This window comes from Actinacidiphila acididurans (genome assembly GCF_016918855.1).
GTDB lineage: Bacteria > Actinomycetota > Actinomycetes > Streptomycetales > Streptomycetaceae > Actinacidiphila > Actinacidiphila acididurans.
Window position 1 is genome coordinate 115129 of sequence record NZ_JADKYB010000021.1, and the last position, 57196, is coordinate 172324.

At 72.3% G+C, this 57196-nt stretch carries 39 protein-coding genes, 1 tRNA gene and 1 pseudogene (1 of these 41 cut by a window edge); 15 read left to right on the forward strand and 26 right to left on the reverse strand.

Features of this window, described 5'->3' with window-relative positions; genetic code table 11:
• From ITX44_RS31305 to purD, 6 genes are all read right to left on the reverse strand, one after another.
• On the reverse strand, positions 1–624 hold the 5' portion of the coding sequence (locus ITX44_RS31305; protein ID WP_205361487.1) for a phosphoribosylaminoimidazolesuccinocarboxamide synthase. 297 nt of this gene lie to the left of the window's left edge; only the first 624 of its 921 coding nucleotides appear in the window; it begins with the start codon at positions 622–624; its stop codon lies off the left edge, out of view.
• 136 nt (positions 625–760) lie between these two features.
• A complete protein-coding gene (locus ITX44_RS31310; RefSeq protein ID WP_205361488.1) occupies positions 761–2245 on the reverse strand; it encodes a N,N-dimethylformamidase beta subunit family domain-containing protein in 1485 nt (494 codons plus the stop codon).
• A 271-nt stretch (positions 2246–2516) separates the two neighbouring features.
• Positions 2517–5876, reverse strand: a complete 3360-nt coding sequence (locus tag ITX44_RS31315) for an NACHT domain-containing protein (protein ID WP_205361490.1) — start codon at positions 5874–5876, stop codon at positions 2517–2519.
• Positions 5877–5997: 121 nt separating this feature from the next.
• Complete coding sequence (locus ITX44_RS31320) at positions 5998–7374, reverse strand: SMI1/KNR4 family protein (protein WP_205361493.1); 1377 nt, start codon at positions 7372–7374, stop codon at positions 5998–6000.
• Positions 7375–7440: 66 nt separating this feature from the next.
• A complete protein-coding gene (locus tag ITX44_RS31325) occupies positions 7441–9066 on the reverse strand; it encodes a hypothetical protein (RefSeq protein WP_205361495.1) in 1626 nt (541 codons plus the stop codon).
• A gap of 571 nt (positions 9067–9637) precedes the next feature.
• Positions 9638–10888, reverse strand: a complete 1251-nt coding sequence (purD, locus tag ITX44_RS31330; protein WP_205361497.1) for a phosphoribosylamine--glycine ligase — start codon at positions 10886–10888, stop codon at positions 9638–9640.
• A gap of 205 nt (positions 10889–11093) precedes the next feature.
• Between purD and ITX44_RS31335 the strand changes: the two genes are divergently transcribed.
• Positions 11094–11828, forward strand: coding sequence for an SLATT domain-containing protein (locus ITX44_RS31335; protein WP_205361499.1), 735 nt, complete (start codon positions 11094–11096; stop codon positions 11826–11828).
• A gap of 98 nt (positions 11829–11926) precedes the next feature.
• On the opposite strand, the gene ITX44_RS31340 is transcribed toward ITX44_RS31335, so the two are convergent.
• Both ITX44_RS31340 and ITX44_RS31345 read right to left on the reverse strand, forming a co-directional pair.
• Positions 11927–12583 (reverse strand): putative DNA-mimic protein, encoded by a 657-nt coding sequence (locus tag ITX44_RS31340; protein ID WP_205361500.1) that lies wholly within the window; start codon positions 12581–12583, stop codon positions 11927–11929.
• Between the two features lie 79 nt (positions 12584–12662).
• Positions 12663–13349, reverse strand: coding sequence for a GntR family transcriptional regulator (locus tag ITX44_RS31345; protein WP_205361502.1), 687 nt, complete (start codon positions 13347–13349; stop codon positions 12663–12665).
• Between the two features lie 262 nt (positions 13350–13611).
• Between ITX44_RS31345 and ITX44_RS31350 the strand changes: the two genes are divergently transcribed.
• Positions 13612–15342: a serine/threonine-protein kinase gene (locus ITX44_RS31350; RefSeq protein WP_205361504.1), complete on the forward strand. Its 1731-nt coding sequence runs from the start codon at positions 13612–13614 to the stop codon at positions 15340–15342.
• A 73-nt stretch (positions 15343–15415) separates the two neighbouring features.
• Here the strand turns inward: ITX44_RS31350 and ITX44_RS31355 are convergent, their stop codons facing one another.
• Entirely contained in the window at positions 15416–16699 is a 1284-nt protein-coding gene (locus ITX44_RS31355) for an adenylosuccinate synthase (RefSeq protein ID WP_205361506.1), read from the reverse strand.
• 134 nt (positions 16700–16833) lie between these two features.
• On the opposite strand from ITX44_RS31355, the gene ITX44_RS31360 reads away from it, so the two are divergent.
• Positions 16834–17673, forward strand: coding sequence for a diacylglycerol kinase family protein (locus ITX44_RS31360; RefSeq protein WP_307795580.1), 840 nt, complete (start codon positions 16834–16836; stop codon positions 17671–17673).
• A 117-nt stretch (positions 17674–17790) separates the two neighbouring features.
• On the opposite strand, the gene ITX44_RS31365 is transcribed toward ITX44_RS31360, so the two are convergent.
• The 5 genes and pseudogenes from ITX44_RS31365 to sp36 all read right to left on the reverse strand — a co-directional run bounded on the left by ITX44_RS31365 (position 17791) and on the right by sp36 (position 21873).
• Positions 17791–19110: a cytochrome P450 gene (locus tag ITX44_RS31365; protein ID WP_205361508.1), complete on the reverse strand. Its 1320-nt coding sequence runs from the start codon at positions 19108–19110 to the stop codon at positions 17791–17793.
• Positions 19107–19940 carry an MBL fold metallo-hydrolase gene (locus ITX44_RS31370; RefSeq protein ID WP_205361510.1) on the reverse strand — a complete coding sequence of 278 codons (834 nt, stop codon included), beginning with the start codon at positions 19938–19940 and terminating at the stop codon, positions 19107–19109. The genes ITX44_RS31365 and ITX44_RS31370 overlap by 4 nt, the downstream gene beginning before the upstream one ends.
• A gap of 173 nt (positions 19941–20113) precedes the next feature.
• Positions 20114–21001: pseudogene (locus tag ITX44_RS31375) on the reverse strand (NUDIX hydrolase); the annotation flags it as partial.
• 249 nt (positions 21002–21250) lie between these two features.
• Positions 21251–21712 (reverse strand): RidA family protein, encoded by a 462-nt coding sequence (locus tag ITX44_RS31380; protein ID WP_205361511.1) that lies wholly within the window; start codon positions 21710–21712, stop codon positions 21251–21253.
• Entirely contained in the window at positions 21709–21873 is a 165-nt protein-coding gene (gene sp36 / locus ITX44_RS31385; protein ID WP_073494871.1) for a Sp36 family protein, read from the reverse strand. The genes ITX44_RS31380 and sp36 overlap by 4 nt, the downstream gene beginning before the upstream one ends.
• A 216-nt stretch (positions 21874–22089) precedes the next feature.
• On the opposite strand from sp36, the gene bagA reads away from it, so the two are divergent.
• Both bagA and bagB read left to right on the forward strand, forming a co-directional pair.
• A complete protein-coding gene (gene bagA, locus ITX44_RS31390) occupies positions 22090–23334 on the forward strand; it encodes an ATPase BagA (protein ID WP_205361513.1) in 1245 nt (414 codons plus the stop codon).
• On the forward strand, positions 23331–24632 hold the full coding sequence (bagB, locus tag ITX44_RS31395; RefSeq protein WP_205361515.1) for an ATPase BagB: 1302 nt from the start codon (positions 23331–23333) through the stop codon (positions 24630–24632). The genes bagA and bagB overlap by 4 nt, the downstream gene beginning before the upstream one ends.
• A 94-nt stretch (positions 24633–24726) precedes the next feature.
• Here the strand turns inward: bagB and ITX44_RS31400 are convergent, their stop codons facing one another.
• The gene (locus ITX44_RS31400; protein ID WP_205361517.1) at positions 24727–25059 is read right to left on the reverse strand and encodes a WhiB family transcriptional regulator; all 333 of its coding nucleotides are present in this window, start codon (positions 25057–25059) and stop codon (positions 24727–24729) included.
• A 597-nt stretch (positions 25060–25656) separates the two neighbouring features.
• Here ITX44_RS31400 and ITX44_RS31405 point away from each other — a divergent pair.
• Positions 25657–27873 (forward strand): transglycosylase domain-containing protein, encoded by a 2217-nt coding sequence (locus tag ITX44_RS31405; RefSeq protein ID WP_205361519.1) that lies wholly within the window; start codon positions 25657–25659, stop codon positions 27871–27873.
• A 179-nt stretch (positions 27874–28052) separates the two neighbouring features.
• Entirely contained in the window at positions 28053–28229 is a 177-nt protein-coding gene (locus ITX44_RS31410; protein WP_205361521.1) for a hypothetical protein, read from the forward strand.
• 202 nt (positions 28230–28431) lie between these two features.
• On the opposite strand, the gene ITX44_RS31415 is transcribed toward ITX44_RS31410, so the two are convergent.
• Positions 28432–28890, reverse strand: a complete 459-nt coding sequence (locus ITX44_RS31415; RefSeq protein WP_205361522.1) for a GatB/YqeY domain-containing protein — start codon at positions 28888–28890, stop codon at positions 28432–28434.
• A 150-nt stretch (positions 28891–29040) separates the two neighbouring features.
• On the opposite strand from ITX44_RS31415, the gene ITX44_RS31420 reads away from it, so the two are divergent.
• Together ITX44_RS31420 and ITX44_RS31425 are read left to right on the forward strand one after the other, a co-directional pair.
• A complete protein-coding gene (locus ITX44_RS31420) occupies positions 29041–29964 on the forward strand; it encodes a metallophosphoesterase (protein WP_205361525.1) in 924 nt (307 codons plus the stop codon).
• 93 nt (positions 29965–30057) lie between these two features.
• Positions 30058–30131, forward strand: a tRNA-Pro gene (locus ITX44_RS31425).
• 1919 nt (positions 30132–32050) lie between these two features.
• On the opposite strand, the gene ITX44_RS31430 is transcribed toward ITX44_RS31425, so the two are convergent.
• From ITX44_RS31430 to ITX44_RS31455, 6 genes are all read right to left on the reverse strand, one after another.
• Positions 32051–33310 carry a TIGR02679 family protein gene (locus ITX44_RS31430; RefSeq protein WP_205361527.1) on the reverse strand — a complete coding sequence of 420 codons (1260 nt, stop codon included), beginning with the start codon at positions 33308–33310 and terminating at the stop codon, positions 32051–32053.
• A complete protein-coding gene (locus ITX44_RS31435; RefSeq protein WP_205361528.1) occupies positions 33307–37476 on the reverse strand; it encodes a TIGR02680 family protein in 4170 nt (1389 codons plus the stop codon). The genes ITX44_RS31430 and ITX44_RS31435 overlap by 4 nt, the downstream gene beginning before the upstream one ends.
• Positions 37473–38786, reverse strand: a complete 1314-nt coding sequence (locus tag ITX44_RS31440) for a TIGR02678 family protein (RefSeq protein ID WP_205361530.1) — start codon at positions 38784–38786, stop codon at positions 37473–37475. The genes ITX44_RS31435 and ITX44_RS31440 overlap by 4 nt, the downstream gene beginning before the upstream one ends.
• Positions 38783–40312 (reverse strand): TIGR02677 family protein, encoded by a 1530-nt coding sequence (locus ITX44_RS31445; protein WP_205361568.1) that lies wholly within the window; start codon positions 40310–40312, stop codon positions 38783–38785. The genes ITX44_RS31440 and ITX44_RS31445 overlap by 4 nt, the downstream gene beginning before the upstream one ends.
• A 223-nt stretch (positions 40313–40535) precedes the next feature.
• Entirely contained in the window at positions 40536–41852 is a 1317-nt protein-coding gene (locus tag ITX44_RS31450) for an SWIM zinc finger family protein (RefSeq protein WP_205361531.1), read from the reverse strand.
• Positions 41849–44794 (reverse strand): SCO1167/SCO6262 family helicase, encoded by a 2946-nt coding sequence (locus ITX44_RS31455; protein ID WP_372441048.1) that lies wholly within the window; start codon positions 44792–44794, stop codon positions 41849–41851. Before ITX44_RS31455 ends, ITX44_RS31450 begins: the two co-directional genes overlap by 4 nt.
• 501 nt (positions 44795–45295) lie before the next feature.
• Between ITX44_RS31455 and ITX44_RS31460 the strand changes: the two genes are divergently transcribed.
• The 5 genes from ITX44_RS31460 (at position 45296) to ITX44_RS31480 (ending at position 51249) form a co-directional block, all read left to right on the forward strand.
• Positions 45296–45583 (forward strand): hypothetical protein, encoded by a 288-nt coding sequence (locus tag ITX44_RS31460; RefSeq protein ID WP_205361532.1) that lies wholly within the window; start codon positions 45296–45298, stop codon positions 45581–45583.
• Entirely contained in the window at positions 45580–45978 is a 399-nt protein-coding gene (locus ITX44_RS31465; RefSeq protein WP_205361533.1) for a PIN domain-containing protein, read from the forward strand. Before ITX44_RS31460 ends, ITX44_RS31465 begins: the two co-directional genes overlap by 4 nt.
• 533 nt (positions 45979–46511) lie before the next feature.
• Complete coding sequence (locus ITX44_RS31470; RefSeq protein WP_205361534.1) at positions 46512–48446, forward strand: glycoside hydrolase family 5 protein; 1935 nt, start codon at positions 46512–46514, stop codon at positions 48444–48446.
• 222 nt (positions 48447–48668) lie between these two features.
• Positions 48669–50096 carry a hypothetical protein gene (locus ITX44_RS31475; protein WP_205361535.1) on the forward strand — a complete coding sequence of 476 codons (1428 nt, stop codon included), beginning with the start codon at positions 48669–48671 and terminating at the stop codon, positions 50094–50096.
• 136 nt (positions 50097–50232) lie between these two features.
• Complete coding sequence (locus ITX44_RS31480) at positions 50233–51249, forward strand: ADP-ribosylglycohydrolase family protein (protein WP_205361536.1); 1017 nt, start codon at positions 50233–50235, stop codon at positions 51247–51249.
• 95 nt (positions 51250–51344) lie between these two features.
• Here the strand turns inward: ITX44_RS31480 and ITX44_RS31485 are convergent, their stop codons facing one another.
• From ITX44_RS31485 to ITX44_RS31495, 3 genes are all read right to left on the reverse strand, one after another.
• Positions 51345–52436 (reverse strand): response regulator, encoded by a 1092-nt coding sequence (locus tag ITX44_RS31485; RefSeq protein WP_205361537.1) that lies wholly within the window; start codon positions 52434–52436, stop codon positions 51345–51347.
• Between the two features lie 214 nt (positions 52437–52650).
• Positions 52651–53118, reverse strand: coding sequence for a cupin domain-containing protein (locus ITX44_RS31490; protein ID WP_205361538.1), 468 nt, complete (start codon positions 53116–53118; stop codon positions 52651–52653).
• An 81-nt stretch (positions 53119–53199) separates the two neighbouring features.
• The gene (locus tag ITX44_RS31495) at positions 53200–54135 is read right to left on the reverse strand and encodes an NADP-dependent oxidoreductase (protein ID WP_205361539.1); all 936 of its coding nucleotides are present in this window, start codon (positions 54133–54135) and stop codon (positions 53200–53202) included.
• A 167-nt stretch (positions 54136–54302) separates the two neighbouring features.
• Between ITX44_RS31495 and ITX44_RS31500 the strand changes: the two genes are divergently transcribed.
• A complete protein-coding gene (locus ITX44_RS31500) occupies positions 54303–54935 on the forward strand; it encodes a MarR family winged helix-turn-helix transcriptional regulator (protein WP_205361544.1) in 633 nt (210 codons plus the stop codon).
• 75 nt (positions 54936–55010) lie between these two features.
• Here the strand turns inward: ITX44_RS31500 and ITX44_RS31505 are convergent.
• Positions 55011–57196 (reverse strand): FG-GAP-like repeat-containing protein (locus ITX44_RS31505; RefSeq protein ID WP_205361546.1); only part of this gene is annotated, 2186 nt, incomplete at its 5' end.

The window sequence follows — 57196 nt, forward strand, 5'->3', positions numbered from 1 at the left end:
CTTCGTGTCGGCCAGGATCAGTCCGCGGTCGCGCGCCACCTCCCGGGCCCGGGAGTAGACCGCGATCGTGGTCTGCCGCAGCTCCGCGGCCGTCTCGGTGCCCACCAGCCGGGCCACTTCCTCGTACGACACGTTCTCGTCGTGCTCGCCGACCTCCGCCTTGGTGGCCGGGGTGAAGATCGGCGCGGGCAGCTCCGAGCCGTCCACCAGGCCGTCGGGCAGGGCCAGTCCGCACACCGTGCGGTCCCGTTCGTACTCCTTCAGCCCGGAACCGGTCAGATAGCCGCGGGCCACGCACTCCACCGGGATCATCCGCAGCGGCCGGCACACCATGGTGCGGCCCGCCCAGTCGGCCGGGGCGCCCTCGGGCACCTCGGTGGAGATCACATGGTTCGGCACCAGGTCGGCGAGCTGGTCGAACCACCACACCGAGAGCTGGGTCAGCACCCGGCCCTTGTCGGGGATCACCGTGGGCAGCACCCAGTCGTACGCCGAGATGCGGTCGCTGGCCACCATCACCAGCTCCCCCGCACCGTTGCGGTACAGGTCGCGCACCTTCCCGGTGTGCAGGTGCTCCAGGCCTGGCACCTGCACTGGCTCGGGCTTGTCGACGAATCCGGACACGGTCGGCCTCCCACTTGTGGTTCGGCTCCCGATTCTCGCGCACCTCGGCGTCCCGAGCGCGTCCGGGTACGGCGGGCCTGTGGAAAACCCCGCGGGAGGGTGAGGGCCGGTCACCGGCTGCGGACCGCCGGTGCGCTCAGTCCCGTTTGCAGATCCGGTCCAGCAGGTTCGCGGTGGCCCGCTGGATGCGGGAGTCCACGTGGCCGGGCCGGTCCAGCGCCGGCGACCAGGCGAAGGTGCCGGACGCGAACACGTACGCGCCGCTGGGCGCCCGGTAGAGCGAGGTCTCCTGGTGGGCGCGGCGGCCGTCACCGGTGTCGTACGGCGAGTGGGCGAGCAGCACGCGTTCGGTGAAGTCCGGCAGCGGGGTGCGCGGGAAGTAGCGGTCGGCCTCCCCCGCGACCAGCCCGGGGATCGCCTCGCCCTCGGCCGCCCCGGAGTCCTCCCACAGCCAGTGGTCCGCGTTGCGCACCACCAGGGGCGAGGGCCGCGGCACCCGCCCGGCGTACTGCACCCCCAGCAGCAGTTGCTCCGGCTCGCCGCGGTCCCGCCACAGGGCCGTGGTCCGGCCGTCCCCGCGCCGCTTGCGGCAGCTCAGCAGCCGGTCCTGCTCCCCGGCGGGCGACGGCCCCAACTCCACCTGCCAGTACATGGTGTTGGCGGACAGGAACACCAGCGACGTGCCGGCCGCGCGCGCCGCCTCGGCGGCCCGGCGCATCGGCACCGACCAGTACTCGTCGTGCCCGGGGAAGACCAGGCCCCGGTGCCGCGTCGGATCGATCCGCCCGGCGTGCAGGTCGCGCGCGTCGGCGTACGCGAGGTCGTACCCGTAGCGCTCGGCGAACCGGATGAAGTCGTACGCGTGCCCGATGTGCAGCGGCAGCCCGGCGCCGGCGTACGGCCGGTCGAACGACACCGTGGTGGCCGCCTCCTCCTCGCCGAGCAGCCGCCCCTCGGTGTCCCAGGCGTGATAGAGGCTGGCGCCGGTGCGGCCGTCCTCCGGATAGAGGTTGTACGCCTGCCAGGTGACGTCCGGCAGCAGGAGCAGCAGGTCGGCGGTCGGCCCGGTGAAGTCCCGTACGGTGAACGGCACATGGCTGCGGTAGCCGTCGGCGCTGGTCAGCACCGCCACATAGGCGCCCGGTCGCCACGAGGGCGGCACCTGGAGCCGCCAGGACTGCCACCAGTGGTGACAGGACACCGTCCGCCCGGCCGTGAGCGGCGGCTGCTGCGCGATCCCCGCCAGCCGCGGGCTCGCCGTCACCTGGGCGGCGCCGTCCCCGTCGTAGTGCCCGATGCGGTAGACGTCGACGGTGAACTCCTGCGGCGGGGTCACGGTGATCCGGAAGTCCACCGCCTCCCCCGGCGCCACCGCGCCCTTCGACGCGAAGCCCTTGATCTGCCCGCGCACGTCGTCCGCCGTGCACGGCCCCGGGCTGCGCTTGCGCGGCGCCTTGCCGCTGCTCGCCTCCAGGTCCACGTACCACGGCACGCCCTGACCGGAGGTGTCCGCGTACTGCGGGTCCGTGCGCAACCACGGCAACGGCCCCTGCCCGAACGGATCCGCCGCCCCGTGCGCCAGCGCTCCCGACTCCCAGCGCCGTACCTGCCCCGCGCTCATCGCGGCTCCCCTCCCGGCCCCGCCCGCCGTCCGTCCGGTTCGCGCCCGTACGACTCCGGCGACACCCGTCCGTGCCCGTCCAGGTCACGTCGATCGGCGGGTTCCCATGCAATTATGCGTCCGCAAGGGTCAGCACATCACACTCAGCGCTTCCCCGGTCACTGTTCGTGCGGATTGCTGGATATTTTCCGGCCACGCGCGGTCGGATTCAGCAGACACGGTGAGAGGGGGTGGGTTGTGCTCAGGGCGTCCGGTTGCACAAAGGGCGCGCTCAGGGGGTGGGGGTGTGCTCCGGGTCGGGGAGTGAGATGTCGGGGTAGTGCAGGGCGGCGACCCGGTGGATGTGGTAGCGGAGGGCCGGGGGGAGGGCGTCGAAGTCGCAGTCGAGGAGGACGTGGCCGGGGTCCTCGCCGTAGACCTGGCGGGCCAGGCCGTGGTCGTGGACCTTGGTCCAAGCGGACCAGGCGCGGTCGTCGGCCTGGCGCCAGCCCTGGCCGGCTGTTGGCGCAAGGAGCCGGGCGGCCCGGACTGCCAGGGACAGCAACAGGTCGTACGCGCCTTCGGACGGCCGCATCAGAAGCGATGTCAGTGCGACGGGCAGGATGCGCTCGGCGACGGTTGCGTCGTCGGAGTCGAGCCGGGGCTCCAGTCCGACGAGTGCGGAGGCCACCGCTTCCGGAGTAAGGAAGCGCACGTCACGTTCCAGCAGGCTCAGCAGCAACAGGCCGGAATTGCGGGAGCTGTAGCGCTGGACGACGAACAACGAGGCGTAGTCGTACCGCTCCTCCAGCACCGTCGCCGGCGCCCCGACGCCGCCCAACAGCCAGATGCGCAACAGGTCGTGCGCCAACGAGGTTGCCGGCCAGTCGGGCTGGCCCATGAACGTCATCAGTTCCGCTCCCAGGAGCTCGAAGAGCGGCTCAAGGACGTGCAGCATCATCGCGTCATTGGTCCCACCGGAGACGTCCATCTTGCGCCGCACGTCGGGCGCATACGGCCTGGACCAGATCATCCCGGTGCCGGGCTCCGGCCGGCTCCCGGTCACCCAGTACACGTCGACGGGTTCCGGCGGCTCGCCCGGGTCCGCGGCGTGCTCGATCCTCAGTTCGCGGCCGTCTGCCGTCCGGGTGCGCCGCAGCCGCAGGGTCAGCGCGAAGGCCGTCCACTCCGCCTCGTCGAAGGACGACCGCCACAACAGCACGTGACGGTGCCAGTTCTCGGCCGGGTCGTCGGACTCCGGGAAAAGCTCGCCCGCGGTGAAGCCGCCCGTGAGTGCGAGCAGCAAGAGGACCAGGTTCGCCTCGTAGACGCCGTGGCGGGCGGCAGTGGCGCGTAGGGATGGCCGGTAATCGGCGTGGGCGTGCTGGGTGCGTTCGGAGGCTGCAGCGCGGACCTGGACGACGAGATCGGCGAGACGGGCGCGGTCTTCCGGCGGAATGCGGCCGATGCGGGCGCGCACGAAGCGGAACATCTGACGCGACGACAGGGGGACGTACGAAAGCAGCGCGTACAGCAGGTCGTCGTCGGTGCGTGCGGGACCCGAGAAGAGGGCCGAGCGCTGGTCGAGGAGGCGGTGCAGCACGTGGACGGCGAGCCGGACGGCCAGGTACTCGCCGAAGGTGGCGTGCAGGAACTCGTACGTGGCCAGCCGCCGTTCGTCGCGTAATGCCTGGGCGCGCTGGACGAAGAAGAACCGGCCCAGGGCGATGTCGGCCTGGGCGAGGGAACTACGGAAGCCGGACTCGGCGACGGGAGCGGGCCCGAGGAGGGCCGTGAGGTCGGCGTCGAGTTCGTCGGCGGTGACCCACTGACGGCGGCGGTTGAGCATGGCGAAGGCGACCAGGGAGAGGCGTTCGAGTTCCCGCTGCACGCGGGCGTCCAGGTCGCCGGGCCGCAGGGCGGGCTCCGACTTGCCGACCTCGCGGGCGGCGAACGAGGTGAGCAGGTCCTCGTAGAGATCGGCCTCGTCCAACGCGCCTGTGGTGTCGCGCTGGAGGGCGTTCTCGGTGGCGTCGTACAGGGCGAGCATCAGCAGCAGAAGCGGCTGGCCGGCCAGGTCGGGTTGCCTGGCGGCAATGGCGACGGGAAATGGGCGGCGGCCGCTCGTCGCGAAATAGCGCTCATTGGTGCGGTTCCAGATCGTCACCCAGGTGGCGATCTGCTCCTCGCCGAAGGGTTCGAGGCGCAGGGCCACCGAGCCCTCGGGGTAGCGGGCCCGGTCGGCGACCGCGGTCCTGCTCGTCACTATGGCGACGACCGGGCGTCCCTGGTCGGCCTCGCGCTGCTGGAAGTCGGCGATGTCCATCAGGTAGCGGGACTGGCTGACGCCGGTGGCCTGGAGGAGTTCGTCGAAGCCGTCGAAGATGACGACGGGCACCCGGCCGGGAGCCGCCCGGACCAGGTCGGGCCAGGTCGCACGTTCGCCGGTGGCGGCCCTGATCGCGTACTCGATCTGGTCCTGCACTCCCGCCTCGGCCGGCACCTCGCGCAGCACCACGCGGACCGGCAGGAAGCCCGTGGCGGGCAGCCGGGCGGCCAGCACCCTGCTCAGCATGGACTTGCCCGCTCCCGGCTGGCCCAGCACCACCAGGGGCGCGGTCGCCGCCATGGGCGCCGTGAGCGCTCCGGCCAGGTACTCGCCGATGTCCTCGCGCACGTCGGCCTGCGACCACCACCCTTCGTCGGAGGGGCTGCCGCCGTCCGCCCCGCCGACGGTGCGGATCCGGAAGCGCGGGTCGAGATAGGCGTCCGCCACGACCGGCAGGTCCACGCCGGTGGGGACCTCGCCCTCGGCCAGGATCGGCCGGCCCAGCGCGGCCCGGTACGTGGTCTCCAGAGCGGCCGCCACGTCCACGGCGGGCGGCGCCTGCGACAGCCCGGCCAGCAGCGTCTCCACGCCGCTCAGCGCCTCACGTACGGTCGCCCGGGTCGCCTGGTGCTCCACCTGGCCGCTCCAGAAGCCGAATTCGGGGATCTCGGCGGCGAGGCGGGCGTAGGACTCCTGGTAGCGCTCTTTGGCGGCGGCCACGACGTTCTCGCTGAAGGTGTCCGTCATGGCCTGTCGTTGCGTCTCGTCCAGGCGGTCCCACACCGCCAGGCCGTTCAGGAAGCTCAGCAGCCGCGCGGTCAGCGTCCAGTACCAGGTCTGCAGTTCGTCCAGTGCTTCCTCGAACGGCACGTGCGGCGACGGCATCGGCGGCGGGTCGGCGCTCAGCGCGCGCCCCGGATCCCGCCCGGCGTCCTGCGCCGCGTTGCCCGTGCCGGTGGCGAGGGCGACCTGGTCCTGCCGGGTCAGCTCGACCTCGGCCCAGTCGAAGGGCACGTCCGTCTCCTGGACGGCCTCGAAATAGGCGGTGACGACCAGGACGGCGTGGGCCGCCGCGATGCGCTCGGTGCGGGTGGCGCGGTTGTCGTGGCCGAGGGTGCGGCGCAACCGCCCCAGCAGATCGCGGCCGATGCGCAGGACGCGGCCCTGGGCGCCCGCGAGACCGAGGACCGTATCGCTCACGCCCCCGGTGAGCAGGCCCAGCGTCCCGCCCAGCGCCTGGTCGAGGGCGGCGAGCCCGGCGGGGTCACCGCCCAGCAGCACCACCGCGTCGCCGTAACCGATCAGCCGTCGCGCCCTTGCCACGCCCGCTCCCCTCGCCCCCTGTGCGCCATGCCCCCTACAGTTCGTCGCACGGCCGTCTCAGCCTGCCACGGGGGGCCGCGCCTACGACCGGACTCCGCCCGATACGTCACCAGGGCGCCGGCTACTCCCCGAGGCGCCCTTCGAGGGTGGTCCAGGTGATCGGGGGGCGGTCCCAGAGGGCGAGCAGTTCGTTGGCGAGGTCGATCACCGGTAGCGGGTGACGGTCGTTCCGCACCTCGATGGCGGCGGCCGACAGACCGCGCGGCACGGCTCCGGCGTCGAGGAGGACCCGCCAGTCGTCGGGGGCGAGGTTCAGGAACTCCAGCCCGGTCAGCCCGGCGATCTCCAGCGGGTCCGCGAGCGTGCCCGGGTAGGCGCTGAGGGTGCGCAGGCGGGGCAGCCCGAGGACTGCCGCGAGGCTGAACGGCTCGCCGTCCCACACACCGATGCTCAGGACTTCCAGGCCGGGATGGGCGGCGGCTTCGATGCTCTGCAGGCTGACGCGGTTGACGTGTGCGACCGGCGACGGCTCCGTGGAGCGGTCGCCGTACGGTGCGGTCGAGTCCACGTGCATCACCAGGTCGGCGAGGGAGTCGGCGACCAGGCCGGCGCCGACCTTGTCCTCGTGACTCACGTGGATGATCTGCCCGACGTGTCCGCGCGGGCCGGGCGTCAGGTCGACCGCGATACGGCTGCCGTCGGCGTCGCCGAAGACGATCCAGCCGGGCGATCCGACCAGTTGCTGCACCGCGCCGCCGGGCCGGGGCTCAATCGCCTCCATGGCGGCGAACCGCCACGGAGTGAGGCGCGAGCGTGCGTCGGCGACGTACACCTCGTCGAGGGGCAACAGTTCGCAGCCGACCGCCTCGACAACGCGCCACCATGCCTCGTCGCCCTCGCCCCAGTCCTCCCACCGCGCCCGCGTCACCCGGTACAGGGCCTTCAGTTCGTCGGGCAACGCGACACCAAGGCGCGCCTCGGCCGCGGCGATCTCCGCCTCACTCGCGCCTATGGCGTCGGGAAACCGCTCGCGCAGCGCCCGCTCCACCAGCGCCGGATCGGCCGACGGGGCCGGCGCCGCCCCGGGCACCGGATCCGGAAGACGGCGCCAGGGCTCGGGGAGCGCGCCCTCGACGAATATCAGCGCCCCGGGGTGCGGGTCGGCGACGCCGGGCTCCGCCGCGGGACTGCCGTTGATCACATGGAGTACGGCACTGCCGGAGGCCGTGATCTCCGCCGCGTACGCGATGTCGTCGGTGCCCGAGTCGGCGAGCGCGTCCCGTACCCGCTGCACCGCGTCCTTCTCGTCCGGAATGTCGCCGACCCGGGCGGCGGCATGTCCGGGCTGCAGGACCCGCTGAGGCCCGGACGTACTCGAGTAGCCCCGGCCGATCCGGCCCGCCGCATGGCCGCCGGGAACCGCCAGGGTCCCCGCGTTCGAGGCCCACGCCAGCCTCAGCAGCGGCTCCCAGGTGGCGAAGTCATGGATCGAGGACAACGGTGGCCTCCGGTCGGTTCGGTGATCGTGACGACAGCGATTGTCACGGAACCGACCGACAGTGGCTCAGACGCGGCCCAGCCGCAGCGGCTTCTCCGGGTGGACGCCGAGGGCGGTGAGCCAGGCGCGCAAGGGGGCGGGGTCGCCGTTCTCGACCAGGCGCAGGACCGGGAAGGACAGGTCGTTGCGACGGGTGTTGGCGACCATCAGGGTGGGCCCGTCGAGCCAGTCGAGGCCGGCGGCGGCGCCCGCGGTGTCGATGGCGGCGCAGCAGACGGCGGCGGCCACGTGGTCGGCGAGCAGCTCGTGATGGGTACGGCGCGGCAGGAGCTGGTAGACCGGCGCGGGCGCGGCGGGGCGAAGGGGTTCGTCCTGGGCGGCCAGGGCGCTGATCCGGAACGCCAGTTCCTCGCTGCCGCCCGCCGCCAGGCGGTCGATGATGCGGGCGAGCGTGGCGACGCCCTCGGGCTCCTCGCCGAGCAGGACGCTGCCCTTGAGGCGGGCCGGTTCGCGGCCGCGGGCCGGGCCCGGGACGGCGGAAGGTCTTACCTCGTCCAGGACCCGTATGAGACGGGCCGCCTCGCTGCGCCAGATCCGGTCCACCACCTCCTCGGGGTAGCGCGCCCAGGTGACCGGCGCCCATTCCGGGGCGGCCTCGGCGGGCACCCCGTGGAAGATCCCGGCGGCCAGCAGGGACACCGCCTCGTCCACGATGCCGGGCTCCTCCAGCAGGTCGCAGGCGGGGCGCTCGCCGAGCCGGGTCTCGAAGCCGTCGGCGAGCCGGTCGCGCCGGGACAGCTCGGTGAGCGCGGCGACCACGCCCGCGTCCAGCCGGGACGGCCAGCGGCCGGTGCGCCAGGCGGGCAGCGCGACCCGGGTGAGCAGCCGGTCCCAGCCGGCGTAGGCCAGGCCGACCTGTTCCTGGGCGACGATCCGCAGCCCGTAGTCGACGGCCTGGGCACGCTCTGAGGCGGCTGCGGCCACTCCCCGTTCCATTTCCGCCGCATGGGTGCTGCACGCGCGTAGCAGCAGGCGGGCGGACCAGCCGAGGAAGGCGTAGCCGGGGCGCAGCAGCCGGTGTCCCGGGTGGCCGGCCGCCGTCCCGGCCGCCGCGACGCCCGCCGCCGCGTCCAGGCCGCGTACGAAGCGGCGCGCTGCCGCTATCTCCGGATCGGCGGCGGGTCCGGTGCCGGCCACGACCGGGGCGAGCAGCGCGCGCAGTTCGGCCACCCGCATCCACCACAGGAAGGGCGAGCCGATGACCAGCACGGGCGCGGGCGGGGCGGGCTCGCCGGGCCGGGCACGGCGCTCCTCCAGCCAGCTGTCGCAGTCGGGGGTCAGCTCTATGGCGGGCGGCGCGGGCACCTGGAGGCGGTCGGCGAGATCCCGCACCATGCGGTACAGCTCGGGGGCGGCGGATTCGGTGACCGGCACGGTGGGGCTGACCGCCGGTCTGGCCCGTACGATCACCGCGGCGACCCCGGCCGCCACCGCCAGCACGACGAGCGCGACCCCGGTGACCCCCCAGCGCACCGCGTCCCAGCCGGGACCGAGCCGCCCGGACAGGGCGGCACCGTGCAGCACGACGGCGCCGGCCGCGGGCAGCAGCGCCGTGCCCAGCGCGGCGCCGCGGATCCGCAGTACCGCCAGGGCACGGGCCCGCGCGACGCCCTCGCCTGCCTCACCGGCCATCAGCGGTCACCCCCTGCGGTCGCGGCGACCGCCCCTGCGGCGGCCTCCCCCCACTGTCGCACCGCCCACCGACATCGCAATGCCGTACGGCTGATTGCCGCAACGGCCTGCGGCGCGTCCCCGGTGAGCCTGCGGGCACCCTAATTCCGCCGCCCGGCGAGAGTCATCCGTATGGCCTAGCCATCACTCCATGGAGTGGCTCTGACAAAAACTTCGCGAGGGTGACCATGCGGAGTGCGGCTCGCCGGGAGTGCCCCAGCGGGGGCGCGGGGGATCCATGCGAGGTGCGGCTCGCCGCGAGTAGCCAGAGGCGCAGGGCACCGCCTGCGGGCGGCGGCACGCCGGGACTGCCAAGGGGCGCGGGGCTGTAGTCGATATGCGGCTGGCGCCGCGTGGGCGCGACCAGCCCTCCCCCAGAGCCTTCGGCCTGGGAGGCACCCCCACCGTGGCGCGGGTCGCCACCGCCCCAAAGGGGCAGTTGCTGTCGCATCCGGACCACCGGCCGTCAGTGGCTGAGCGCGCAGTTCCCCGCGCCCCTTCGGGGCACTCCGGGCGAACCGCCCACCAATGGCTACCGCCCGGCCGCCTCGAGCGCGATGTCCGTCCGGTGATGGGACCCGTCGAGCCCGATCCGGTCGACGGCCCGATACGCCCGCTCCCGCGCCTTCCCCAGGTCAGGCCCAGTGGCCGTAACAGAGAGCACGCGCCCGCCCGCCGACACCACCCGCCCCTGATCGTCGGCCCGCGTCCCCGCGTGCAGCACGTACGCGTGCTCGTCCTTTTCCGCGACGTCGGCGAGGCCGGTGATGGGGTCACCGGTGCGCGGGGTGTCGGGGTAGTTGTGCGAGGCGATGACGACGGTCACGGCGGCGCCGTCGGTCCAGCGCAGCGCCGGGTGGCCGGCGAGCTGCCCGGTGGCGGCGGCGCGCAGCAGGCCGGCCAGCGGGGTGCGCAGCCGGGCGAGCACCACCTGGGTCTCCGGGTCGCCGAAGCGCGCGTTGAATTCGATGACCCGCACGCCGCGGGAGGTGATGGCCAGCCCGGCGTAGAGGAGGCCGGAGAAGGGGGTACCGCGGCGGCGCATCTCGGCCACGGTGGGCTCCAGCACGGTGCGCTGCACCTCGGCGACGAGGTCGGGGGCGGCCCAGGGCAGCGGCGAGTACGCGCCCATGCCGCCGGTGTTGGGGCCCTGGTCGGCGTCGAGCGCCCGCTTGAAGTCCTGCGCGGGCTGGAGCGGCACCACGGTCTCGCCGTCGGTGACCGCGAACAGCGACACCTCCGGTCCGTCGAGGTATTCCTCGATCACCACCCGGCCGCAGGCCAGCGCATGGGCGCGGGCGGCGTCCAGGTCGGCGGTGACGACCACGCCCTTGCCCGCCGCCAGACCGTCGTCCTTGACGACATAGGGCGGCCCGAAGGCGTCCAGCGCCTCGTCGATCTCCTCAGGGGTGGTGCACACGTACGCGCGGGCGGTCGGCACCCCTGCGGCGGCCATCACGTCCTTGGCGAACGCCTTGGAGCCCTCCAGCGCGGCGGCCTCCCGGGACGGCCCGAAGCAGTCGATGCCGCGGGCGCGTACCGCGTCGGCGACCCCGGCCACCAGGGGCGCCTCGGGGCCGACGATCACCAGGTCGGCGCCCAGGGATTCGGCGAGGTCCGCGACCGCGGCGCCGTCCAGGAGGTCCACCGGGTGCAGCGCGGCCACCTCGGCGATGCCGGCGTTGCCGGGGGCGCAGTGCAGCGCGGTGACGTCGGGGTCGAGGGACAGGGCACGGCACAGGGCGTGTTCGCGGGCGCCGCCACCGATGACGAGGAGCTTCACGCGCACCAGGGTAGTGGCCGCCCGCCGGCCGCCCTTCCTCACTCTTTCGAGCGATCGCGGAAAACAAGGTGCCTCGCCCTATACCTGATCACATGGCCCTTACCGGCCGATACGCCGGGATCGGCGCTCCGTGCTCAGCCGTTCGGCGGTAAGAAGAGAGCTTCACGACACGGGCAGGTGCACGGGGAGCGAGGGAGTGGGCAGTGTGAGCCAGCCGGACGAGTTCGCCGGGGAGGGTCCCGGCCAGGAGCCATTGCGGCGGGCGCTGCACCACCGGCACGAGGACCTGTGGCCGCTGCCCTTCCCGCTGGGCGACTGGGGGGAACCGGCCCGGCGGCTGGCCGAGCTGTACCGGTGGACGGAGGAGGGGGCGCTGCGCACCTGCGAGTGGTATCTGCGCGACCGGGTCTGGAAGCGGCGCGGCGCCCGTGCGCTGCGGGTCGCCGCCGCCGGGTGCGTCACCGTCGGTGTCGGGGTGCCGTTGGTGGGGCTCGCGGCCGGGCAGGCGGGCACGGCGTGGGGGTACGTGGTGCTGTTCGGCGCGGTGGTGTGCCTGGGCCTGGACCGGGTGCTGGGGCTGACCTCGGGCTGGATGCGGGACGTGGCCACGGCGCAGGCGGTGCAGCGGCGTCTGGAGGCGCTGCGCTTCGACTGGGCGGCGGAGAGCGTCCGCGAAGTGCTCGGGCCCACCGAGGGGACGGCCGCGGAGGCCGCCGAGCGCTGCCTGGTCATGCTGCGGCGCTTCACCGAGGAGGTCTCCGACCTGGTCCGGATGGAAACGGTGGACTGGATGGCGGAGTTCGGGGCCGGCGCGGCCGTGCTGCGGGTCCAGTCCGCGGCCCTGGGCGGCCCGCCGGTCGTCGCTGCGGTGCCGCGTCCGGGTCCCCTGGCGCCCCGGCCGAGTATGCCCCGCCAGCGCCCGCCGGAGGGCCCGCGCTGATGCGCCGCGCCGGGCGTACGCACCCGTCGGCTCGGAGCACCATTGCGGCGGCCCGCGCGGGCCGCCGCAATGGTGTCGCGTCGCCGGCTGTCGCGCGGCTAGCTGAAGACGATCATGGAGCCCTGGCCCAGCGACCGGGTGGCGGCGGCGTGCAGGCCGAGCCATACGTGGTGCTCGCGGGCGAAGGGGCCGGTGCCGAAGGAGGCGGAGGGGACGACGGCCGGTTCGTCGAGGTCGGTGTGGCGGTCCGGCGGGGCGGGCGCGGCCGGCGGGTGGACGGGGTCGATGCCGATCGCGGGGGCGACCAGCTCCAGTTCGCGCAGCAGGCCGTGGCTGGAGCCCAACGGGCCGCCGCCGGCGAGCAGTTCGTCGTTGGCGACCGGGTGCGGGAAGTCGAGCGGCACATAGGCGCCGGCGTGGTCGTAGTGCCACACCAGGTGCGAGCGTTGCGCGGCGGACTCGAACATCTCGAGCAACTGCTCGTAGTCGCCGCCCAGGGCGTCGACCGGGGTGACTTCGAGGCCCTGGAGGGTCAGCAGATAGGCGCGGCGCAGGAAGTGCAGCGCGTCGTAGTCGAAGCAGGCGATGGGCGCGACGTCCCCGGACAGGCCCGGCATGTAGCTGTAGACGGGGACGGGCGGCTGCCCGGCGTCGCTCAACGCCTGGTCGTACCGGGCGAGTTCCTCGGAGAACGGATTCTCCGGACTGTGGCAGAGCACGTCCACGAGCGGCACCAGCCACAGGTCACAGGCCACGTACGTCTCTCCGTCCGTCCGGGGAACCGGCCCTCCGATGGGCCGGGGCGTCAAGCGTAAGGCGACCGTGCCTGCCGCGTCAGGAGCGCGCCGGGGCGAGCTTGTCCATGAGGGCCCGGATGTGGCGGTGGTACTCCTTGGTGAGCCGCCGCGCGGTCTCGGTGTCGCGCGCCTCCACCGCGCCGACCAGCGCGACGTGGTCGGACCAGCACACCCCGGCGAGGTCGGGCAGCGCCCGCAGGTGGGGCACGGCGTAGATCCAGGTCTGCGCCCGCATCCGGTCCAGGAACTCGCTGATGTGCGGATTGCCGCCCATGGCCACCAGTTCCCGCCAGAACCGCAGGTCGCAGCCGATCAGTACGTCGAGGACGCCGGCCTGCGCGGCGCGGGCGGCGTCCACGGCGCGGCGCCGTACCGAGGCGAGGTCCGCCGCGGCCAGTTCGCCCATGCCGTGCTCGGACAGGTGCCGGAAGGCGGCTTCGGCGACGAACACCTGGGCGTCGGTCAGTGAGCGGAAGTCCTCTGCGGTCAGCCGGCGCACCTGGAAGCCGCGGTGCTGCTCGACCTCCAGCAGTCCCTGTGCGGCGAGGTCGACCAGCGCCTCGCGCACCGGGGTGGCCGAGACACCATAGGTGTCGGCTATCTCCTTGACGGTGAAGTGGCGGCCGCCCTGGAGGCGTCCGGTGAGCACCTCGTCGCGCAGGGCGTCGGCGATCTGCTGGCGCAGACTGCTGCGCCGCACCGGCGATGTACCGCCCTCCGCCATTGCCGCTCCCGTCCCGTTCTCCGCACCCGCATCCGCCACACCTGCTGTACCTGCCGTACCCGCGGTACGGCGCACGCATCGCACACCCGTGTGGCCTCCGCACACGATATGCGAGGGGCATACGTATATGAGTGGCGAATGATCGTACGAGCCCACAGGGACGGTGGCCGCGACACGGGCCGGGCACCGGCGTCGCTCCGCTGCGACCGGAATTCGTACGCTTATCCTTCGCCTCACACGTACGGGGGAGGAGCGGGCGGCCATGGACGAGCTGAGGACCGACGATCCGCGCCGCATAGGCGCCTACCGGCTGCTGGGCCGGCTCGGCACCGGCGGCATGGGCATCGTCTACCTGGCCCGCTCCGCCCGCGGCCGCACGGTCGCGGTCAAGCTGGTGCGGGCCGAACTCGCCGCCCAGGAGGAGTTCCGGGACCGTTTCCGGCGCGAGGTGCAGGCGGCCCGCCGGGTCGGCGGCACCTGGACCGCGCCCGTCCTGGACGCCGACACCGAGGCGGAGATCCCGTGGGTGGCCACCGGTTACGTCGCCGGTCCCTCGCTCTCCCAGGTGGTCAGGGAGCACGGGCCGCTGCCCGAGCGGTCGGTACGGGTGCTGGCCACCGGCCTCGCCCGGGCGCTGGCCGACATCCACGCGGCGGGGCTGATCCACCGCGACCTCAAGCCGTCCAACGTCATGATCACCATCGACGGACCCCGGGTGATCGACTTCGGCATCGCCCGCGCCCTGGAGACGGTCACCGATGCCTCGCTCACCGGCACCGGCGGCATGGTCGGCTCGCCCGCCTTCATGTCGCCCGAGCAGGTGCGCGGCGACCGGCTCACCTCCGCCTGCGACGTCTTCTGCATGGGCTCGGTCCTCGCCTACGCGGCCACCGGCCTCCAGCCGTTCGGCGCCGCGAGCAGCGGGGTGCACGCCCAGATGTTCCGCATCGCCCAGGAGCCGCCGGACCTGACCGCCGTCCCCGCCGGCCTGCGCGACCTGGTGGCCGCCTGCCTGGTCAAGGACCCGCAGGAGCGGCCCTCCCTCGACCGGGTACGGGACATGGCCGCCGCCCTTGCGCCCGCCGGAGCCGACGCCCCGCCCGCCGACGAACCCTGGTTGCCCGGCGCAATAGTGGCGCGGCTGGGCCGGCACGCGGTCCGGCTGCTCGAACTGGAGGCGGACGGGACCGGCTCGCTGCCCGTGGTCCCGGCCCCGGCACCCGCCGAACCCGCGGCGGCCGTCGTCACGGCGACGGCGGCCCGTGCGAACGCCGCCACCATTGCGCCCGAACCCGCAGCCATGGCGGCGCCCGTGGAGCCGCTGCGGCCCGTCGAGCCGGTCGAACCCATGACGTCTGCCGCGCCCGTACGGTCCGAGCCGCCGTACGCCCCGGCGCCGACCGTCACCACCGCGCCGACCGCACCAACTCTGCCCGCCGAAGCATCCGGCCACTTCGGGTCCGTCGCGGACGAGCCCGACCCGGTGCCGCCGCCGGGGCGGCGCCGGCGCGGGCGGCTGATCGGGACCGTGGCCGCGGTCGCCGTGGTGGCCGGTGGGGCCACCGCTCTGGTGGCCGTTCTGGAGCACCACGGCGGGGGCCCGGCGGCCCCGGGTCCGTCCCCGTCCGGCGGGCGCTCCACCGCCGCGCGGAACCCGGCCACGGGCCCGGTCCTGCCCGCCGGCTACGTCGGCACCTGGCTGACGTCGTTCACCACGGAGCTGGGCGTCAACACCCGCACCCTGATGATCCGCCCGGACGGGACCGCCGAACTGCGCGGCGACAGCCCCTCGTACCACTGCGTGTGGTCGATGCGGGTGACGTCGACGGCGCCGAGGGTGGAGCTCAGCCCGTCGAAGGTGTTCAGCGGGTCGCCGGCCGGCTCGTGCAACCCGGGTGAGGCGACCGTGCTGACCCTGCTCGACGCGAACCGTCTGCGCCGCGACAACGCGGACGGCGACCGCGCGCCGCTGACCTACCGCAGGGCCGGCTGATCCGCCGGCCCTCCCCCGGCGGCCGGCCGTTCGGCTGCGGTCGGCCGGACCGCATGGGGGCCGGCCGACCGGATCACACGAACGAGTTGATCTCGATGGTCTCGGTGCGGCCCGGGCCGACCCCGATCGCGGAGATGGGCGCGCCCGACATCTCCTCCAGCGCCTTGACGTAGTCCTGCGCCTGCTGGGGCAGGTCGGCGAAGGTCTTGGCCTTGCTGATGTCCTCCGACCAGCCGGGCAGGTACTCGTACACCGGCTTGGCGTGGTGGAAGTCGGTCTGGCTGTACGGCAGTTCGTCGACCCGGCGGCCGTCGATCTCGTACGCCACGCACACCGGGATGCGCTCCCAGCCGGTGAGCACGTCGAGCTTGGTGAGGAAGAAGTCGGTCAGGCCGTTGACGCGGGTGGCGTAGCGGGCGATGACCGCGTCGAACCAGCCGCAGCGGCGGTCGCGGCCGGTGGTGACGCCGTACTCGCGGCCCACGGTCCGCAGCCGGGCGCCGTCGTCGTCGAACAGTTCGGTGGGGAACGGTCCGGAGCCCACACGCGTTGTGTAGGCCTTGAGGATGCCGATCACCCGGGTGATCTTCGTGGGGCCGACGCCGCTGCCGGTGCAGGCGCCACCTGACGTCGGGTTGGACGAGGTGACGAAGGGGTAGGTGCCGTGGTCCACGTCGAGCAGCGTGCCCTGGCCCCCTTCCATGAGCACGACCTTGCCCTCGTCCAGGGCGTTGTTGAGGACCAGCGCGGTGTCGGCGACGTAGTCCTTGATCTGCTCGGCGTACCCGAGGTATTCCTCCACCACCTGCGCGGTGCTGATCGCCCGCCGGTTGAAGATCTTGACCAGGATCTGGTTCTTGTCGTGGAGGGCCGCGTCGACCTTCTGCTGGAGGATCGATTCGTCGAACAGGTCCTGGACCCTGATGCCCACCCGGTTGATCTTGTCCGCGTAGGCCGGCCCGATGCCCCGCCCGGTGGTGCCGATCCGGCGCTTGCCGAGGAAACGCTCCGTCACCTTGTCGATGGTCTGGTGATACGGCGTGATCAGGTGCGCGTTACCACTGATCAGCAGCTTGGAGGTGTCGATGCCGCGGTCGTTCAGCCCGCTCAGCTCGGAGAGCAGGACGGCCGGGTCGACGACGACACCATTGCCGATGACGGGGACGCAGTCCGGCGTGAGGATCCCGGAGGGGAGCAGGTGCAGCGCGTACTTCTGGTCGCCGACGACCACCGTATGACCGGCGTTGTTCCCGCCCTGGTACCGCACGACGTAGTCCACGGAACCGCCGAGCAGGTCGGTGGCCTTTCCCTTGCCCTCGTCACCCCACTGAGCACCGAGCAGCACAAGTGCGGGCACAGGCGTACACCCCTTCCGGGCGGGGCATGTCCAACGTGCAGAGAGCCGTCGAACCTGCCCCGGAATAGACGAAGCCCCTGACGCAAAGGCGCAAGGGGCTCTTGCACCGAGATTTTACCTGAGGAAGGACCAAGGTGTCGGCTCACGTCCCGGCCGGGCATCCCCTGCTCGTGGTCATCGACCCCACGGCGCGCGCCACCGACGGCGAATCCGTTCGGATCGCCAAGGATGTGCTGGTCGCCGGCGCGGCTTCCGTCAAGTTCGTACTGCCCGAGTCGGCCGCCGAGGTCGAACGGGCGCTGGTCCACCGCGGCAGACGGCACCCCGTAGTGCTCGGCGACGACGCCGCGCTGCTGCGGGCCGTGCGAACCCTGCACCGCGAACGCACCCTGGGCGACGCGCCGGTGTCCATGGTGCCGATCGGCCCGCGCTCGGCGCTGGCGCTGGCCCTGGGAGTGCCGGGGCAGGTCCCGGCCGCGGCCCGGGCGGTGCTGGAGGGCGAGCCGCGGGAGATGGACCTGCTCCTCGACGAGTCCGGCGGCATCGTGCTCGGCGCGCTGAGCATCCCGTGCGGCAACCCGGTCTCGCAGACCGCCGCGCACTGGTGGACGCCGGTGGAGAAGACCGCCCGCTCCCTGGTGCGCACCCTGACCGCGCCGATCCCGGTCAACGGCCACCAGCCGCCGCGCCGCCAGCGGCTGCGGGTCGAGGCGGACGGGGTGGTGCTGGCCGACCTGGACCAGCCGGTGCACGAGGTCTCGGTCCGCACCTCCCCCTCGGCCGGGCCGGCCCTGGCCGAGGTGCTGGTCCGCCGCTCCGAGAGCGACGGACCGCAGGTCAGCGCCCGGGCCCGGACGATCACGGTCTCCGGCCGGGACTTCCGTTACCGGGCCGACTCGGCGATCACCGGGCCGGTACGGACCCGCACCTGGACGGTGCAGCCGTCGGCGTGGCGGCTGACGGTGCCCAGGTGAGGGCTCTGCCCGTCTTTCCCGGCTCGCGCTGCTGATCCGTCTCCCACCCATCCGATCCGTCCCGCCCGTCGCCTTGTGACGGGTCGTGCCCGGCGCAAGGCGGCGTTTTCCCGGCCGTCACCAGGTGACGAGCATTTCCCGGGGGCCGCGGATCACGTAGCCGGGGCGCCACTCGGGTTCGGCGACCAGGCGCATCCCGGGCGCGTCCCGCAGCAGGGTGCCGAAGGAGGCGGTCAGCTCCACCCGCGCCAGGGGCGCGCCCAGGCAGTAGTGGATCCCGGCGCCGAAGGTGAGGTGCTTGTTGTCCGCGGCGGGCCGGGAGACGTCGAAGCGGTGCGGCTCGGCGAACCTGGCGGGGTCGTGGTTGGCCGAGCCGAACAGCAGCGCCACCTCCGCGCCGCGCGGGATCACCGTGCCGCCGACCTCGATGTCGTCCAGCACCCAGCGCTCGAAGAGCTGGAGCGGCGTGTCGTAGCGCAGCATCTCCTCCACCGCGTCGCGCAGCAGTTCCGGCCGCTCGCGCACCGCCCGGAGCTGGTCGGGGTGGTGGAAGAGCGCCAGCCAGCCGAGCACAGTGGTGTTGACGGTCGCCTCGTGCCCGGCATTGAGCAGCAGCACCACGGTGGAGACCATCTCCTGCTCGCTGAGCACGTCGCCGTCGTCGTGGGCCGCGATCAGCGCGCTGATCAGGTCGGTGCCGGGGTCGCGGCGACGGGCGGCGATGAGCTCGCGCAGGTACGCGGAGAACTCCTCGCCGGCCCGCACCGCCCGCCGGGCCGTCTCCGGCGACGGGTTGAGCTCGAACATGCCGGTGATCGCGGCCGACCAGGGCCGCAGCAGGCCGCGGTCGGCGGGCGGGATGCCCAGCATTTCGGCGATCACGGCGACCGGCAGTGGCTCGGCGACCCGGGCCAGCAGGTCGCCGCCGCCGTCCGCGTACAGCCCGCCGATCAGCTCCGCGGCCAGGCGCCGCACAGTGGGCACCAGTTCCTCGACCATGCGCGGGGTGAACGCCTTGGCGACCAGGCGGCGGATCCGGGCGTGCCGGGGGTCCTCCAGGTCGAGCATCCCCTCGCCGTTGAGCGTGGTGAACGGCTCGTGCTCGGGCGGCGGCGCCTGGCGGCCGAACTCCTCGTGGGTGAAGCGGTGCAGATAGGTGCGGCCAAGGCGGCGGTCCCGCAGCAGCGCGCTGACGTCGTCGTAGTGCGGGATCAGCCACTGGTTGCTGGGCGCGAAGAAGTGCGCCCGGCCCGCCTCGCGCAGGGCGTCGTAGGCCGGGTACGGGTCGCGCACGAAGGCGGCGGACCAGGGGTCGAAGCGGGGCGGGACGGCGGCGTTGCCGGCGGCGTTGTCGGAGGAGGGGAGCGTGTCCCCTTCGGGCGCGTGCGCCTCGGCGGCAGCGGAGGGCAGTGCGGGGTCGGGCGGCAGAGCGGTCATGGCAGGTCGATCAGTCCGTGTTCTCGCAGGTAGTCGAGCTGGGCGCGGACCGAGAGCTCGGCGGCGGGCCACAGCGCGCGGTCCACATCGGCGTAGACATGGGCGACGACCTCGGCGGCGGTGCGGTGGCCGGCCTCGACGGCGGTCTCGACCTGGGCGAGCCGGCTGGCGCGGTGCGCGAGGTAGTACTCCACGACGCCGCGGGCATCGGTGAGGACGGGCCCGTGGCCGGGCAGCACCGTGTCCACCCCGCCCTCGACCGTGAGGGCCTGGAGGCGGCGCAGGGAGTCCAGGTAGTCGCCCAGCCGCCCGTCGGGATGGGCGACCAGTGTCGTCCCGCGGCCCAGGACGGTGTCGCCGGTCAGGACGGCGCCGTCGGCCGGCAGGTGGAAGGACAGCGAGTCCGAGGTGTGCCCGGGGGTGGGTATCACCCGCAACTCCAGGCCGCCCGCGGTCACCGCGTCCCCGGCGCCCAGACCCTCGTCGCCGAGCCGCAGTGCCGGGTCCAGGGCGCGTACGGGCGTCCGGGTCAGCTCGGCGAACCAGGCCGCGCCCTCGGCGTGGTCGGGGTGGCCGTGGGTGAGCAGGGTCAGCGCGATCCGCTTGCCCGCCTCCTCCGCCGCGGCGGCCACCCGCGCCAGGTGGCCCTCGTCCAGCGGGCCCGGGTCCACGACCACGGCCAGCGGGGAGTCCGGCTCGGTGACGATCCAGGTGTTGGTGCCGTCCAGGGTCATCGGCGACGGGTTCGGCGCCAGTACGCACAGCGCGCGGGCGGTGGCCCAGCCGCCGATGGTCGTCTGCGGCTGCCCGGGGGGCGTCAAGGCGGTCATCGGGCGCTCTCCTCGGTGCCGGCCGCCTGTGCGGCGCCGTCGGGGGCGATTACGGGGTCCTGCGCGGCGGCCGCCCGTACGGCGTTTCCCGCCGCTATTGCGTCGGTCGCATCCATGGCGCCTCGTGTGCCTGTCGCGTCCGTCACCTTTGCCGCGGCCGTCGCGTCCGCAGCGTCCGTTGTGTCGTCCCGGGTACTCGGGCCGGTCCCGAAGACCGTGGTGAATTCGTCGTGGCCCGGCCAGCGCAGCACGACCTCGCCGGAGGCGTCGAGGACGGCGCGGGCGAGGACGGGCGTCAGGTCGCGGGCGGAGGCGGCGGCCAGGGCGCTGTCCGCGGTGTCGTACGGCAGCAGGTCGCGCAGCATGGTGATGGTCGGCGGAAGCATGGTCAGCTCGCCGCGGTCGTAACCCGCGACACCTTGTGCCGGGCGCAGCCAGACGGTGTGGTCGGCCTCGCCGGACACGTCCCGGGTGCGCTGGCCCTCCGGGAGGCGGGCGAGGAAGAACCAGGTGTCGTAGCGGCGTGCCTCGAACTCCGGGGTGATCCAGCGCGCCCAGGGCGCGAGCAGGTCCGAGCGCAGCACCAGGCCGCGGCCGGCCAGGAAGTCGGCGAAGGCGAGGTCGTGGGCGACCAGGGCGGCCCGGTCGGCCTCCCAGTCCGCGCCCGTGGTGTCGGCCACGACCGTCTCCGGGTCCGGTCCGGCCAGCAGCACCCCGGACTCCTCGAAGGTCTCGCGGACCGCGGCGCACACCACGGCCTGCGCGTGCGCCGGTGGCACCCCCAGCGCCGCCGACCACCTGTCCAGGGCCGGCCCGGCCCAGCCCACCGGCCGCTCGTCGCGCGGGTCCACGCCGCCGCCCGGATACGCGTACGCGCCCCCGGCGAAGGCCATGGAGGCGCGTCTGCGCAGCATGTGCACCGCCGGCCCGTCCGGGGTGTCCCGGAGCAGCAGCACGGTGGCCGCGGGCTTCGGCTCCACCGCGGTGAGTTCACCCCGGCTCAGCGCGCGGACCCGGTCGGGCCAGGACGCGGGCAGCGCCGGACCGTTCATCGAGGTCATGGGCCGGAGCCTACGTGCCTGCGGCGAAATGTTCGAGAGTGCGTCCGTCCGGGCCCGGTGGCCGGGCCCGGACGTGCGATGCGCCGGTGTCCCGGCCGCCGGTGCCGGGGACCCGTCGCAATTGCGTCGGATACGGCTCCCGAGGCACTTCGGTAAGCGCTGTCCGGCCGGCGTTCGGTCAGCGCTCGGACAGCCGGTCGGCGCTCTTCGGCCCGCCGCTCAGCACCGTTCGGCCGGAACCGCCCGGAGCTATTCCGTCAGCTCGACCTGGATCTCGACCTCGACCGGCGCGTCCAGCGGCAGCACCGCGACACCCACCGCGCTACGGGCGTGCACGCCCTTCTCGCCCAGCACCTCGCCGAGCAGATCGCTGGCGCCGTTGACGACGGCGGGCTGCCCGGTGAAGTCGGGGGCCGAGGCGACGAAGCCGACCACCTTGACCACCCGGGCCACCCGGTCCAGGTCCCCGGCGACGGACCGCACCGCGGCCAGCGCGTTGAGGGCGCAGATCCGGGCGAGTTCGGCGGCCTGCTCCGGGGCGACCTCGGCGCCCACCTTGCCGGTGGCCACCAGCTTGCCGTCCACCATCGGCAACTGGCCGGAGGTGTACACGTAGCGGCCGGAGCGCACGGCGGGCTGGTAGGAGGCGAGCGGCGGGACGACCTCCGGCAGCGTGAGTCCCAGTTCGGCGAGCCGCGCGGCCACGCTCATGCCTGCTTCTCCCGCTTGAGGTACGCCACCAGCTGCTCCGGGTTGTTGGGCCCGGGCACGACCTGCACCAGTTCCCAGCCGTCCTCGCCCCAGGTGTCGAGGATCTGCTTCGTCGCGTGCACCAGCAGCGGCACGGTCGCGTATTCCCACTTCTTCGCCATACCGCGACTTTAGTGCCTTCCCGCGCGCCGCCGGACGGCGCCCGGGACGCGCCTTCGGCCCGCGTCACCCCCGGCCCGAGCGCAGGCCGGGGACCCGGCCGTACCCCGTTTCCCGCCGCCGGGCCGCGCCCTTACCGCGCGTCCTGGCGCCCGGGTACCGCCGGAAGGCGGCGGTCCCCGGAGTAGCCGGGCCCGCGAGTGGTTAGGCTCGCAAGGGTGAGCGCTCAACAGTCATCCGCCGTCAGGCTCCACGTCGTGACCGGCAAGGGCGGCACGGGAAAGACCACGGCCGCCGCGGCCCTGGCGCTCGCCCTCGCGGCCGAGGGGCGGCGCGTCCTGCTGGCCGAGGTCGAGGAGCGCCAGGGCATCGCCCAGTTGTTCGAGACCGAGGCGCTGCCGTACGAGGAGCGCAAAATCGCCTCCGCGCCCGGCGGCGGCGAGGTACACGCCCTGGCCATCGACGCCGAGCTGGCGATGCTGGACTACCTCGACATGTTCTACAAGCTCGGCCGTGCCGGCCGGGCGCTGAGGAAGCTCGGCGCCATCGACTTCGCCACCACTGTCGCGCCCGGCCTGCGCGACGTCCTGCTCACCGGCAAGGTGTGCGAGGCGGTCCGCCGCAAGGACAAGGCCGGCTGGCCGGTGTACGACGCAGTGGTGCTCGACGCCCCGCCGACCGGCCGCATCACCCGCTTCCTGAACGTCAACGACGAGGTGGCGGGTCTGGCCCGGGTCGGCCCGATATACAACCAGGCGCAGTCCGTGATGCGCGTCCTGAAGTCCCCGCAGACCGCCATCCACCTGGTGACGCTGCTGGAGGAGATGCCGGTGCAGGAGACCATGGACGGGGTCGCCGAACTGCGGGCGGCCGGTCTGCCGGTGGGCGCGGTCATCGTCAACATGGTCCGGCCGGTGCTGCTGGCGGACGTGGAGCTGGCCGAGGTGGTCTCCCCGGACGGCCCGGGCGCCGAAGCGGCCGGTACGGGAGGCGGTACGGCGACGGGCTCCGGTTCCGGCCGGTCCGTCAACGGCAAGCGCCGGGCCGCGGTCGCCAAGGCGCTCTCGCAGGCCGGTCTCGGCGGCGCCCGGCGCGGCGGGGTGGCCGAGCGCCTGGTGGACCCGCTGTTCGCCCAGGCCCACGAACACGCCCAGCGGGTGGTCCTGGAGCGCGAGCAGCGGGCCGAGATCGCCGCGCTGGGGCTTCCGGTACGTGAGTTGGAGCTGCTCGGCGACGGCGTCGACCTGGGCGGCCTGTACCGGCTCGCGGAGAGCCTGCGCAAGCAGGCGGTGGCCGGCACCGTGCCCGACCCGGGGGCGCCCACCGGGACCGTCTCCGACGACCCCGAGGGCTGGGGCTCGGGGTCCATCGCCGGCACTGACACAAGCACCGGCACCGGCACCGGCACCGGCACCGGCACGAACGGAACCGACGGCACCGAGACGAACGAGGTCGACGAGTGAGCCTGGACAGCCCCCTGCTGGAGATCGACCCGCTGCTGGACGACCTCAGGACGCGGATCATCGTCTGCTGCGGCTCCGGCGGCGTCGGCAAGACCACCACCGCCGCGGCGCTGGGCGTGCGTGCCGCCGAGCGCGGCCGTACCGCGGTGGTGCTCACCATCGACCCGGCCCGCCGGCTGGCCCAGTCCATGGGCCTGACCGAACTCGACAACACCCCGCGCGAGGTCGACGGGATCGACGGGTCGGCCGGGGGTTCGCTGCACGCGATGATGCTCGACATGAAGCGGACCTTCGACGAGGTCGTGGTCAACCACTCCGATCCCGAGCGGGCCCGGGCCATCCTGGAGAACCCCTTCTACCAGTCGCTGTCCGCCGGTTTCGCCGGCACGCAGGAGTACATGGCGATGGAGAAGCTGGGGCAGCTGCGGGCCCAGGACGCCTGGGACCTGATCATCGTGGACACCCCGCCGAGCCGCAGCGCGCTGGACTTCCTGGACGCGCCCAAGCGCCTCGGCTCCTTCCTGGACGGCAAGTTCATCAAGCTGCTGATGGCGCCGGCCAAGGTGGGCGGCCGGGCCGGGGTGAAGTTCCTCAATATGGGGATGTCGATGATGACCGGCACCCTGAGCAAGGTGATGGGCGCGAGCCTGCTGCGGGACGTGCAGACGTTCGTCGCCGCCATGGACACGATGTTCGGCGGCTTCCGGACCCGGGCGGACGCCACCTACCGGCTGCTCCAGGCGCCGGGTACCGCGTTCCTGGTGGTCGCCGCGCCGGAGCGCGACGCGCTGCGCGAGGCGGCGTACTTCGTGGAGCGCCTGGCGGCCGAGGACATGCCGCTCGCGGGCCTGGTGCTCAACCGGGTGCACAGCAGCGGGGCGGCCCAACTGACCGCCGAGCGCGCCCTTGCGGCGGCCGAGGCGCTGGAGGACTTCGCGGAGGCCAACGGCGGCCCGGAGCAGGGCGGTGCGGACCGGGGCGGGGAAAATCTTGCGGCCGCCCGCATTGTGGATCACCGGCCGGGGAAAGCTGATGCCGGTACCCCCGACGGCACCCAGGACCGTACGGAAGGAGACCGGCAGGCACCTTCGGAACGGCTCGCCGCCGGACTCCTGCGCCTGCACGCCGAACGGATGCAGGTGGTCGCGCGTGAACGGCGCACCCGCGACCGCTTCGTGTCCGTGCACCCCGAAGTGCCCATGGTCGACGTCACGGCGCTGCCCGGCGACGTGCACGACCTGGAAGGCCTGCGGGAGATCGGCCTGCGGCTGGCGGGCGCCGAGGAAGTGGCGGCTTAGGACGTACGTGCCCGCGGCGCGGCCCCCTGCGACGACGTGACGTTGCCCGGGCGCGCCCGAGACGCGCCTCGCGAGCCGGTACGGCGCGCGGTGGTCAGCCGGCCGCGGCGAAGTCGTCCTCGTCGCCGAGCGGCAGCAGGCCTGTGCTGCGCTCGTACTCGGTGCGGGCCGTCTCCAGGAGGCGGCGCCAGGACGTCACCGTGGGGCGGCGGCGGAGCAGCGCACGGCGCTCACGCTCGGTCATACCCCCCCACACGCCGAACTCCACGCGGTTGTCCAGCGCGTCCGCCAGGCATTCGGTCCGCACCGGGCAGCCGGTGCACACCGCCTTGGCGCGGTTCTGGGCCGCACCCTGGACGAACAGTTCGTCCGGATCAGTGGTCCTGCACGCGGCTTGCGTGCTCCAGTCGGTTACCCAGCTACTCATGCTGGCGCCGTCCTCTCCCGAATCGAGGCTCCCCCACGGCGGCGAACGGCATATTCACCGTTGCCAGTTGAGGACGTTACGGAAGGTAGGCGCGACGCAACAGCCCTTTCAGGCCCAATCTTGCATGGCCCGAAAGGACTATGCGTGCGCAGCAGATCACCCACCGGAGTGAGCAGTAGCCAAATCGGATCTATGGGACGTTCAGCGGATGTTCACCCGCCATCTCCCTCACGATCTCCGGCATATGCGGAAATTCGGACACCTCTCATCACTCACAAGAGTGACGAAGAAAGACAGGTGCGCGCCCGACGATCGCGCCCCGCCTGTTACAGAGTAGGCGAACAGGTGCCCGCCCGTCCGGGAATTCGCAAGGTCGGCGGTTGCCCACCCGGACCCGGGGTCATTGCGTACCTTTTTGACCGCATATGCACCCCGATTGACCGCGACCCCGTCCTGATCCTGTCGAATCGGCTCGATTTCGTCCCTGCCGTGACCCGCACGGGCGAAGCTGCCCGGATGTAACGTTCTCGTACTGGTTTTCCACAGCCCGGGGCAGCACCCCCCGGAACTCACATGCGGACGGATTAGGCTGCCCCCATGGCTCACAAGCGTTCCGGCGGGGGGCTGTCCACGGCCCAGCAAGCCGCCAAGTTCCTCGGTGTCAGCGTGCTGGCCGGTGTCGTCCTGGCAGGGATCGCCCTGCCCGCCGCCGGCGCCCTCGGACTGTCCGCGAAAGGTACGGCCAAGGGCTTCGACGACCTGCCCGGTGAACTGCGGCAGCCGCCACTGAGCCAGGCGTCCAAGATCCTCGATGCCAACGGCGGCCTGATCGCCACCGTCTACTCCCGCGACCGCACGGTCGTGCCGATCCAGGACATGAGCCCGAACATCCTCACGGCGATAGTCGCCATCGAGGACTCGCGGTTCTACCAGCACGGCGCGATCGACATCAAGGGCATCCTGCGCGCGCTGAGCAACAACAGCGGCGGCGGCAGCACCCAGGGCGCCTCCACGCTCACCCAGCAGTACGTGAAGAACGTCTTCGTGGAGGAGGCCGGCGACGACCCGAACAAGGTCGCCCAGGCCACCCAGCAGACCGTGGGCCGCAAGATCAAGGAAATGAAGTACGCGATCCAGGTCGAGAAGGAGCTGGGCAAGAAGAAGGTCCTGGAGAACTACCTCAACATCACCTTCTTCGGCGAGCAGGCGTACGGCATCGAGGCCGCCTCGCAGCGGTACTTCAGCACCCACGCCAAGAACCTCACCCTGACCCAGGCCGCGCTGCTGGCCGGCCTGGTCCAGTCGCCGAGCACGTACGACCCGGTGAGCGACCCGCAGGAGGCGATCAAGCGGCGCAACACCGTCCTCGCCCGGATGGCCCAGCTCAAGGACATCACCCCGGCGCAGGCGGCCACCGCCGAGAAGGCCCCGCTCGGCCTGAAGGTCAGCTCCCCCAAGAACGGCTGCATCACCGCGGTCAACGGCGCGGGCTTCTTCTGTGACTACGTGCGCGAGACCTTCCTGCAGAACGCGGCCTTCGGGAAGACCAAGGAGGACCGGGCCAAGACCTGGGACACCGGCGGTCTGACGATCAAGACCACGCTCGACCCCAAGGCGCAGGCCTCGGTGCTCAGCGGCATACAGAAGCACGTCTACAAGAGCGACAAGGTCGCCGCGGCGGGCGTCCTGGTCCAGCCGGGCACCGGCAAGATCGTCGCCATGGCGCAGAGCCGGCCGTACGGCTTCGGCACCAACCAGACGCAGATCAACTACTCGGTCGACGAGAACATGGGTGGTGGCGGCGGCTTCCAGAACGGTTCGACGTTCAAGCCGATAACGGCGGCCGCCGCTCTGGAGGCCGGTTACCAGCCGTCCCAGGTGTACCCCTCGCCGTACGAGATGCCGTACCCGGCGGTGACCACCTGCTCCGGCGCGAACATCCCGGCCGGCGGCCACACCCAGAACGAGAGCAAGAGCGAGGTCGGGCCATTCGCGATGCCCGAGGCGCTGAAGAAGTCGATCAACACGTACTTCGTGGCGCTCGAGGCGAACGTCGGCCTGTGCCCGATCGTGAAGATGGCCGACAAGCTGGGCTTCGGACGGGCCGACGGCAAGCCGCTGCAGCAGATTCCGTCACTGACCCTGGGCACCAACGAGGTGTCGCCGCTGACCGTGGCCGCCGCGTACGCCGCCTTCGCCAACCGCGGCACCTACTGCACGCCGATCGCCATCCAGTCGGTGACCAACACGGCGGGCAAGAGCCTGACGGTGCCCAAGTCCATCTGCTCGCAGGCCATGTCGCAGAAGACCGCGGACACCCTGAACACCATGCTCAAGGGCGTGGTCGACGACGGTACGGGTACGGCGGCCAACCTGGACGGCCGGGAGACCGCCGGTAAGACCGGTACCACCGACGACCGCTGGGCGGCCTGGTTCGCCGGCTACACCCCGAACATGGCGGCGGCGGTCTGGATGGGCGACCCGCGGCACTCCCAGAAGATGCTGAACGTCACCATCGGCGGCGTCTACTTCGACAAGGTGCAGGGTGCCGACGGTCCGGCCCCGATCTGGAAGGACGCGATGACCGGCGCCCTGGAGGGCCAGCCCGCGCTCAACTTCGTCACCGTGCCGATGAACATCCCGGACAAGGGCCAGCAGCCCCCCGCCTCTCCGGGCCCCGGCGGCCAGCAGTCCCCGCCGGCCAACCCGACCAACCCGACCAACCCGGGCGGCAACAAGGGCGGCGGCAAGCACAACGGCCCGGGCGGCATCACCCTCCCGACGTTCTTCCCGCCGGGCGGAGCCCAGCAGTAGGGACGGCACCCGGGCCCTGAGGCACCGGGGGAGCATGCGTGAGGGGCGCCCCCCATCGGCGGGCGCCCCTCACGTCTGTCCCGGCGGACGGAATCCCCGGAGTTGTCCGGCTCAACGGGCTTGGGCAGCTCGACTGACTTCGGGATAGTTGAGTGCAACCCGCAGGAGGCGGTTGGGACATGCCCGACGATCACCGCAACCGGCTTGCCGCTCGCGTCAGACGGCTCAGGCACATCCTGACCGGCCCTGTCGGGGTGTGGCTCCTGTCCGCCCTCGCCTGCTTGGCTCTCTGGAAGCTCGCGTCGGTATTCGTGCCGCTGATCATGAAATACGTGTTTTTCGGCGGTATCCGGTAGCCCCCGCGGGCGGGACCGGGGCGGTGGATACCGCTGGCTCCAGTAGGCGGGCCGGGGCAGTCGAAGCAGCCGGGTACCGCGGCAGCAGCCACGCCGGGGCCACCCCGTAACCGGACCGGGGTGCCCGGGTCGTAGCCGAACCCGGGTGCCCGGGCGACGTCCGCGTGAGGTGCCGACGGAAGCGAGTCGCCGTCGTGGAGTGTCAGCCCGCGAGCTGGCGCTTGACCTCGGCGGCGACCCGGCCGCCCTCGGCGCGGCCGGCGACCTTGGGGTTGACCACCTTCATGACGGCGCCCATGGCCTTGGGCCCCTCGGCCCCGGACTCGGCGACGGCGTCGCGGACGATGCCGGCCAGCTCCTCGTCGGTGAGCTGCTTCGGCAGGTACTCCGCGAGCACCTCGCCCTCGGCCCGCTCCCGCTCGGCCGACTCGGGCCGGCCGCCCTGGGCGAACGCCTCGGCGGCCTCGCGCCGCTTCTTCGCCTCGCGGGTGATCACCTTCAGCACCTCGTCGTCGGAGAGCTGCCGGGCGGTGGTGCCGGCGACCTCCTCCTTGGTGATGGCGCTGAGGGTGAGCCGGAGCGTGGCGGAACGCAGTTCGTCACGGCTCTTGATGGCCACGGTGAGGTCGTCGTGCAGGCGCTGCTTGAGCGAGGTGTTCATGACCCGATTTTCGCACCTGGCGCCGGGGAACGCGCCGGATTATGCGCGGGGCGCGCGGGACGTGCCCCGCGGCCGACGGTTCACGGGCGCCGTAAGGGAGCCCTTCCGCCCGTCGCGCGGGTGGGGGGCGGACTCTGACACGATGGGCTCATGCGCGCGCGATACGGAATTCCCCTGGGTGTGACGGTGGCCGGCGCCGCCTGCGTGGCGTACGCGGCCGGCTTCGAGGCGAGATCGTTCCGTCTGCGGCGCGTGGAGGTGCCCGTGCTGCCCGCCGGGATGCGGCCGATCCGGATCCTCCAGCTCTCGGACATCCACATGGTCAGCGGCCAGCACAAGAAGCGCCGATGGATCCAGTCGCTGGCGGGGCTGCGCCCGGACCTGGTGGTGAACACCGGGGACAACCTGTCCGACCCGACGGCGGTGCCGGAAGTGCTGGACGCGCTGGGGCCGTTGATGGAGTTCCCGGGCACGTACGTCTTCGGGTCCAACGACTACTACGGCCCGAAGTTCCGTAATCCGGGGCGGTACCTGGTGGAGCGGGCCCGCGGCCAGCACGGGCTGAACGGCAAGAAGCACGGCGGCCACGGCATCATCCGGAACCCCTGGGGGGACCTGCGGGACGCGTTCGACGCGGCGGGCTGGGTGGGCCTGAGCAATTCGCGCGGCCGGGTCAAGCTCGACCACGGCGAGGTGCTGGGCCTGACGGGCCTGGACGACCCGCACATCAAGCGGGACCGCTACCAGGCGGTGGCGGGCGGCCCCGACCCGGACACGGACTTCAACCTGGCCCTGGTCCACGCCCCCTACCTGCGCGTTCTCGACGCCTTTACGGCCGACCGCTACCCCTTGATCCTGGCCGGCCACACGCACGGCGGCCAGATCTGCGTCCCCTTCTACGGCGCCCTGGTCACGAACTGCGACCTGGACACGGACCGGGTCAAGGGCCTGTCCACCCACACGGCCACCGGCTTCACCTCCTACCTTCACGTTTCCGCAGGCTGCGGCGCCAACCGCTACACCCCGGTCCGCTTCGCCTGCCCCCCCGAGGCCACCCTCCTCACCCTCACCTGACGCACCCGCCCCACCACGCTCCGCCACCCCCCGCCCCGCCGAAACCGGATTTCGTCCCCGGCCCCGGGTCCGCTAGAGTAATCCTCGTTGCACCGGGGTGTGGCGCAGCTTGGTAGCGCGCTTCGTTCGGGACGAAGAGGCCGTGGGTTCAAATCCCGCCACCCCGACTCGGTAAGCAGCAGATCAGGGCCGGTTCCTCGTAATGAGGACCGGCCCTGATCCGTTGTTGCGTGACTAACTGCGCGACTACGGCTCCTCATCAGGCTGCGTGAATGGGGCACCGTTCATCGGCCGCGAGGTAGATGTCTCCCTTCCAGGAGTAGAAGCCCCCGTCCAGCCACCCCGTGCCCCCACAGGCGCAGTGGGCAGGCTCAATAGACAGTCGCAGACTCAGGGCGTGGTGTGCTCCATCAGGCGCCTTGGCGGGGCTGTGGGAGCCGCGGGCGCACGAGCAGGGGATGGACTTGCCGGGCTTTCCGGTCACCGAACCATCATCGATGGTTTCGCAGGTGCCGGAACAGGTCGGGCAGGTGCTTTCTGCGATGATGAGGGCGGAACGATTCGACATGGCTTCGACTCCTTCGAATCGGACGGGGCCGCGGTCGATGCCAACGAGCGCGGCCCAACTTTCGCTACTCCCCGCTTCTGCCCCAGCGAGCCACAGTGGCGCGGGAGATCCCGGTCAGCTCCGCAACACGGCGGGAGGGTACGCCGGCCGCGATGGCCTCAAGGATCAGCGGGCGGAGTTGGGCATCCAGCCGTTCCAGTTCCGCGGCCAGCCGAATCCGCTCCTGCCCCGGGTCTACGAGCCGTCGTACGCCCCTGGCCCGAGCGTCCTCGGGAGTGTCTGCGGAAGCCTCCGGCGGAGTGACCACAGCCGTCCGGGGCGGTCGCTGGGCAGCTTTCGAGTGCTGGCGGTTGCGGCGGGTGGACATGCATCCATGATGCCACTTCGTCTCACGTGAGACAATACGTCGCGTAGGAGTCGCATATGCCAGCCCGAGACGGGGCTATAACCCCAGTTCAGCAGGATGCTCAGCGGCGGAGGAGGCTGCGAGCTATGGGAGTTGTTACGAGTTTCCCTACCTCATCAAGCTCCCCGCCCGTTGGGCGGGGAGGGGAGAAGAAAGAGGAAGGGGAGGGGTCGCCAGGGCTTCCCCGGGGGTGGGGTGGTCGCTGTCCGCGGAACCGCCCGGGCCTACGGGATCTGCACGGTGATCCACCACGACCCACGGAACGGCCAGGGAAGGTCAGCAGCCAGCCGGCGGATGCGGGGCGAGGAGCCCGGCGGCCACGGCCCCGATCGGGGACGTGGCCTCTCGCGCATGGCGATCCGGGTCGATCGGCAGGTCTGACCCTTTCGGGTCTCCGGCTGGTCTGGCAACCGGCTGGAAGCCGTCGCTACGGGAAACACCCCACCGGCCGGCAGTGCCGGCCGCTCGGTGGCTCGGGGGCCTCGCGCGGTGAAGGAGGGAGGGTGGGGGTGCCTCCGGCGGGGGCGCTCAGGCTCCAGGATGGACCAGGCCCGGCCGGCGACCGCGCGCAGTAGGGGGCGGGGGCGGGAGCTTCCATCCCGCCTGCCATCGACCCGGGCAAGCCGAGCAGACGCGGCCCCTGGCGTCCAGATCGTTCGTACAGTGGCGCGCTCCATCTGGACGCCAGGAACCACGCCCGCTCCACTGACGTGCGGGCCGAAGGCAGACGGGATGGAAGCCGGGAAAGGTCGTGGTCAGGGTGTGTGGGCAAGGTTCAGGCAGGCGCAGGACTGAGTGTCTAACTGCGCGACAACGAGCCCGAACTTGCGCGTACACCCACGGACACTCGCGGACGGTTTCGGCAGGTCAGGCGCACGCCGACCACAGGTCGTAAGGGTCCCCGGATTGCTTCGGGACGAAGAGGCCACGCGTTAAAGCCCGCCGGCCGCTTCGGTCGTCCGCAGGTCCGCGTACGGCAGCGGTGCCGGCCGAAGGGCGCTGCTGCGGGCGGCCGGACGGCCATTGCGAGGAGCGGATGTTGGTCCGGGGGTTCCCAAAGGCCAGCTCGCGTAGGCGACGGCATTATGCGGGCGCTGTCTGCGGCACGGGAGTCAGAAGCACGCATCGGATTCCCCGTGCGCAACGCTGGGCGCAGCCAGGTCGTCCAGCAGCAGCTCGGCCACCGTCTCCTCGAGCACGGCCGTGCCGTGCTCCGCCATCGCCGGGACCAGGGCGGGGTCCCAGGGGGCTGGTGTGAGTCGTCCGACCGCCGGGCCTCGGGGGGTACGGGGCAGAGCTTCGCGGTAGTCGGCGGACGTCATGCGCCAGGGGGCGGCGGAAGTCTTGTCCAGGACGTAGGCGGCGATGCGTATGCCTTCGCCGTCGAAGTCGCCGTGGTAGCGCAAGGCGGCTCCCCGGTCAGCCAGCAAGCGCAGGAGGTGGACGGCCGCACTGTTGGGCCAACCGGAGGTGCAGACCAGAGGTGGGCAGTCAGGGCCGAAGCGGCGCAGGGCGAGGGCCATCACGCTCGGGTTCTCCGTGATGTGCACCGGTTCCGTGGAGAGGCGGAGGTCGCCCGGGTCCCGGAGTTGGGCGAGGGTGAGCGAGGCGGCGTGTCCGGCTTCCGTGCAGGCGCTCGCGATGCGGCTCAGCACACGGTCGCCGAGAGGGCGGAGCCCAGCGGCCAGGACGGTGCTGGACAGTTCGTCGTCGGCGACCCCGGCTCGCGCCCACATCGCGCGCCTCTGCTGTGCGCTGCCCGGCACCTCAGCGCCGTACACGATGGACAGAGCCCGGAGGACGAGCGATGACAGGCGGCTCCCGTCGTCCAAGGCATGCGAGTCCCCGTCGAGCATTCGCGCCGCGAAGACGGGGAGGGGTTCCCCGTCGGCCGGAAGAGCGGCCAGCACTGCGAGAGCGGAGGCGAGCACGCTCCGGGTCCTCAGTGCCGAGCCGTCGATGAGACCGCCGCTGCGGCAGTGAGCGACCCACTCGTCCAGGGCGGGTTGGGCTCGCACCGTCTCGTGGACCTCCAGCCAGGTCCACAGGTCGGCCCGCTCGTCATCGCGGCGCTGCCGCGCGGCGGCTCGGTCCTCGAGAGGACCCACAATGCCGGCGACGATGTCCCGGAGCGTACGGCCGCCGGCGTCGGCGACCGCCTCTTCCAGCCGTGCGAGCGAGACGAGGGGCCGGACGTCCGGGAGACGGTCCAGCCCAAGCAGATCGGCGAGGGCTCCGCGTTGCTCGTCGTCGAGCGGGCCGATACGTACCCGGCTGACGGGACGCCCGGAAGACAGGCGCTCGTGCACGGCCCGCCACAGCGGCAGCAGTTCGGGGCGGTCCAAGCCCGCAGGGGATCCACCGTCGCTCATACCGAAAGCTCCCCCGCCTCCGCCGGCCCTGCCCGCCCCTCCGGCTCCTCCGGCTCCTCCGGCTCCTCCGGCCCCAACGCGACGCCGTTCCATACGAAGCGCGCGCTCGTCACTGCGTCGTCACCGTCGTCGGTTCCGGTGATCAGCTGGTGGACGGCGATGCCGGACAGCTCCCGGTAGGTACACCACTCGTGGTCCGAGGTGAGGACGAGATCCAGGTCGAGCGCGCTGAGCAGCGCGAAGACCTGACCGCGGTTGGTGGTGTCGACGCCGACGAAGACCTCGTCCAGGAGGATGGGCCGGGGCGCGTCCGGTACTGCCTCGTAGTGGGACGCCACCGCGGCGAAGAGCGGCAGGTGCAGGGCAATCGCCTTCTCACCGCCTGACAGGGCTCCGTGCAGCTTCTTGGTGAGGAGTTGCCAGCCCGCGCCGTTCGCGCGGTCGAGCTTGACCACGAACTGGTGCCAGGCGGTGTAGTCGAGGACCTCGGCGAGCTGCTCCTCCCAACTGGCCGCCGTGTTCTTGGCCTTGGCTTCTTCGATGCGGGCGCGGAAGAAGGCGTGCAGCGCCTCGCGGTCGGCGTCGGTGATCCGTGCGGGGTCCTTGAGGAGGAGTTCGCGAGCGGTCCGGGTCCCCGGCGGGAGGTCGGGGTGGACCTGCCACACCAGTTGCACCGCGACCTTGGAGGCGGTGCGGACGCGCTGGAGGTGGCCGTTCATGCGGTCCACCAGGTCGTTGGCCCCGCGGATGCGGTCGGCGAGGTGCCGCCGGGTGTCTCCGGTGAGGGTCTGGTCGAAGAGCCGGCGTTCCGCGGCAGTGATGTCGTCGCGGCTGCGGTCGCGCTCCTCCGTGAGGGTCTTCAGCAGCCCTGCCGCCCCGATGCGAACGCCGTCCAAGGAGGCGGTGAAGATCTGCACGTCGTCGTCGGATTCCAGATCCAGGTCCGCGCGGCGGCCCACGGACTCGCGGGCATTGTGGATCGCTTCGGAGAGCCGGTTCACGGCGTCGCCGAGGTTGCGCGACCCATAGGGGAGATCCGGCCACTTCGCCGCCACCGCGCGTGCCGCCTCCAGGGTGGCTCGGGTGCCGTCCCGGGCGGTCAGGGTGACGGCAAGCCCCGCGTCTTCGGGAAGGCCGAGGGCGCACAGGTGCCGGAATCTGCGTGCGGCCTCGTCCCTGGAGCCGACAGCGTGGTCCCGCTCATTCGCGTCCTGTGCCGTCTTCTGCTTCAACTGGCCAATGTATCCCGCGAGTTGCAGCAGCTCGGTGTCCTTGGCCTTCCTCTCCCCGCGGACCCGGTCGAGTTCCTGACGAAGCTCGGTGATACGGGCGGCGATGGCGCGGAAGTCCTCCCCGACCGTGCTCTCCACCGCTTCCAGAGTCGCCGCGAGCGCCTGTGCCTCTTCCTCGGCGGCCTCGGCGTCGGCGGCATGGTCCCGGGCGGCGCTGAGGGAGCGAGCGGCCCGGCCGCTCTCCGACGCGGCTCGCTCCACCGCCGTTGCCCAGTGCAGGTACGCGTCCGTCCAGGCGTCGGCAGTGTCCCGGAACACGTCCACGGCGGATGACAGGTTCCTCAGGGGGTCCCGGGCGGTGGGGAGTGTGTGCTCGGCGGCCAGCCTGCTGAGGGTGCGCAGGGACGTGGCGACTTCGACCTCGCGGTCGGCCAGGACACCGACGGCTCTCCGTACGGCGTCGTCCCGGACGCCGACGCCTTCCTCGGCCCGGTCCAAGGCCCGCCGCTTGGTGTCCAGGTCGCGGTACCGGGGGCGGGCGACGAGGTCGGCTTCCAAGCGGGCACGTCGTTCGCGTAGTTCACCCAGTTCGGCGTCGAGTGCCGCGGCGACGTCGTTGATTTCGGTGAGCCGCTCCGTGAGTTCGGCGATGCGACGGAGCCTGGCCCGCTCCCGGGCGACGGAACCGATGTGGGCGGGCTCCGGCTTGCTCCACGTGCCGGTGGCGAAGGCCAGCCGCCAGCTGCCGTCGGCCCCGACCGCGGCCATGTGCACGGCGGGAAGCCGCGGGCCGAAAGCGATGCCGGCCAGCAGTCGTTGAACGGTGTCAGCGGGCACCGCGGCACCGGCTTCGGGACGCAGCACGTCCAGCAGCGACGTCCCGGGAGCCGGCACTGCCCAAGCGGCGTCGGCCAAGGTGTCGTGACCGGGCAGCGTGAGGCCGCCGTACGGGCTCACCCAGGCGTCCAGCAGACCGGACGCCTCCAGAGCCGCCTCCACGCCTGCTTGTACGGTGCCGGGAACGTCGTCGTGGAAGGCCACGAGCCGCCACAACGGTGCTCCGACCATGGTGGAACGATCCGTGGTACGGGTCGGCGGAGCCGCGGGAGGAAGGTCGGCTTCCCGGCGCAGCACGCCGATGACGCCGGTGAGCTCGGCGCGTTCGGTCAGCGCGGCGGCGCGAGACGCCTCCGTACGTGTCTGTGCCCCGGTGATGTCCTGGTCCGTCGTGCGGACGGCGAATTCCACGGCAGCCATGACATCGACCTCGACCGCCGCCCGGGAGGCAAGCTCCTCGACGTCCGCGAAGCGCAACTCGACACATCCCGTCGCCCACTCCCTCAGCAGTTCCGCCTGCCGGGTGAGAGCTTCCTCATAGCCGCGGGCCGCCTCGTCGCGCCGTGTGACCGCTTCCGCCAAGCCGACGCGGGCCTGGTCCAGTGCCGCTTCGGCGCTGGTTCGCTCGCGAACGGTCCGCTCATGCCGATCGACGGCGTCGACGACCTCCGTGATCTGGCCCTGCCGGGCCTTGACGGCACCCCGGAGCAACCGGCGGGCCGGCCGCACCCGTTCCTGGCCCGCCGCGTCCGCCATGCTCGGCGCATCGGTGGTGGCCGTCGGCGTTTCGAGCATCGCTTCCGCCTCGCAGTGGACGGACTGCATGCCTGCGGTACGCCCCGCTCTCCGGGCGTCCTCGGAAGCGGCCTGCGCATGGGCGGTAGCCACTCGTGCGCGTTCGGCGGCGATGTCGGCCCGCTGCCGGTCGTCCTCCGCCAGTCGCAGTTTGCCGTCGGCGGCGGTGCGCTGTCGCCGTGCGTTGCTCTCGGCGCGCTCGGCGCCACGGCGGAGCTTGTCCAGCTCCTTGCCCTGCTTGTACGCATCGCGGTCCATCAGGCCCTCGATGCCTGCTTCCAACTCGCGTGCCTGTCGCTCATATTCGTCGCGCTGCCGTTCCGCCATCTCCTGTGAACGCAGCGCCCGCTCGTGCTCCTCGGCGCTTTCCCGGGCGACGCGGGTAAGGTTGTCCATCTCGGTGGTCGCAGAGATCATTGTGGCGGCGTGGGCACGCAACGCCCGCTGGGCGTAGCTCCGTTGCCGGGCGGCGATGGTGCCTGCCGCCGAGACCTCCCCGTCGAGGTCCTTGAGGTGCTCGCGCTGCCGGTCCAGCCGTTCGAAGCCCTCGGCGAGCTCGGAGATCTCGCCCTCACCCAGCGGAGGCAGGGCTCGCGACAGCAGCGTGGACAGCAGAGAGGGGTCGAGTCGTTCGGAGAGCTTGGGCTGGCGAAGTTGCAGCAGGGCGGTGATCAGCGCCTCGTACCGCTGCTCGCCCATTCCGGCGAAGAGTGCGCCGCGGACCGCGGTCCGGTAGGCATCGGCCGAGGCGTGGATCTCGCCGTGGCCGTCCATCGCGTCCGCGAGCGCTGCCTTTGTGAGGGGCTGGCCGGGCTCGTTGGCCAGGAGGAGGCCACCGGGCTTGGCGATCCGCTGGGTGGTGGTGAAGTAGTCGGCGTGTGCGCTCGGGGTGTGGGTGCTCGCCTGGAGACGTGCTCCGCAGGTGAACCACCGGCTGCCGCCGTCGTCCGACGGGCGGCCGAACTCCATCCACACGTAGCCGACACGTGTCTTGCCCGTCGCCCCCTCGCCCATGAGGTTCCAGTGCATGGTCCGCTCGGAACCGCCGAAGGTGGACAGGCGGTTGGGCCGCAGACTGGCGTCGAAGAGGAAGGGCAGCAGCAGTTCCAGCGCCTTCGACTTGCCCGTGCCGTTCTGGCCGCGCAGCAGCAGGCGCCCCTGGTGGAAGGCGAAAGTCTCGTCGTAGTAGCGCCAGACGTTGAGGATGCCGGCGCGGTAAGGCCGCCAGCGGCGGCGTGGCGCGGGGCTGTCGTGCTCCGCCGAGGTCGCAGTGCTCCTCACGGGCAGGTCCGTGACGCTCACGGGGAGACTCCTTCGACCTCGGCGGAGGCTGCCGCGGGAGCGGCGGTGTCGCCGTCGCTCTTCTGCGCCTTCGTGGTCGTCCCCGTGACGCGGTACCGGAAGGCGGCCGGCCGAAGGACGGTGCGGCCGCCGACACGGTGGGCGAGCCCGAAGTCGCACAGGACCGACACCGCGTCATCAGCCAGCCGCTTGGCCCCGTCCTCCGATTGATACGCCTTGGCCCAGCGGGGAAACCGCCGCAGCAGTCCTGAGCCGATCGCGACGAGCTGTTCCGGCGTCGCTCCGCCCGCGGCATCCTGGATCTGCTCCAGGACGAGGAGAGCGGCGACTTTGGCGGTGGACGAGTCGTCGGGGAACATGGTGTCGGTCGCCAGGGAGTCAACGTCCACGAGGAGGAAACCCTCCGCCCGCTCCTCCAGGACGAAGCCTGCCTGCTCGACCGATCGGCGCAGGATCTGCCGTCCTGTCGGGGAGGCGACATAGGCCAGTTCGTCGTCCGTGAGGTCGTCGCGGTACAGGACGGGGTCGTCGAAGAGGCGGCGCAGCACGGAATGGCGCAGCCACAGGTTGCGCTGTGTCTCGGACCCGGCCGCCGGCTCGCCGGCGGCCGGGTCGGCGGGGATCGCTCCTCCTCCGTAGCGGCTTTCCCGCACGAGTTGCGCCAGCAGCTCCTCGAAGCGCAGCGGCACCTCCTCGGGCGGCACCGAGAGTCGCGACGGACCGATGGGCGCGGCCGGCAACCGCATGACCAGCGTCGCGTCCACCCGGTAGAGCACCTTCGCGTCGGCAGACTCCACGAAAGACTCGGTCGCACCGTCCAGCGCGGTCAACACCCCGAAGGACTCGAGCAGCTTGAGTACGTCGACGAACGCCATCCGCTCCGCGCGGCCGGCGGTGTCGAGAGACGGCAGCGCCGGGTCGGCGGTGGTGGCCCGAACGACACGATCGGCGAGCAAGCCGATGGTCGTCACCGGCACCGCCAGCAGCTCGGCCGCCGTGACGCACAGCAGCACGTACCGCCTGCGGTCGAACGGGGCCCGGCCGGAGCGCAGCCGCCGGGCGGGGCGCGAACCGTCCGCTGTGGAGCGGACCTTGGCCAGCCGGGCATACCCGCGCCTGGGCTCCACCACGAGACTCCAGCCGCAGGTGTAGTCGAACCACTTCGCCAGCGGCTCCTTGCGCCGCCGGACGATGTCGAAAGCCGCCGCGTCGCCGCGCTCGGTGATCAGCGGCTTCGCCAGGAGCAGCCGGATGCCCCGGGCGACCTCCTCCCGTTCAGCGACGACCAATTGGTTGGCGAGGGTGCTCATCCCGTGGCCTCCCGATGTACGGCGCGCCGCGACGGGGACTCGGACGCACCGGCGGCGGTGATGCTCACGACGTAATCCGGCCCGGCCAGGACGCCTTTCGACGTCCTGAGCCGAGCGGTCCCGCCGTCGCCGCCCTCGGTCAGGGTGATCTCCACCTGACCGTCGGCCGTACCGGCCCGCCGAGCGCCGGATGTGTCCGGACGGGCGGACAGGGCTCTGCCGAGCAGATCGAGCAGCCTCTCGAACGCGGCGTCGTCCAGCTCGGCGAAGTCGGACAGGCGCACCGGCCCGTCGGTCCGCAAGGCGCCCCAGGCCCGCTGGAGTTCGGCGCGCTCCTGCCGCGCTCTGCGCGCCCGCTCGGCTTTGACGGACGCGACATCCCGCACCTTGCCTGTTCGTGTGAAGCGTTCCGTGCGCCCGCTGGTCCGCAGCAGCGCCGAGACCTCGACGGGCGGCGCTTGCGCCCACGTCCCGGAGGACGGGACCAGCTCCGGGTCCGCATGCGACAGGTGTGCGTGGCGGGCCGGTCCCAGCCCGAAGGCCAGCGTCCACAGCCGGTGCAGGTCCTCGTCCCCAGGGGCGGCCGCGAACCAGCGCGCCAGCTCCCTGAAGTCCTGCGCGGCGCTGGAGGAGCGCCGGCGTGACTCCGTGATCCGGTCGAGGACCTGGAGCAACGCCACGATGGCCCGCCTGGCCACGTCGTGGAGCTGGTCCGCTCGTGGCCGGGTTCCGTCCTCCGGCAGAAACCACGCCCGCAAGCCCGCCCAGCGCGCTCGGCGGCGCTCCAGCCAGATCGGACCGGCGTCCTCACCGGCGACCGGGGGCAACTCGGCCCCGCGCAAGGCCCTCTCATGCAGGACGGCGACCCCACGCTCCTCCACGCGGGCGACAGCCGAGGCGACGCCGTGACCGCGCTGCTCCAAGTTGACCAGGAACTCCTGGAGGTATGCCACCGTGGCGGCCTTCACTTCCCGGAAGACACCCAGGTCTGCGCCCTCGGCGCGCAGCAGCCGCTGCAACTCGCCGTTGAACGCCTTGGTGTTGTCCAGCAGGGCCTCAAGGTGACCCTCCAGTTCCTGCAAGGTACTGAAGATCCGGCGGTCCGCTGAGGTCGGCTCACCGAGCAGCACGTACAACTCGTCCAGCCGGTCGGTGATCGCCTCCAGCACCGCAGTCTGCAGCGCCCCCGTGGAGGTGAGCACTTCCAGAGCGTGCCGGACCCCGGCCAGAGCTGCCTCCCCGCGCCGGGTCAGTGAGTACTGGAGGTTCCGCCGCTCGTACTCCTCCGCGGTGCGGTAGTTCTCCGCGTGGTTCTGGACGACGTCCAGGAGCCCCCATTCCCGCAGTGCCTTCAGCGCGCCGTGGAGGTCCTCGTCGGATATCGCGTCCAGCCAGCCGGTCGTGCGCAGCCGACCTCGGATGTCATCCAGCACCAGCGCCGTCTCCAGACGCTCGTTGGCCGCGCCGAACGCGCTCAGGATGGCCCCGTACAGATCGGCCCGCTCGCCCGTGGTGAACCGGAACATCTCCGGTGGAACCCTGCGCACGGCTATTTCCCTCCCAACGCTGCTGCACGGCCGGGCCCCGGCCTTCCCCCACCGTAGGGGCAGGCACCGACAGCCGAGTCGGAAATGACGGACTCGGCAGCTCGACCACGGTGCCGGCCGGTGGTGCCGGAGGATGCCACGGGCAGCGGCTCGCCCGTCGGCGGGCTCAGGCGTCTTCGGGCGCGATCCCCCGCGCCGTGCGTCACCGTCCGAGGACAGCCGCCAGGACCACCGCAGGATCGGTGTCCGGCGGGCCGGCCGGCCACCACGTGCCCCGGTCCTTGGTGTACGGGTACCACAGTCCTTCCCTGCTCAGGCGGAGTTGGGCGTCGCGGCCTTCGACGGTCCAGCGGTTGCGCCAGGTGCGGAGCCGGGGCGGTACGCCGTCGGGCCAGTCCGTACGCAGGGCTTCGCGGTCGCGCTCCAGGCGTCCGGCGGGCGGATTCCAGGTGTTTTCGAGCACGTCGAGAGACGCGGCTCCGCCGTAGCGCCAGGCGCGGGTGGCGGCGGCGAGTTCGTTGGGGGTACGGCCGCAGTTCGCCGCGATGCGCGCGAACACCTCCATCGTGGGGTGCGTGGCGGCGAGGCGGACGGCGTCCTGCCACTCGGTGAGCGGGGCGGGTGGCGCGGTGCCCGCGTGACGGGGAGCGTCCAGGGCAGCGGCGAGCAGGTGGCGTGCGCGTAACGCGGTGTCGGCGGCGAGCAGTTCGAGCGCGGTGGGGTCCACACCGGGCTCCGGAACGGCTGATTCCGCCAGCGCGGGGCCGCGGCCGGCCTGTGGGGGCAGCGGCGGCGCGGCGGGCAGGGGCGGCAGTCCGGAGCGGGAGGAGAACGCCGACCCGGCGGGGTCACCGGCAGGGGGCGGCGGTACGACCGCCCCGGCGCCCGCGCCTACCGGGACGGCAAGGGCGTCGGCGGCGGCGCGCACGAGGTTGCGGCGGCCGAGTTCGTCGGTCAGCTCTTGCTCGCCGCGGCCCCGCAGAAGCAGCAGCACGAAGGGGTCGCGGTCCAGGAGCCGGGCCACCTGGTAGCAGAGGGCAGCGGCGTGTTTGCACGGGTAGCCCCAGTCGGGGCAGCTGCACTCCGGGGCGAGGTCGCCGGGGCCGGGCAGCAGCGCGACGCCCGCGGCCGCGGCGTCGTCCGCGAGCCCGGTGGGCATTTCGCCGTCGAGCAGTGCCGCGATGTTGGCGGCCCGATCGGCGATCACGTCGAGGAGTCGGTCCCATTGCCGGTCCGTCAACTGCTCGACCTGGACCGTGGAGCGGTACGGGGTGCGGCGGCTGCCCTGTACCGGGGCGGCGGCTTTGCCGGGAGCGACGGTGACCTGGCCGACCGCGCCGCCGCGCGCGTAGGTCCGGCCGCGCTGCAGGCGGCCGGAGTCCAGGGAGGACTCCTCCAGGGCACGCAGCCATGCGCGGCCCCACCAGGACTCGGCGAAAGGCGCGCGGCTGCCCTTGGCCGGAGGCAGTGCCCCGAAGGTGCAGAGAGCCTCCTGCCGCGCCGGAACTCGCCTGGTCATCGCCGTGTCCCGCGCAGCGCCACCAGCTCGGCCAGTTCGCCGTCGCTCAGCTCGCTGAACGCCGCCTCGCCCGACCCGAGTACCGATTCGGCCAGTTCCCGCTTCCGCCGGAGCATGTCGGCGACCTTCTCCTCCACCGTCCCCTCGGCGAGCAGCTTGTGCACCTGGACGGGCTGGGTCTGCCCGATGCGGTAGGCACGGTCGGTGGCCTGGTCCTCCACCGCCGGGTTCCACCAGCGGTCGTAGTGGATGACATGGCCGGCCCGGGTCAGGTTGAGTCCGGTGCCGGCGGCTTTGAGGGACAGCAGGAACAACTTCTTCGCGCCGCTCTGGAAGGCGTCGACCATCTCCTCGCGGCGTTCGACCGTGGTGCCTCCGTGGAGGAACAGCGTGTCCACGCCGCGGTCGGCGAGGTGGCGCTCGATCAGCCGGCCCATGGCCACGTACTGGGTGAACACCAGGGCAGATCTGTCTTCGGCCAGCACGGTGTCGAGGAGTTCGTCCAGCAGTTCCAGCTTCCCCGAACGGCCCTGCAGCTTCGCGTTCCCGGCTTCCTTCAGGAACTGCGCGGGGTGGTTGCAGACCTGCTTCAGGCCGGTGAGCAGCTTCATCACCAGGCCACGCCGGGCCATGCCCTTCGTGCCCTCGATCTCGCTCATCGACTCGCGCACCAAGGCCTCGTACAGCGACACCTGTTCCTTCGTCAGGGACACCGACTGGTCTGTCTCGGTCTTGGGCGGCAGCTCGGGCGCGATCCCGGGATCGGACTTGCGTCTGCGGAGCAGGAAGGGGCGGACCAAGGCGGCCAGTCGCCGCGCGGCCTCTTCGTCGCGGTCGCCTTCGACGGCCTTGGCGTAGCGTTCACGGAAGGAGGTCAGGGTGCCGAGCAGTCCGGGGGTGGTCCAGTCGAGCAGGGCCCACAGTTCGGACAGGTTGTTCTCCACCGGGGTACCGGTCAGCGCGACCCGCCCCCGCGAGGGGATCCGGCGCAGTGCCTGGGCGGTGTGCGCATGCGGGTTCTTGACGTGCTGGGCCTCGTCGGCGACCAGCAGGTCCCACGGCTGCTCGGCCAGGCGTTCGGCGTCGCGGCGCATCGTCCCGTACGTGGTCAGGACGAAACCGCCGCTTTCGAGGCCGGCCAGTTCGCGGCCGGGGCCGTGGAAGCGGCGTACCGGGGCGGCCGGTGCGAAACGCCGGATCTCGCGCTCCCAGTTGCCGAGCAGTGAGGCGGGGCAGACCACCAGGGTGGGACCCGCGGTCGCTTTCCGCTCCTGGCGGCGCAGATGGAGGGCGATCAGGGTGACGGTCTTGCCCAGGCCCATGTCGTCCGCGAGGCAGCCGCCCAGGCCGAGCGCGGTCATCCGGTGCAGCCAGTCCAGGCCGCGCAGCTGGTAGTCGCGAAGGGTCGCGGCCAGGGTCTTCGGCGGTCCCTGGGGCTCGCGCGCGGCGTGGGCCTCGGGTTCGGCGATCCGGGCGCGCAAGTCCTCCAGCACACCGCCCGCGGTGACCGCCACGGATTCGCCGTCCACCTCGACGCTGCCCGTCAGCGCGGCCCCCAGTGCGTCGATCGCGGTCAGCGACGGCGTCCTGAACTGAGCGGCCCGTCGCAGGCGGCGTACCAGTTCCGGGTCCACGACCACCCATTGGTCGCGCAACCGCACGATCGGCCGATGCGCCTCGACCAGCCGCTCCAACTCCTCCTGGGTGAGTTCCTGATCCCCGAGCGCGACCCGCCAGCGGAAGTCCAGCAGCCCGCCGGAGGACAGGAAGGACTCGGCCGAAGACGTCGTCCCTTTACGGGCGGGCTCCAATACTCCGGCTGCGGTCAGCTCGCGGACCAGCTCCTTGGGCCAGTGCACGGCCACCCCTGCCGCGGCAAGGCTCTCGGCCGCCTCGCCCAGCAGCGCCTGGGCTTCCTCGTCGGATAGCTCAAGGCCGGTCGGCGCGGCCGCGTCCAGCAGCCGTGCAGCCGGCGGCCACGCACGCGCGGCCCGGCGCAACGTCAGCAACGTATCCACCCGGGCTCGCGGGCCGAACAACTCGGGGGCGCTCGCCCTCCCGGCCCAGAGGTCCGCGGCGTCGGCAAGCACCGTCGGATCGGCCAGGCTGCGCACCTGGACCACGGCCCGGAAGGAGTCCTCCCGGTCCGACGTCATTTCCCACTCCAGTCGCAGCGACACCTGCAGCCCCGCGTCGCGGCCCGCGGCGACCTCCGCCGCCCAGGCCCGCTGCTCCGGTACGGGTTGCGGCGCGCGGACCGCGAAGGCCGGCCCACCCGACAGGTGACGGGCGGCAGGAGTACGGGTGAGCGAGTCGGCCACGGCGTCCAGGAAGGCCCGCAGCAGCGGCTCGGCCGGCGGGAGCGTGAGCGGCGAGAGGCCGGGGACCGCGACGGCACGGGCCTCAGGAGGCATCGCGGCGGCAAGGGAACCCAGCCGCCCATGATCCTCAGTGTCCAGCGGTCCCACCCGCCACGCGTCGAAACCGTCCGGCGACACTCCGGGCAGCACCCGGCCCCTGGCCAACAGGCTCAAACCCAGCACCGCCGCCGCACCCCAGAACGCCGTACCGGCCGACGCCCGCCCACTGCCGTCCGCACCCAGCGCCCGGCAACGGGTCAGCAACGGCAGCGCCTGCTCCACCGGCACCGGCACGGCCGACACCCGCGCCCGGCGCACGGACGACCCGTGCGGGCGGACCACCGTGAGCTCCTCCGGTTCGACCCCCAGGTCCGGCGGCTCGCCACCGGGCGTCCAGAACGCCACCCGCCCCAGCCGGGGCGGATCCGCAGGAAGGAACACCGCTTCGCCCGCAGCCAGTTGCGGCAACGCCGCGAGCAGCCGGTCCCGGTCCACGACGCCGGGCGCCGAAGCGTCATCGAAGCCGGCCGGACTGGCAGGAGAGTCCGCTGCCGACACATGGACTCTCGCCACCGCACCCACTCCTGGAAACTGTCCTCCGGCTGTCCGAGGTCCTACCGGATCCCTCGCACACCCTCAGCGGACCAAGGCTATCCGCCCGCTCGGCCGCGTGGTCACCAAGCGACTTCCCTCACCCGGCGCCCGGTCCGGCGTCGTCGGCCGGGCACCGCGGGGACCCGGCAAGACAGCTTCGGGGGGCCGGGTGGCCGACGCCCCGGACATCGTGGCCCTCACCCATGCGCCCGCTCCCGGTGCCGGCCCCCGCAGCCGTACGGCGGCATGACCGTCCCGTAACCGCCGTGGTTCCGGGCCGTGCACACGAACGGGTGACCCGCGTCAGGACCGGGTTAACCGCACCCGGCACAGTACGGGAGGATCACGGACTCCGACGTCAGCGGCGCTGCATCCGGCGTGTCCCGCCTCGCCGTCCATGCCTCAGTTTCGATGCGTCGGCCCCTTCTCCGCTACCAGCGCTTCGGCGACGTTGGCGGACCGACCAGCCGGGGCGGTATGGTCGATGGTATGGCAACCAAGAAGTACACCGTGACGCTGCCGGAGGAGCTGGCCGAGGAGATCCGCTCCCAGGTCGGCCCCGGGGGCTTCAGCCGCTATGTCACCCAGGCGGTGGAGCGCCAGCGCGAGCGGGAGCGGCTGCATGAGGCCGTCGCCTGGTGGGAGTCCGAGTACGGGCCGGCCACCGAGGAGGAGCTGGCCGAGGCGGAGGCCGAGCGCAGGGAGATCGACCGGGCGCACGCCGAGCGTGAGGTGCGGGCCCGCCAGGCGACCAACCCGCCCGGGGCCGCCGCGTGAGCGACGGGCAGGTCTATGTGCTCGACAGTGAAGGCCTGTCCCAATGGGTACGCGGCGACCGGCGCATGGGCCTGCGCATCAAGGACGCCGACCGCTCGGACATCCCGGTGGTCACGACCTCGATGACCCTCGTCGAGGCCTACCACGCAAAGCTCCACCGGCCGGCCTGGCGCTGGGCGCTGTCGCGGCTGCGCGTGGAACCGGTGACCGAGCAGATCGCCGACGCCGCAATCGACATCCTCCAGGACGCCGGACTGCACGGCCACAAGTACGCCATCGACGCGACCCTGGCAGCTGTTGCCCTGCGCCAGCCCGGACGGGTCACGATCTTCACGTCCGACGAGGACGACATGCGCAAGCTCTGCGGCGACCGCGTCGTGATCGTGAAGCTCTGACGCCCGACTTCCCGCACCCACGGTCAGTCGGCTCAGGCAGGCCAGGACCCGGGACCTCTGGGAGAAAATTGGGAGACGATCATGGAAAAGCCGCCTTCCCAGGCCCGCCGAGACCAACCCACACCTACGCCCTGACCTGCGATTCCCCGATCCCCGCAGGCCAGGGGATGATCACGGCCTCATTCGAGACGAAGAGGCCGTGGGTTCAAATCCCGCCACCTCGACCCGGATTCCCCCCCACGGGAACCGGACGGGACCGGGTGCCCGAGGGGGGGCCGGGCCGGAATATCCACGGCCGAGGATTCCTCGATCTTCGCAGTCCGGCCGTGCCTGCCGGCCCAGAAGGCCGGCCCCCGCGCAGCCCACGCGACCGAAACAGAGCCCACCGATCACAGCATTGGCGTGCTCGGGTGTGGCGCTCATCCGCTGTGTGCCTGAATCTGTGGGGTGCTGCGTCCGTTCTTGGAGAGGGCACCCCGATGAACTGGATCACGCGAGACCTGTTACCCCTGCGCCCACGCCGGGCCGCGCCGATGGCGGTGGCAGTGGTAGTGGTAGTGGCAGCAGCCATAAATGCGCTGACGAGCGCCGCCCCCGGCATGTCCCAGGCCGCCGCCACCGCCGCTGTGTCGACCGTGCCGAGGCCGATCGCGCCGGCCGGAGCGCAACTTGCCGCGTCGTGGGCCGGGCCCCTGAGCACCGCGGGGCGCTACATCGTCGACGCGAACGGCAACCGCTTCAAGCTCAAGGCGGGCAACTGGGAGGGAGCCCAGGGCACCTGGGAGGGCAGCGGTGCCGTTGACGATCCCGCGAACAACCACGCCGGGGAACCGGCGTTCGACATGCCGCTCGGCCTGGACCGCGCGTCGATCGCGCAGATCCTGACCGGCTTCCACAGCCTCGGCCTCAACAGCATCAGGCTGCCGTTCTCCAATGCGATGATCCACGAGACGACGCCGGTGCCCGACTCCGCCGTCGCCGCCAACCCGCAACTGCGCGGAGACACCCCGCTCCAGGTCTACGACGCCGTGGTCACGGCACTGACCGGCGACGGTTTCGCGGTGATCCTCAACAATCACACCACCACCTCCCGCTGGTGCTGCGGTGTGGACGGCAATGAGCGCTGGAACAGCGGGCAGACCACGCAGCAGTGGGAGGCCGACTGGCTGTTCATGGTCGACCGCTACAAGGCCGACAAGCGCGTGGTCGGCGCGGATCTGCGCAATGAAGTGCGCCGGGACGTGCTCGACGACCCGAACTGGGGCCTGGGCGACGCGCACGACGAGTACGCCGCCTTCGAAGAGGCGGGCAACAGGATACTGACCGCCGACCCGGACCTGCTGATCGTCATGGAGGGCATCAACTGGTACGGCATCCCGCTCGACGGGCTGCCGCACGGCCGGCCGATGCTCACGCCGGTGGCGACGCTGTCCAACACCCTGATCGAGTCGAACAAGCTGGTGTACGCGGCCCACTTCTACGCCTATACGGGCCCGGCCAACAGCGGGGCGGCCTCCGGGCTCGGGGCCACCAGCGACCCGAAGTACGAGGACCTCACCCCGGCCCAGCTCGCCTCCGTGGTGAATCAGGAAGCACTGTTCGTCACCCAGGCCGGGCAGCACTTCACCGCCCCGGTGTGGGTCAGCGAATTCGGCGCGGCCGGCCGCGGCGAGGCGGACCAGAAGGAACAGGCGTGGTTCGACGCGTTCACCGACATCCTGATCCGGAACGACACCGACTTCGCGTTGTGGCCCCTGGTCGGCTGGACCGCGGCCGACGGAACGCCGCAGGACAACTGGGCCGCGCTGTCGTACGACCGGGCCGGACATCCGCTGAGCATCACCGATCCCGGCGACTGGCGGTCGGCGGACTGGAACAAGCTGGTCACCGCCCCGAGCGCGACCGGCCCGGTCGCACCGCCCGACCACTGGAACATGCTCGACCTGGACTTCGCGGACGCCGACGTCTCCAGCACCATGCTCGCGCTGCCGGACTGGTCCTACGGCAATCGCAAGGGCGTCTGCCCGGACACCGAGCGCCTCGTCGGGCTCGGCCGTGGCGACAGCCGCGGCCTGTGCACGGACTCGGGCGAACCGCAGCGGTCCACCGGCGCGTACACCGTGGTGACCGACGAGCGGTACGTGACCGAGGGCGACTGGGCCTCCGGGTACAGCAAGCTCCAGTGCCCCGACAACACCCTCGCCGTGGGCTACAGCGTGAACAACAACGCCATGGCGGCGCTGCTGTGCGCACCCACCGCGGCTCCCCTGCCCACAACCGGGCGTGACGTCTGGTTCGACCACGGCGACAACCGCCCCGCGACCGGCGGCTCCACGGCCAGCGACTGGGCGCCCGGCTCCTACAAGGGCCAGTGCGCGGACAACGAGTACGCGGCCGGCGTCGCCTACACCTGGAGTTGGACCGCCGGCGGCGTCCCCGCGGCTCTCCTGTGCCGACCCCTGAGGTGACGGTGTCGCCGGCCGACCGCACCCTTGGCAATGATCAGGGAAAATCTCCCCGCCCTTGACGCCTTTCGACGCCGTTTGTCCGGATGGCCGGGCCGTAACTCCCAGGTCGCACAGCGTGGAGTTCCTTAGTGTTCCGCGTGTACATCCTGTGAAGGCGGCGGCTCGGCCACCACCCCGAGCCTGCCTGCCCGCTCACTTCGACTTGGGGGGAAAACGAACTCGATGAAACGGCATGCCCTGCGCCGCCGTACCGCGGCGCTCGCCGTGGTCCTGGCCGCCTCCGCGACCGGTGCCCTGACCGGTACCGCCCCGGCCGCGGCCACCACCACCCCGCCGGTGATCACGCTGCAGGCGCCACTGCCGGCGGCGGTTCCGGCCGGCGTCACGAAGGGCATCGCGAGCACCGTCCAGCCGTCCTTCGTCTTCCGGACCACCGCACCCACGGTGAACACGGACGCCACGCTCACCATCGACGCGCGGAAACTGGCCAAGGTCGCCCACGTGACCTTCTCGCAGAACTGCACCGTCAAAGCCTTCGTCGCCACCTGCTCGGAGTTCTTCTCCGGGCAGAACCTGACTCCGAACACGGGGCTCGCCAGCGCCACGTACATGGACATCAGCACGCTCAAGGGCGTCCCGACGGGAACCACCGGGACGTATACGGTCACCGGCACCGCGGCCCACGCGAAGATCGTGGGGGCGAGCGGCTCCGTAGTGGTCGGCGGGCCGGCCCTCAGCCAGACCTTGACGAAGAACTACACCAACCTCAAGGTCGGTTCGACCGTGAGCGAGCCGGTACGCTTCAGCAACATCGGAACACGCCCCGCCGCCGCGGCCACGATCATCCTCATGACCTCGCCCGGGCTGGACTTCGCGACGCGCTACGCCAACTGCAAGTACAGCGCGGCCACGAACTCCGTGACCAGCGGTGTGGCACTGTGCACCATCCCCGGACCGGTGCGTGTCGCAGAGACCGCGCAACTGAGCACCCCCGTGCAACTGCGCGTCAACTCGACGGCGTACTACACCTATCTGGACACGATCACCGCACCGGCCTCCGACCCGACGCTGGCCTGGGTTCTCAAGGGCCGCACCTGGAAGCAGGGCACGGGCACCAAGCTCGGGCTGCACGTGATCACGGCCGGGCGCGTCACCTCGGCGACCGCGAGCACCGTCTCCTTGCAGCAGAGCGGATCCAACACCGACTATCAGATCGCAAGCCTTCAGGCCCTCAACACGGCGAACTTCGGCGTCTCCGGCGCCACGGTCACCGCCGCCCAGGGACAGACGGCCAAGCTGACCTTCCGCATGGCCAACCACGGTCCCGCGACGATCTTCTACCGCAGCGGCGACACTCTGGGCGTCAAGGTCACCATCCCGCCGGGCACCACCGTCGTGGGCTCGTCCGCCAACTGCTCCCCGTCGATCGTGGACGACCCGACGGTAAAGGCGCACGGCCCGTACTCCTGCTCGGGCAGCTACCTGGTCCCCAGGTCCCAGGAGTACACCTACACGATCACGCTCCGGGTGGACACGGTCATCCCCCACGCCAAGGGCCAGGTCGCCATGGACTGGAGCCCGAACCCCACCTGGCGCCCGGCGTTCGACACGGTGGCGAGCGACGACAGCCGGGACCTGATCGTCAACTGACGCTCCTCGACGTACCCGTACCGCGGCTGCGCGGCCCCTGTCCGCCGTCCCCCGACGGTGGGCAGGGGCGTCCGGCGCGCCCCCCTGCGGTACACCTGAGCGGGGAGAAGCCGAGGAAGAAGAGGGAGGGCCGGACGTGAAGCGGGCGGCGACGGGGGCGTTGGTGGGGCTGGCCGTCGGGGATGCCATGGGGTTTCCGACGGAATTCAACGGCATGGAGCAGATCGCCGCGAAGTTCGGGCCGTGGCGGGGCATGGCGTTGCCGGTTTCCTCGGGGACGGCGTACGTCACCGACGACACGCAGATGACGCTGGCGCTGGGGGAAGGGCTGGCCGAGGCGCTGGGGGACGGCGACGGAGGATTGACGGCGGAGCGGCTGGAGGCGGCGGTACGGCCGCGGTTCGTCGAGTGGTGTTTCTCGCCGGAGAACAATCGTGCGCCCGGGACGACGTGTCTGCGGGCGTGCGAGGCGCTGAGCGCCGGGGGTGCGTGGCAGGCGGCCAGCGTGGTGGGGTCCAAGGGGTGCGGGGCGAACATGCGGGTCGCGCCGATCGGGCTGGTGCCCGGGCTGGACGAGCGGCAGGGCTCGGGGGCGGCGCAGTTGCAGGCCGCCCTCACGCACGGCCACCCCACCGCGCTGGCCGCGAGCGACCTGACCGCGTACACCGTACGGCTGCTGGCCCAGGGCACCGGGCCGGCCGAACTCCTGCCCGCGCTGCGCGACTACGCCCACCGCGGTCGCGGCCACTACCGCGCCGACTGGCTGGGGGACCTGGCCGAATACGCGCAGGATCCGGACCGGGACTCCTTCGCCACGCGCGGCTGGGACGAGTGCCTGGCCGTACTCGACCGGCTGGAGGACGCGCTCCGCTCGCCCGATCCGGAGGCCGACCCGTGCCTGGCCACCGGGGCGGGGTGGATCGCCGAGGAGGCGCTGGTCACCGGGCTCTACTGCTTCCTGCTGCTGCCCGACGATCCGCCGGCGGTGGTACGCCGGGCCGCGTACTCCTCCGGTGACTCCGACTCCATCGCCGCGCTGGCCGGGGCCTTCGCCGGTGCCTGGCACGGGGCGGACGCCTGGCCCGAGGAGTGGGTACGCGACATCGAGTACCGCGACCGGCTGCTCGCGCTGGGCGCGGCCTGGGACGCCTGATCCGTACGCGAGACGCTTGAACCGTACGGGACGCGCCTGATCCGTACGGCCAGGCGCCTGGCCCGTACGCGATGCCGGCAGCCGGGCCGGAGGCGTCAAAGCCCCGCCCGGGCCTCCAGGTAGAGCTGGACGAACGCCTCGACCTTGGCCCGGATGATCCAGGGGTCGAAGGGCTTGACCAGGTAGTCGACGGCGCCGGCGGTGTAGCCGCGGAACATGTGGGACGGGTCGCGGTCCATCGCCGTCAGGAAGATGATCGGGATATTGCGGGTACGGGCCCGGCGCTTGATGTGGAGGGCGGTCTCGTAGCCGTCCATGCCGGGCATCTGGACGTCGAGCAGGATGACGGCGAATCCGGTGGCGTTCAGGAGCGCCTTGAGCGCCGCCTCGCCGGAGTCCGCGGTGACGACCTCGTGGCCGAGCCCGGCCAGGACCGCTTCGAGGGCCAGCAGGTTGGCCTGCTTGTCGTCGACGGCCAGGATCCGCGCGGCCGGTGGTCGCGCTACGGGTACGGGGTCCGGCCGCGGCACCGGAATCGGCCCCTCCGCGATCGCCATCTGACGCTCCAGCACATCGCAGCGCGACTCGGCGAGCATCACCCGCAGCCGCGTCTCCTCCAGGTCCGTCTCCAGCGAGCCGATCTGGTCCTGCAGTCTGCGGCGTTCGGCCCGCAGGTCGTCGGCGTCCGCGGGCTCGGCGGTGACCGGTCCGGTGCGGCCGCGTTCGGCCGTCCACCGGTTCTCCAGCAGGCCGATCCGCATTTCGAGGTCGGCGATCCGGTGCTGGCGGTCCAGCAGCGCGTCGCCGATGACGTCCTCCCGTACGGTGGCGCGCCGCGCCTCGCGGTCGGCGTCGGCCAACTGCTGCTGGAGGAGCCGCACCCCGTCCGCCGCGGGCACGACGGCCTGAAGCGCGCGACGGTGCAGCTCACGTACATGATCCAGGGTCAGGGTGGTGGCCGGCGCTCCGTGATCGGCCGCCAGGTCGGCGAAGAGGTCGGCCACGAACTCCCAGGGCGGTACGCGAACCCCGCTGAGGTAGCGGGACACCGTCCCCGCGTCGCGGTAGCGCCGCGCGGCGTAACGGCGTACCGACACGCCGAGCCCCGCGAACAGGGTCCGCAGCGCCTGGGCGAACTGCCGGCAGTCGTCGTTCAAGTCCTCGGCCAGCGGCCGTAATTCGCCCATGGTGCCCCTTCTCGTCGGCCGGCCGGCCGGCCGCCTGCTGCTGCGGCGGCCGGTCCGTCCTCGCGGTCCGGCACGGGGAGCAGCCGCCCTCACTCGGGTCCTGGCCGCGCCCCGCTGCCGCGGCGGGTCAGCCGCGGCCGCTGACCAGAGTGCCCCCCGCAACACCGTTGCGCCTAGGCAACGGCATCACGGCAGCGGACGGCAACACCAATGATCAGCGGGGCGGGCCGACCACGACGTTGCCGACGAGGCCGGCGGCCTCGGCGAGCTTGTCCTGGGTGATCTCGAAGTCCGCGGGACGTGGGGTGGTGACGTCGCGGCCGGCGTGCCGGAACATCTCCTCCATCCCCGCGGGAGTGGCGATGAGCAGCAGGTCGGCGCGCTCGGACGTGATGCGGTAGCCGTGCGGGATGTTACGGGGCAGGTAGACGATCCCCCCTTCGGACAGCTCGTGGCGCTCGTCGCCGGCCCAGACCAGCGCCTCGCCCTTCAGGAGCAGGAACACCTCGTCCTCGCGGGTGTGCAGGTGGAAGGGCGGGGCCTCGCCTTTGGCGACGTCGAACCGTCCGACGGTGAGCTGTCCGTCCGTGGCCCGGCTGTCGAGCAGGATCGAGAACAGGCCGCCGTCGATCCATTCGAGGGTCTGCTGCTGGTCGCGTTGCGCGAGGTAGGCCATGCTCATGACGGTCTCCTTTTCTGTGTCGGTTTCCGTTTCCGTTTCCGTTGGGGTCCCGTGCTTCGGCGAAGAGCCCGGACGTACAGCTCACGGCACGAGAATCGTCTTGCCCGTCAGCCGGCCGCCATCCGACCGGGCGTGCACCGCGGCCGTTTCGCTCAGCGGCAGGCGGTCCGCGACGTGGATCCGCAGCTCGCCCGCGTCGACCCGGGCCGCCAGCCCGGCCAGCTGGGCGGCGTCGCTGCGCGCGAAGACCCGTACGGCCCGCACGTCGCGCGCCGGGTCGGCGGTCGGGTCGGCGGTGGTGCTGAGGACGACCCCGCCGTCGGCGACGAGGCCGGTGAGCGCGGCGGTCTCCTCCTCGGTGGTGAGGACCAGGTTGAGGACGACGTCGAACCGCTTCCCGTCCACGGCCTCGGTGAGCGGCCCGGCGACGGTGTGGTCGATGATCCGGTCGGCGCCGTATGCCTGTACGCGGTCGGCGCTGCGCGGGCTCGCGGTGGCGGTGACCTCGGCCCCGGCGGCGTGGGCGAGCTGGACGGCATAGCCGCCGACCGCGCCGCCGGCGCCGTTGACCAGGACGCTGCGCCCGGCGGTGAGGGCGGCGTGGTCGAAGAGTGCCTGGAAGGCGGTGAGGCCGGTGGAGGGCAGCGCCGCGGCGTCCGGCAGGTCGACACCGGTGGGGGCGGCGGCCAGCAGGTCGGCGGGCACGAGCACGTACTCGGCGGCGGCGCCGTCGGCCGTCAGCGGCAGGAAGGCCACCACCTGCGTGCCGGGTCGCGGGCCGGTCGCTCCGGGGCCGAACGCGGTGACGGTGCCGGCCAGGTCGATGCCAGGGACGTGCGGCAGGTCGAGCGGGAACACCTCCTGGAGCCAGCCGGCCCGCATCCTGGCGTCGACCAGGTTGAACGAGGTCCCGGCGACCTTCACCAGCGCCTGGCCGGGGCCCGGGACGGGGGTCGGGACGTCCTCGTACGTCAGGACGTCGCTGCCGCCGTACCGGTGGAAACGCACTGCCTTCATGATCGGCTCCTTGGAAGCTCTCTGAGGCTCTCTCCGCACATGCTCCGAATTCGAAGCACGTGGACCATAACTTGCTGCGAATTCGAAGTGATACCACGCAACGAAGTGACCCTCGTCACAGATCGACGTGCTCTCTGGTGCGAATTCGAAGCACGTAGGATTGCCTGATGGCCGACACCGAGGACGACGCCGAGGACGACGCCGCGGCTGACAACCGGGACGGGGCCGGGGCCGGCGCCGCGGAAAGCACCGAGGACCGGCTCAGCGCCGAGGACGGGGTGGAGCACGACGCGGACGGCGGCCTCGCCCCCCGCCAACTGGCCACCTTCTTCGCGCTCAACGAAGCCGTCAGCCTCCTCCAGCACGCCGTCGAGCAGCAGTTGCGCGCCGAGGGCGACATCAGCTTCGTCCAGTTCCAGCTCCTGGCCCGGCTGGCCGACGCCAAGGGGCAGCTCACCATGACCGAGTTGGCCGACGGCGTCGTGTACAGCCGCAGCGGGCTGACGTACCAGGCGGCCCTGCTGGAGAAGGCGGGCCTCATCACGCGCGGCCCGAGCCCCGACGACGAGCGGGCCACCCTCGTGACCATCACCGACGCCGGCCGCGCCCGCGTGGCCCGGGTCCTGCCCGGGCACGTCCAGGTCGCCCGGCGCCTGCTCTTCGAGCCGATGGACGAGAGCGACGTCGAGCGGCTCGGCGACATCATGACCCGGGTCCGCGATCACATGCGGGCTCAGCCGCCCCGTTCTGCGGCTCCCCGGTCCAGGTCCCGCAGCGCGGCGGGGCCGGCGCAGTCGTAGTGGGGCACCTGCGCCCTTACGACCGGCCGGCCGACTCCGCCGCGGCCCGCCCGCCGGCCGGCCTGACGGTGGTGGTCACATGATCAGGTTGTACGTGTTCCAGCCCGCGCCGACCCGCACGCGCGTCGCGAACACGCCGGGCGACGCGCCCGTACCCCGGTACAGCCACAGCACCCCGCCCGCGTCCCGCGCCACCAGGTCCGGCCGCCCGTCACCCGTCACATCGCCCGTCGCGGCCAGCGCCTTGTACGTGTTCCAGCCCGCGCCGACCCGCGCCCGCGTCGTGAACACCCCCGACGCGCTGCCCGTACCCCGGTAGACCCACAGCACCCCGCTCGCGTCGCGCGCCAGCAGGTCCGGGTGGCCGTCGCCTGTCGGATCACCGGCCCCCACCAGCGACCCGTACATGTTCCAGCCGCCGCCGACCCGCAGCCGGGCGGCGAACACGCCGGGCGACGTGCCCGTACCCCGGTACAGCCACAGCACCCCGCCCGTGTCCCGGGCGAGCAGATCGGGCCGGCCGTCGCCGGTGACGTCACCCACTCCGACCAGCAGGTTGTACATGTTCCAGCCGCCGCCCACGCGCACGCGGGCGGCAAGCGGGGCCGCGGGCGTCGCGGTGCCGCGGTAGTACCAGAGGACGCCGGAGGAGTCGCGGGCCACCACGTCACCCGTACCGTCGGACTTCACGGTGGACAGCGGCGTGACGGCGCTGTAGGTCTGCCAGCCCGCGCCGACCTTCTGCCGGGTCCTATACGGCGCCGCGGTCGTGCCGGTGCCGTGGTACTGCCACAGGGCGCCGGTGGTGTCGCGGGCGAGGAGCGCGCCGGACGGGCCGGCGCTGACGACGAGGCCGCTGACCGTGTGGGCGTCGGAGAGGGTGCCGGTGGCGGCGGAGAAGGCGACCAGGGCTGTGGGCGGGAGGGCGGCGGGCGTGTCGAGGACTTGGCGGTCGTCGATGCGCACCTGGACGCGGCCGGCGCCGGCCTGGACGTCCACCTGGTGGGTGCCCTGCCGCAACGGGGTGCTGAGCCGGGCCGCGGCGCGGTAGGTGATCGTGGGAGAGCCGGCCGTACTGGTGCCGACCGCCGCGTAGTTGCCCATCCGCAGTGCGCCGTTGGTGGCGGTGCCGAGGGCGACGACCACGCCCGGCCGGCCCGCGATGCCCAAGCCTGCGCCCGAAGCGCCCAGCGCGGTGGCGGAGTTGCGGGCGGGGTCGAGGAAGGAGAACGCGATGCCGTAGCCGCCGGTGCCGGGGCCGAACTGCGCGGTGAAGGTGGCCCGCAGCCCGTCCGTGACCAGCGGCTTGCTGAAAACGGCGGAGCCCGCCAGGTTGCCGGTGGCCGGGGTGAGGGCGAGGCCGCCGCTGTCGGTGGGCGCCGCGGCGCCGTTCGCCCGCCACAGTCCGTCCGTGGCCGAGGTGGTGTCCGCGGTGCCGGTGCCGGTCCCGGTGACGTTCACGTAACCGGCGCCCTGCGGGTTGCCGTTCGCGTCGACGCCGTTGCCGGTCACCTCGTAGAAGGCGCTGCGGGCGCCGGCCGACCGTGGGGTGAAGGTCACGCTCTGCACGGCGGTCTGGCCGGGGCCGATGACCAGGCCCTCGGAGAGCTGTACGGGGCTGCTGAAGTCGCCGGCCGGTGCTTTGGCCTTGGTGACGGTCACCGGGATGTTGCCGGTGTCGGTGATCGTGAACGACAGCGTTTTCGAGCTGCCGACCGGCACCTGGCCGAAGTCCAGCGCGGCGGGCGAGAACTCCAGGTGGCCCTGGCCGGAGATGGCGGTGCCGCCGAGCGGGAGGGTCAGGGTGTGTGCGGCGCCCGCCTCGTCGGTGCTGGCGATCACCAGCGCGCCGCTGTCCGTACCGCTGGCCGCCGGCGCATAGGTGACCGATGCGACCAACGAGCCGCCGGGTGGCAGGACCGTCCCCTCTGCGGGCAGTCCGGCGACGGTGAAGGGGCCGCCGGGTGCGGTGACCGCTCCGATGGTCTCGGACCGGGTGCCGGTGTTGGTGATCTGCACGTTCAGTGTGGACACGGTGCCGGTGGGCACCTCGCCGAAGGCCACGCTGCCGGGCGCGGCGCCGAGTCCGGGGCGGGTGCCGACGCCGTGCAGCGCGAAGACCAGCCGCCGGCCGTCGGACAGCGTGGCGGTGAGGGTGCCGCTGATGCCGCCGGTGGTGGTGGGCGCGAAGGCGACGGGGACGTCGAGGGTGGCGCCGGCGGGGAGTTGCGCGGGCAGGGCGGGGGTGGGCGCGGGGGTAC

Bases quoted from the DNA above. Each gene is read 5' to 3' on its own strand.
- ITX44_RS31485 (WP_205361537.1), bottom strand. From the start codon at position 52,436: ATGGGCGAATTACGGCCGCTGGCCGAGGACTTGAACGACGACTGCCGG.
- ITX44_RS31495 (WP_205361539.1), bottom strand. From the start codon at position 54,135: ATGAAGGCAGTGCGTTTCCACCGGTACGGCGGCAGCGACGTCCTGACG.
- ITX44_RS31350 (WP_205361504.1), top strand. From the start codon at position 13,612: ATGGACGAGCTGAGGACCGACGATCCGCGCCGCATAGGCGCCTACCGG.
- ITX44_RS31415 (WP_205361522.1), bottom strand. From the start codon at position 28,890: ATGAACACCTCGCTCAAGCAGCGCCTGCACGACGACCTCACCGTGGCC.
- ITX44_RS31475 (WP_205361535.1), top strand. From the start codon at position 48,669: ATGAAACGGCATGCCCTGCGCCGCCGTACCGCGGCGCTCGCCGTGGTC.
- ITX44_RS31490 (WP_205361538.1), bottom strand. From the start codon at position 53,118: ATGAGCATGGCCTACCTCGCGCAACGCGACCAGCAGCAGACCCTCGAA.
- ITX44_RS31500 (WP_205361544.1), top strand. From the start codon at position 54,303: ATGGCCGACACCGAGGACGACGCCGAGGACGACGCCGCGGCTGACAAC.
- ITX44_RS31410 (WP_205361521.1), top strand. From the start codon at position 28,053: ATGCCCGACGATCACCGCAACCGGCTTGCCGCTCGCGTCAGACGGCTC.
- ITX44_RS31450 (WP_205361531.1), bottom strand. From the start codon at position 41,852: ATGACCAGGCGAGTTCCGGCGCGGCAGGAGGCTCTCTGCACCTTCGGG.
- ITX44_RS31405 (WP_205361519.1), top strand. From the start codon at position 25,657: ATGGCTCACAAGCGTTCCGGCGGGGGGCTGTCCACGGCCCAGCAAGCC.
- ITX44_RS31310 (WP_205361488.1), bottom strand. From the start codon at position 2,245: ATGAGCGCGGGGCAGGTACGGCGCTGGGAGTCGGGAGCGCTGGCGCAC.
- ITX44_RS31460 (WP_205361532.1), top strand. From the start codon at position 45,296: ATGGCAACCAAGAAGTACACCGTGACGCTGCCGGAGGAGCTGGCCGAG.
- sp36 (WP_073494871.1), bottom strand. From the start codon at position 21,873: ATGGCGAAGAAGTGGGAATACGCGACCGTGCCGCTGCTGGTGCACGCG.
- ITX44_RS31440 (WP_205361530.1), bottom strand. From the start codon at position 38,786: ATGAGCACCCTCGCCAACCAATTGGTCGTCGCTGAACGGGAGGAGGTC.
- ITX44_RS31325 (WP_205361495.1), bottom strand. From the start codon at position 9,066: ATGGCCGGTGAGGCAGGCGAGGGCGTCGCGCGGGCCCGTGCCCTGGCG.
- ITX44_RS31365 (WP_205361508.1), bottom strand. From the start codon at position 19,110: ATGACCGCTCTGCCGCCCGACCCCGCACTGCCCTCCGCTGCCGCCGAG.
- ITX44_RS31380 (WP_205361511.1), bottom strand. From the start codon at position 21,712: ATGAGCGTGGCCGCGCGGCTCGCCGAACTGGGACTCACGCTGCCGGAG.
- ITX44_RS31345 (WP_205361502.1), bottom strand. From the start codon at position 13,349: ATGGCGGAGGGCGGTACATCGCCGGTGCGGCGCAGCAGTCTGCGCCAG.
- ITX44_RS31430 (WP_205361527.1), bottom strand. From the start codon at position 33,310: ATGAGCGACGGTGGATCCCCTGCGGGCTTGGACCGCCCCGAACTGCTG.
- ITX44_RS31370 (WP_205361510.1), bottom strand. From the start codon at position 19,940: ATGACCGCCTTGACGCCCCCCGGGCAGCCGCAGACGACCATCGGCGGC.
- ITX44_RS31420 (WP_205361525.1), top strand. From the start codon at position 29,041: ATGCGCGCGCGATACGGAATTCCCCTGGGTGTGACGGTGGCCGGCGCC.
- ITX44_RS31400 (WP_205361517.1), bottom strand. From the start codon at position 25,059: ATGAGTAGCTGGGTAACCGACTGGAGCACGCAAGCCGCGTGCAGGACC.
- ITX44_RS31445 (WP_205361568.1), bottom strand. From the start codon at position 40,312: ATGTTCCGGTTCACCACGGGCGAGCGGGCCGATCTGTACGGGGCCATC.
- ITX44_RS31470 (WP_205361534.1), top strand. From the start codon at position 46,512: ATGGCGGTGGCAGTGGTAGTGGTAGTGGCAGCAGCCATAAATGCGCTG.